Raw genomic sequence first — 57,671 nt, 5'->3', positions numbered from 1 at the left:
GCCCGGCTTCCGGCCGAACGGGACCATGGGGTAGCGGTAGCTGCAATAGGCGTCGTACTGGTTGCCGTGCTCCACGATGATGCCGTCCGGCGTCTTGTGGAACCAGGCGCGGAACACGACGCGCGCGCCCAGCGCCGCGCGCGCCCGCTCGGCCTCGGGCGCGCCCGCGGGCGAGCTGGATCCGGCGCGCGACGCGCCGCCCAGCGCGGCGAGCGCCGCCTCGACCACGCGGGACCGGACCAGGTCGCGCACCTCGGGCAACGTGAGCTGGACGTCGTGGTTGCCGGAGATGAACACGACGGTGTGCCCATCCGCGACGACGCGGCCCAGCGCCTCGATGAACACCGGGTGGTCCGCGAGGATCGCCTTCATCGCCGGGACCGCGTGCTCGGCGCTGCGCGGCAGGTCGTGGAAGACGCTCTTCCGATCGATCACGCGCGGCGCGTCGAGGTCGAACACGTCGCCGTTGAGCACCAGCGTGAGCTCATGCCGGCCGGCGCCGCGCGCCGTGCCATGCTTCATCTCGTCCCGAAGCGCGTCCAGCATCGCCGCGACCTCGCTGTCGGGGGAGTAAGGAGCCTGACGGTAGCGCATCCACAGACCGTCACCCGGCTCGAGCTCGCAAAGATGGATATCTGAGATTGCCACCGTATGGAGCATCCCTCAAGGTGACACACGCGCCTGACCACGGCTGTCAGGGAACGGTCACGACCGGGGGTCGGGCGGTGGCCGTGGGCACGGCGGCACGGCGGCGCGGCGATTGCCCTGGCTGCAAGGCTCGGCGCGGCTGTCGGTGGTTGTGGTGTCTCGGGCGTTGTGGCGTGGCGAGGTCGCAATCACGACGACCTCGCCCGCTCGCTACTGCTGTCCTTTGCGCTTGATGATCACGAACTGGACGCGGCGGTTCTTCTGGCGCCCTGTCTTGACGCGGTTGTCCCCGAGCGGCTGCTCGAAGCCGTAGCCCCTGGCGACGAGCTTCTCTCGCGGCACCCCGGCGGCCACGAGCCACGAGAGGACCGCATCCGCGCGCTGCTGGGACAGGCGCAGGTTGTACTCCTCGGTCCCGCTGTCGTCCGTGTGGCCTTGCACCTCGACGAGCTCGATGTCCGGGTTCTGCTGGATGGCGTCGCGCACCTCGTACAGGATCTCGTCGGAGACGGGATCGACCGTCTGGGCGCGGGTCTTGCCGTACACGACGAACTGCACCGGCTTCGACGTGGTGATCTCGTCGGCGTTCACGCGGACGAATCTCGGGCAGCCGTTCTGCCGTGGATCGGGGTCGGAGAGCCCCCGCTCGTTCGGGCAGGCGTCCGCGGCGCCGCGGACGCCGTCGCCGTCCGGATCGTCCGGGCAGCCGTTCTGCTTCGGGTTCCGGCTCGCCGGCCCCTTGATCTTCGGGCAGGCGTCCGCGGCGTCGACGATGCCGTCGCCATCCGCGTCGCTCGGGCAGCCGACCTGCTTCGGGTCGTCGCTCGGGCCGCCGCGCACGCTGGGGCAAGCGTCGATGCCGTCGTGGAAGCCGTCGTCGTCCGAGTCGCCCGGGCAGCCGTTCTGCGTGGCGTCGGCGCTGCGAGCGCCCGGGGTGGACGGGCAGGCGTCGTCGATGTCGAGCACCGCGTCGCCGTCGCGGTCCGCCGGAGGGCAGCCGTCCTTCGCGGGATCGGGCGACGGGTCGCCCTTGACGTCGGGGCAGGCGTCGATGTGGTCGTCGATGCCGTCGTCGTCCTTGTCGCCAGCCGCGACGACGGTCGGCGCGCGCTCCGGGGCCGGCTTCGGGAGGGGCGCCCAGCCGAGCATGCCGACGGCGCGGACGGTCGGCGTGCCGACGGCGTTCAGGAGGCCGGGGCCGACCGCGGCGCCGAACGTCAAGCCGCCGAGGACCCGCAGCTTGGCGCCGAAGAGCAGCTCGGCGTTGACGCCGGCGTCCGCGGGCGTGGCCGGCACGCTCGACAGCACGAGCTCCTCGCCGAGCGGCGCTGCGCCGTACAGCTCGGCGCCGAGCTGGAGGAGATCGCCGCCCATGAGGAGCCCCGCGGCGCCGCCGAACGTGACCAGCGGAGGGCGATTCTCCCCTCCGCCGAGCTCGACCCCGCCGCTCGCATTCCAGAGGAACCCGAGCGTCGAGCCGGCGCGCCCGCCGATGCTCGCGTGGAAGGCGCCGCGGACCTCCGCGTCGCCGGTGTACTGCGCCGGTGAGCCCGTGGGCGTGAACAGGTAGCCGCCGAGCCCGAGCTGGACCGGGCCCGCGTCCTCGCCGAGCAGACGGAGCCGCGCGCCGAGGCGGAGGTCGGCGAGCTCCGGCGCCGTCAGCTCGGTGAACTGCACGCCGGGGATGCTCGGATCGTCGCCCCCTTGCGCGATGGCGAGCGGCGCATCGATCGAGAGCAGCAGGCGCTCCCACAGGGCGAGCGAGGCGTCGAGGCGCAGGTACGCCTGCGAGGAGACGATGGCGACATCGGCCTCGCCGCTCGTGCGGATCGGCAGGTGGGAGTAATCGAGCACCGCGTGGGCGCGCGCCGCGAAGTGGCCGGGAGCGGCGGGAGACGGCACGCCGAAGAAGGCGTCCCCGGCGGGCGCTGGCTCGAACCGGTTGAGGGAGAAGCCGCCGGTGGACTGACCTCGCGAGGCGCTGGCGAGCGTCATGAGGACGGCCGCGGACGCTGCCGCTGCGACGGAGGGAGACCTCATCGGCTGGCCACGATAGCGGGGGGGGGAGGCGGGGGGCAACATGCCGTCGCGCTTGCCGGCAACGGCGAAAGGCGCGGAGGGCGGCGTCAGGCGCGGAGCGCGCGAAGGCGGCGGCGGCGGAGGGCGGCGCCGCCGAGGGCGACGAGGAGCAGCGCCCAGCGGCCTCGATCATCGGCCGAAGCGCCGGGCGCGCGGCAGGAGCAGCTCGGGGCGTCGGCGATCGGGATCTCGTCGACGTGAATGCAGGCGCCTGCGAGGTTGCAGACGTACGGCGCGACGCAGTCGTCGAGCGTCTCGCAGGAGGTCCTGCAGGCGCTGCCGCCGCAGCGGTAGGGCGTGCAGTCGATGTCGGCGGCGGCGGGGACCCGCACGGTGTGATCGCCGTCGCAGAGCGGGGCGTCCAGCGGGACGCACGCGCCCGCTGCGCAGATGAAGTCAGCGATGCAGTCGGCGTCGGAGGCGCAGCTGTCCTTGCATGACGTGCTGCTGGCGCAGCGGTAGCCGCCGCTCTCTCCGCCGCAGCGCCCTTGCGTCGGGGTGTAGCTGCCAGCGCCGTCGCACAGAAAACGCGTCAAGATGGCGGGGCCGACGGCGCAATCGCCGCCAGGGCATTCGCACTCCGGATCCTTGAAGGCCCTGTCGCGCTGCGGGAACGAGCAGGTGGCGTCGGCCTTGCCCGTGCAGACGCCGGCGCAGTCGCCGTCGCCGGGGCACGCCGGATGCCCCGGCAAGGGCCGCTCGGGCGCGTCAGGGGAGCCCAGCGGGGAGCATCTGCCGTTGCTGTTCGGGAGATTGCATGCCTGGCATGCCCCCTCGCACGGGAGGTCGCAGCAAACACCGTCGACGCAGTGTCCCGGCTCGGTGATGCCGGACAGGCCGAGGCACTGCGCGTCCTCAATGCAAGAGGCGCCGAGAGGGTACCTTAGCCGGCACAACCCCGATCCCGGCGGCCTGCCGGCGCCGTCCCCCGTACCGCCAACGCCCGCATCGCCGCCGGCCCCCGCTGCGCCGCCCCCGCCGCCGGCTCCCGCTGCGCCGCTCACGCCGCCGGCCCCCGCCGCGCCGCTCACGCCGCCGGCCCCCGCCGCGCCGCTCACGCCGCCGGCCCCCGCTGCGCCGCCGGCGCCACCCGTGCCCCCTGCCCCGCCCCCCGCGCCGCCGGTCCCCGTGCCGCCAGCGCCTGCATCGGCGCCGCCACCGGTCACCGCTGCGCCGCCGGCGCCCCCTGCTAGAGCGCCCCCAGCGCCGCCCGCGCCCTCGGTGTCGCTGTAGTCGCACCACCCGGAGGAATCGCACGGCAGCTCCGGGGTGCAGTAATCCCTGCAGCGATCACCGGTGCATGTGCCCGGTGTGCAATCTCTGGTCAACTCGTTCGGGGCGGCCTGCCCCAGGCCGTTGCATTCATTGTGTACCTCGATGCCGTGGCCGTCGACATTGGTCTTGCAGTGGACGGGCAACGGTTTGCCCGCCACCGCAGGGCCGCAGGTCCCGCTCGCGGAGCGATCTTGCTTGCCGACCTGCGTACACGAATCGCACTCTGCGTCGCAGGCTCGATCGCAGCAGACGCCTTCAGCGCAGAACCCGGAGAGGCACTCCTCCGGGAGGGCGCATGAATCGCCCAGGGACTTCAGCAGGATCTCTGCCGTGGCGCCCTCTGTCCCGCTGCCGCCGCCGAGCACGAGCACGCCCCTCCCCGCGGCGATGGAGTCGCCGCCGTTGACCAGGACCGCGGCGTGCCGCGCGCGGCCCACCCCCATGGGCGTGGCCAGCGGCGAGAAGGCCCTGTGCTGACGAACGTAGAGCTCGGCGCTGCTGGTCACCGCCGCGGTCGCGCTCGCGCCGCCCGCGATCAGCACGTCACCGGAGGGCAGCAGCGTCGCGCTGTGATGCACGCGCGCGCCGCTCATCGAGGGGAGCGACCGCTGCTCGGCGGCGCCGCTCGTGAACAGCTCGGCGGTGCTCAGGTAAGCGTTGCCGCTCGTCGCGTTGACGCCGCCGGCGATCAGCACGACGGACGGCGTGACCACGGGATCCGCCCCCGGGTTGAGCAGGGTCGCCGTGTGGAAGGCGCGATCGCTCCGCATGTTGAACGGCACCGCGGCCGTGCTCCCGAGCCCGCCGGGAGCAGGCGTGTAGATCTCCATGAACTGCGCGGCCAGCGACGAGCTCACGAGGCCGCCCGTGATCAGCACCGTGCCGTTGTTGAGCAGGACGGACGCGTGACCCCGGCGCGGGCGCTGCATGGTGCCGGGCGCGCCGAGCGAGCCCGTGGAGGGGTCGTAGAGCACGAACGAGTTCAGCGGCGTGGCGCCGAGGGTCGGCGCGCCGCCGGCGATGAGCACGCGGCCGTCGTCGAGCCGCGTCGCCGTGTGATCGAACCGGGCCGTGGACAGGGAGGGGCCGCTCGTGAAGGTGCCCTCCGCGGGCAGGTAGAGCTCGGTCGAGGTCTCCGCGAGGCTGGCTGTCGTGATGTTGAAGCGAGGCGAGCCGCTCCCGACCACGAGCACGCGGCCGTCGTCGAGCCGCGTCGCCGTGTGACCGCCTCGCCGCGCGGTCATGTCGCCGGTCCGCGCGAACACGCGGCGCAGCGGCTCGTAGAGCTCGGCGGACCGGAGCGGCGCATTCGCGTCGTCGAAGCCGCCCGCGACGAGCACCTCGCTCCCGGGATCGCTCGGATCGAGGAGCGTGGCCGTGGGCCGCGCGCGCGCCTCGCTCATCGCGCCCGTCTGCTGCCAGTACGGGTCCACCACCGCGGGGTAGCGCACGCCCGTGCCACCCCATGAGACCTTCACCGCGCACGCGGGCGCGCCCGGCGGGGTGACGGGCCGCCGCCACGGCGCGCGCGGGCTCTCGTCGACGGCGCAGCCCTCGACCGACAGGCTCGCCTCGACGCGCGCGCCGCCCGCGTCGAGCACGTAGGGCGGCGCGATCCGCAGGCGCGGCGCGCCCTCGGCGTCGAGGAACTCGAGCGTCCTCGCGACGAGGCGAAGCCCCGCGGCCCCCGTGACGTCGACGCGGTAGCGGAGCTCCTCCACCGCCGGAGCGCGCTCGTAATAGGCGAGATCCTCGACGCCGTGGCCGTCCACGCGGTGGAGGAGATCCCCGCCCGAAGGCGCGGCGCCCGCGCGGATCGCGATGCCGTCGGCCAGGGCGGCGGGCGCGTCGGAGGCGCCCTCGAGAGAGAAGGCGAGCCGCAGGCCCGAGACCTCGTCGGTGATGCGCGTCGGCGCGGTCGCGCGGGCCGCGAGCTCGACCGCCGCGGTGCGCTCGCCCGCGCGCGGGGCCGGGAGCACCGGGCGGAGGGCTCCGCCGGGCGTGACATCGAAGCGGCGCGCCGGCGCGGGCCGCCCGACGAACGCCGCGTCGAACCCCGGGACACGGGCGCCGATCGCCTTGACCCGGGCCGCTGCTGACGCGGCGTGCTCGGGCGCCGCGAGGATCGGATCCGCGGGCGGATCGACGGGGGCGGGAGGCTCGCTCGAGCACGCGACGAGGGCGAAGACCGCTGGCATGGCGGTGAAAGGCCGCATCGATCGCCGCAGCGGGGCGGCTCGTCGGAGCTTGGGTCTGGGCACGTGCCGGGTCCTTGTGTCAGGGGTCGATCCGTGCGCAAACGCGGAGACCGCTGGATGCGCGGGGCCACGATACCAGAGAACGTCGTTGCGCCTGCAACCTGGGCGAAAACGTCGGGTCCCCGAGCGCCGCGCATTTGGGTGGGACATGGGCCTACATGAGTTTTGGCGCACGGCCGCCGCCGTGCGTCGGCCGAAGCGGGCGCTACCCGGCGTGTTTGCTTGTCAGGTGAGAGATGAGGGGTGTACGAAGATAGAAGTACCCTGCTCGGGAGCGTGCTCAATGCGGCGAGGCGGCCTTCTTCTGCTTGTTACTGCGACGGCGATTCAAGCGGCGTGCGGCTCGGACGGTGGCACCGGCGGAGGAGGCACGGGGACCTCGAGCGCCACGACGTCGAGCGCCACCACGTCGAGCGGCGGATCGGGAGGCGCCGGGGGCACGGGCGGGGCGGGCGGTGAAGGGGGCGCGGGCGGTCAGGGAGGCGCAGGCGCCGGCACCGCATCGGGTGGCGGGGGCGCCGGCGGTGACGGAGGAACGGGCGGGGCCACCACCAGCGCCACATCGGGCAGCGGAGGCTCGGGGGGCAGCGAGCCCACGTACGGCTATTGCCGGCTGAGATGCACCGGGACGGACGTCTGCTCGACCTGCGATGCTAGCGGGGTTTGCGCGATCGAGCAATGCCCGGATCGGGATTACTGCGAACAGAGGGGGGGTCCTGGGACGTTCGATTGCATCGCAATTGGCGGCATCCGTCGATGCGTCCAGCCGTGCACACTGGAAACCGAGGGCACGGATTGCCCGGGAGCATCCAGGTGCATCGGCGTCGACGACGCGAGGAATCGCTATTGTAAAGTCAAGGAATGCGAACAGGACAGTGAGTGCGCTGGTTTCGGGCTGCACTGCGTGGAATCGGAATGCCGCTGCACCGGGGCCGAGGGCGAATGCTCGCCGGAGAGAGTATGCGCCAAGTAGCCCAGGCCACGTGCGCGCTGCGCTGGCGTCGCCAGCGCAGCTGCTGGCGTCGCCAGCGCAGCTGCTGGCTCCTGATGTCCATCGTCCTGCCCACTTTGCTGTTCACGAATATTTCGTGGGCGGTGTGCGAGCCGCGGGTGGCGTGCGACCCTGGTTTCCCGGGGGCTGATTACGACAGGGATGGCATCCTCAACCGCAATGACAACTGTCCGTGCATTCCCAATCCGGATCAGGCCAACCACGACGCAGACTCAAAAGGGGATGTCTGCGACGACGACGACGACAATGATGGGGTGAACGACTGTGGCGAGGACAACAAGCCCCTCGATAACTGCCCCATCACGCAAAATGGCCCGCTGGGCCCGACGCCCGCGGACACCTCGGACGACCAGCTGGACAGCGACGCCGATGGCATCGGTGACGCCTGCGACAACTGTCCGCTCATCCCGGGCGCGGACCAGAGCGACTTCGATGGCGACGGCGACGGCGACATCTGCGATGACGATGACGACAACGACGGCGTCGTCGACGACGTCAACGGCAACGAAATCGTCGACGAGGGCGACGACAACTGCTGGTTCGTGGCCAACCCCGACCAGGACGACTTCGACGGGGATTTGCGGGGCGACGCCTGCGACGACGACGACGACAACGACGGCGTCGTCGACGACGTCAACGGCAACGGCGTCGTCGACGAGGGCGACGACAACTGCTGGTTCGTGGCCAACCCCGACCAGGACGACTTCGACGGCGACGGCCAGGGCGACGCCTGTGACGACGACGCCGACGGCGACGGCGTCATCGACGACGTGAACGGCAACGGCGTCATCGACGAGGGCGACGACAACTGCCGGCTCCTGGCCAACCCTGACCAGGACGACTTCGACGGCGACGGCCAGGGCGACGCCTGCGACGACGACGACGACAACGACGGCGTCGTCGACGACGTCAACGGCAACGGCGTCATCGACGAGGTCGACGACAACTGCTGGTTCGTGGCCAACCCTGACCAGGACGACTTCGACGGCGACGGCCAGGGCGACGCCTGCGACGACGACGACGACGACGACGGCGTCGTCGATGACGTCAACGGCAACGGCGTCATCGACGAGGTCGACGACAACTGCTGGTTCCTGGCCAACGCCGACCAGGCCGATTTCGATCGCGACGGCCAGGGCGACGCCTGCGACCCAGACGACGACGACGACGGCGTCGTCGATGACGTCAACGGCAACGGCGCCATCGACGACGGCGACGACAACTGCTGGTTCCTGGCCAACGCCGACCAAGACGACTTCGATCGCGACGGCCACGGCGACGCCTGCGACCCAGACGACGACAACGACGGCGTCGTCGATGACGCCAACGGCAACGGCGCGATCGACGAGGGCGACGACAACTGCTGGTTCCTGGCCAACGCCGACCAGGACGACTTCGATCGCGACGGCCAGGGCGACGTCTGCGACCCAGACGACGACAACGACGGCGTCGTCGATGACGTCAACGGCAACGGCGCCATCGACGAGGGCGACGACAACTGCTGGTTCCTGGCCAACGCCGACCAGACCGATTTCGATCGCGACGGCCAGGGCGACGCCTGCGACCCAGACGACGACAACGACGGCGTGAACGACTTCGACGACGCCGGGCGTCCCCTCGACAACTGCCAGTTCGTGCCCAACGGGCCGCTGAACCCGAGCGCCCCGCCGCTCGACAACCAGCTCGACACCGATCGCGATGGCCTGGGAAACGCCTGCGACCCAGACGACGACGGCGACGGCATCGACGACGTGGACGCGAACGGCGAGCCGCTCGACAACTGCCGCCTGCGGGTCAACCCGCTGCAAGCCGACACCGACGGCGACTCGATCGGGGACGAGTGCGATCGCGACGCGGACAACGACGGGATCGACAACCAGCTGGAGATCTCGTGGACCACGAGCCCGTTCAACGCCGATCACGACGGCGATACGATCCCTGACGCGGTCGAGGTGTGCCCGAACGGCGTGATCTGCACAGCTTGGGACGACGACACGAGCGGCGCGCCCGACGGCATCGTCGACGGGCTCTCCATCTGCGTCGCCGGCCCTGGCGCCTCGCGCTGCTACATCGCCGTCGCGGTGGACACCGACGACGACGGCCTGTCCGACAGCCTCAAGGTATGCGCCGAGGGCGACACCTCGTGCTTCCGGCCAAGCGTGGATACGGATGGGGACGGCGTGGCCGACGCGGTCGCGGTGTGCGGCGCGAGCGACTGTCACGAGCTCACGCCGATCGACACCGACGACGACTCCAGCCCGGTCACGATCACCCAGTGCTCGGGCCCGTGCTACTTCAGCACCCCGGTCGACACGGACGGCGACGGCGACTACGACGCGCGGGATCCCGACAGCGACGCTGATCACGTCGACGACATCGATGAGGCCGGCGATCCGAGCGCGACGCCGTTCCCGGCGGACACGGACCGGATCGAGTCGTCCCGGGACTACATCCCCGACTACCGCGATGTCGACTCGGACAACGATTCGATCCCGGACGGCCGCCTCGACATGACGTCGGGGGAGGTGGTGTTCGACAACTGTCGCACGACGCCCAACCCGAACCAGGAGGACATCGACGAGAACGGCATCGGCGACGCGTGCGACGACGGCGACATCGACCTGGATGGCGTCGAGAACCGCGTGGACAACTGCCTTCGCGTCCCCAATCCGTTGCAAGAGAACAACGATGGCGACAGCGCGGGGGACGCCTGCGACGAGGATGACGACAACGACGGGGTCAATGACGTCGACGCGAGCGGCGACCCGCTCGACAACTGCCACTTCGTGCCCAACGGGCCGCTCCTCCCCGCGCCGCCGGAGCCACGCGACAACCAGACCGACACCGACGGTGACGGCCTGGGCGACGCCTGCGACCCGGACGACGACGACGACGGGATAGACGACGTGGACACGGACGGCGCCCCGCTCGACAACTGCCGGCTCGTAAAGAACCGCGATCAGGCGGACAGGGACGGAGACGGTCGAGGCGACGCCTGCGACAACTGCCCTGACGCTCGGAACGACGACCAGGCGGACAGCGACATGAACGGGATCGGAGACGCCTGCGACTCGACGAGCGCCGAGGGCGGCGGCACGGCGGGCAGCGGCCCTGGAGGAGGCGGCGGCGCAGGCGGCGGCGGCGGCGCAGGCGGCGGCGGCGGCGCAGGCGGCCCGACGGACGCGAGCGGCGGCGGCGGCGCGGGTGGCGACGGCGCGTCGGTGCCGAAGTTCGAAGGCGGTTGCGATTGCAGGATGGGCAATGGATCGAGCGCGCGCGCGGGCTGGGGGCTCCTGCTCGGGCTCGCGCTGCTCCTGCGGCGCCGTCTCAAGCCCAGCGCGGGGCCCGCCCGGCGGGCTCCGCGAGCCGCCTGAGCCACCCCACGCACCTTCACCTTCACACGGACCTTCAAGACATCAGGGGAGCTTCCACGCCGGCCGCAGCGCCGGCGTCGCCGGGTCGCGAGACAGGGGCGAAAGGCCCTTGCGCGAGGGGCACGGGCCCTCGCGCGCGGCGCGTCCCCAGCGTCGCGGCCGTGCGCCGAGCGCTCGAGCCCGTCAGAACTGGTACCGCAGGCTCGCCCCGGGCGCGATCATGAACACGAAGTCGCCCATGAGCGACTCCGGCGCGTAGGTGCCGATCCCGTCGCTCTCCGCCGCGAGCTCGATCGTGTTGTCCCACGCCGGCTTGCTGAGGCCGATCAGCAGCAGCAGCTTCAGGCTCGCGGAGAGCTCCCATCGCTCCCCGAGCCGCAGCCCGAGCCTCGCCTCCGGGTCCACGTAGAAGTACGTCGCCGGCGCGAAGTCGACCACGGGAGCGGTGTTGAACCACGCCCCGTCGGTCGTCCTGAACCTGCCGGTACGCTCGTCGCGGACCTGGTCCACGAGCACCCCGGCGCCGAGCCGCAGGAGCGCCGGGAACTCCTCGCCGACGTGGTAGCCGAACGTCGCGCCGGCCAGGAAGCCGCCCACGCGGAGCGCGTCGCTCGCCGTGCCGCGGAGCGGCTCCGGATACCCGACCGGCCTGAGCCCCGCCGGGCGCCCCTCGATTTGCTGCGTCGCGAAGAGGGCGCCAAGCTCGATCCCGACGCCGATCCCCGAGCCGAGCTCGTAGCCGCCGTGGATCATGCCGAGGCCGCCGAGGCCGATCCCGCGTGAGCACCCCGAGCCGCAGCCGCTCATGATCTCGCCGCCGAGCGTCGGCGCCACAAGGAACGACGCGCTCGCGTCGAGCGTCACCTTCGGCGGCTTGCGCCAGATCTCCGCGTCCTCGTCGAGCTCGAGCGCGACGCGGAGGCTCTGCCGCTGGCCCTTCTGCAGCGTCACCGTGCGCGCCTCGGAGACGAACCCGTCGGCCTTCACCTCCACCCGGTGCGCGCCGGCCTTGAGCCGGCCCAGCCAGACGCCGTTGCCGACGTTGACCGAGTTGATCCAGACGCTCGCGCCCGGCGGCGTGGGATCGACCCGCAGCGACGCGTCGAGGTCCTCGGCGAGGAGCGACAGCGTCGTGAGCTCCTGCGGCTTCACGGGCGCCGCCGTCGGCTGCGTCCCGAGCTTCCCCTCGCCGCGCAGCGCCACCATGTGAGCGCCGACCGACAGCGTGCCGATCCACGGGGTCTGCCCCACGACCACGTTGTCCACGAGCACGTCGACGGTCTTGCCGGCCCGCTCCACGACGCGCAGCCGGCCGGAGCGGACCAGCCTGCGGAGCTTCGCGTTCACCGTGACCGTCTGGCCCCCGGCGACGTCGACGCGCACCTCGACCGGCTCGTAGCCCTCCTTGAAGACGCGGACGACGTGCGCGCCCGCGGCGACGCGGATCGGCTTGACGGGCGGGTACTGCCCGCGCTCCTCGCCGCTCACCACGATGGACGCCCCGGGCTCGGCGTTCGTGATGTCGAGCGTCCCCACGAGCGCGCGCAGCTCGGCGATCTCGCGCTGCGCGACCGCGCGCTCGGCGGCGGACATGGTGAAATCGCGCAGGAAGGTCTCGAACATCTCGAGCGCCTCGTCGTAGCGCTGGAGCTTGCGCAGCGCGATCGCGGCGTTGTTCGTGGCCGCGCGCGTCGGGTAGAGCTTGCGCGAGAGGAGGAACTCGGCGAGCGCGGGGCCCCAGGCCTCCTCGCGCAGCAGGGCGAGCCCCTTCTCGAAGTGGAGCCGCGCGACTTGCCGGGTCGTCTCGGAGACGGGCGCCTCCTCGGCCGGCGCGGCGCCCTCCGCGCCGGCCTGCACGGCGCCCTCCGCGCCGGCCGGCGCTGGCTGGGCGAGCGCCGATCCCGCGGCGACCGTGACGGCGAGCGCGGCCGAGAGCGCGCGCAGCCGCCGCGCCGGCCCGGGCCGCCACGCGAGGGAGAGAGGACACGAGCCGCCGCGCCGCGTACGCAGATCCATTCGATCGAGCACCGTACTCAGCCTTGTTCTTCTGCGCTTACTTTCCGAACTCTTCCGTGTCGTCGATGATCCCCTTGTAGGTCGTCGGCGCCGGCGCCGGAGCCGTCGGCGGCGCGGCTCCGGCGCCCTTCGCCGGAGGCGCCGGGGCGCCCTTCGCCGGGGTCGGCGCGAGCTCGATCTTGAGCGGCCGCGCGCCGCTGGTGGTCACGATCACGTCGGTCACCGCCTCGTTCGCTCCCTTGAACACGCGCACCCTGTGCTCGCTCCCGAGCGGCCCGGTGATCTCGAGGATCCCGTTCCTGGTGGTCGTGCGCACGCCTTCGACCTCGACCGAGGCGTCGGACGGCAGGATGACCACCTGAACGCGCCTGGGCTGCGGCTCGGCCGCGTCGGCCTCCGACGTCCCCGTCGCGGCCGGCGCCGGCGTCGGCGCGGGGGGCGGCGCCGGGGTGGCCGCCGCCGGCGGGAGCACCTCGGGGATCGCCGACGCCGCCGCCGGCGCGGCGGGCTCGGGCGATCGGTCGCTGACGAAGTACACGCCGGCCGCGATGCCCGCGGCGAGCAGCGCGGCGCCGGCCACGACCGGCACCCGCGAGGCGCCGGGCTGCGCGCCGCGATGCGACTGCGTGAGCGCCCCGGTGGTCGCGGCGCCGGCGTGGTTGGCGGCCGGCGCGATCGCGCCGTGTGGCCCGCTCGGGTTCGGGGGCGGCGCGAACGACGGGTACCCTCCGCCGCGGTGCTCGTTCGGGACCGCGGGGTACCCTCCGCTCTGGTAGGCGGGCGACGCGGCGGCGTACGCGCCGCTCTGGTTCGCGGGCGAGGCCGCGAGCGCCGGGTACCCTCCGCTCTGGTTGGCGGGCGACGTGGCGGCGTACGCGCCGCTCTGGTTCGCGGGCGGGGCGTTGCCGTTCATCGAGAGCCGCGGCGCGGACTGCCTGCGCACCGCGTCCGGCAGCGGCACGAGCATGCTCTCGTGGATGCCCCAGCCGTAGGGGAGAAGCGGCCGGATGGCGCCGAACATCTCCTGCGCGCTCTGGTAGCGCTGCCCGGGCGCCTGCAGCAGGCAGCGGTGCACGATCGCCGCCACCTCCGGCGGCACCCACGGCGCGAAGTCCTGCACCGGCGGCGGGGGATCCGAGCAGATGGCGATGATGAGCTCGCCGAGCGCGGTGATGTGATGGTACGGCGTCCGCCCGGTGAGCGCCTGGTAGAGCACGGCGCCGAGCGACCAGATGTCGGTGCGGTGATCGATCTCCTTTTGCCCGCGCGCCTGCTCGGGCGACATGTAGAGCGGCGAGCCGATGAGGTTCCCGGTGCGCGTGAGGTCGGCGCCCTCGGTCTCGTTCGCCCGGTCCATCTTGACCTTGGCGATGCCGAAATCGAGCAGCTTGACGAGGATCTCGCCGGCGTCGCGCCGCGAGAGGAACAGGTTGTGCGGCTTGATGTCGCGGTGGACGACGCTCGCCTCGTGCGCCTTCTGGAGCCCGAGGCACGACTGCGCGACGATGCGCAGCGCGAGGTCGGGCGCGAGGGGCCCGACGCGCTTGATGAGCTGGTTGACGTCCTCGCCGGCGAGGTACTCCATCGCGAGGAAGGGCAGCTTCGAGTCGCGGTCGACGCCGGCGTCGAGCACCTGGGTGATGTGCTGCGTGTCGATCGCGCCCGCCGCGCGCGCCTCGCGCTGGAAGCGGCTGACCACCTTCGGATCGCGGGTGAGATCGGCCGAGCTGATCAACTTCACGGCGCAGCGGCGGCCGGTCCCCGTGTGCTCCGCCTCGTAGACCGAGCCCATGGCGCCCTCGCCGAGCAGCTTGCGAATCTGATACTTGCCGTCGATGATCGTGCCGATCACAGCGTTCCGGCCACTCTAAGGGATTGCGCACGGGGGGGCAATGTCCGCGAGCGCTCGCCGGCTCGCGGGCCCAACCCGTCGCGGATGCGCGTACAGTCTCGCGGGACACGCCGCGCTCCCGAGGGGGCGCGGACCTGGAGCGGGGCGCGGCCCGGCCGCGCCCGTCAGGTCGCGCCGGCGGCCCACGCGCCGCCGTCGCGTCCCGGCGTCGCCGGCCGCCTGGGGTGGTTGGGCCCCAGGCGGCCGCGGGGATGTCTGTGAGAGGGCGAGCGTCGGAGGGCCGATGCCCGATCGGCCATCGAGGTCGAGCGACTCGCGCTCTCCCGTGCCCCGCGCACCTGCGGAGGCGCGTCCTCAGGCGGTCGCGAGCGCCGCTCTGGCCGCGTGTGCGTGCGCGGCGCTAGCAGCCGAAGCCCGAGCCCCCGCCCCCGCCCCAGCCCCAATTGTTGTTTCCTCCGCAGCAGGGGCGGTGGGGGAAGCAGGGGCAGAAGCGGTTGGAGAAGGGCGGGCGGCAGTTGTTGAACGTGTTGAAACCATCGCGAGGGAAGTCGTTGAAGCCGTTGAAGCCATCGAAACCGTCGAAGCCGTCGAAGCAATGATGGGGGAAGCGGCAGCAGTCGCGGAAGCGGTCGCAGTCGCGGAAGCGGTCGTCGATGAAGAAGTTGTTGTTGATGATGTTGATGAAGTTGGGGCAGCAGCCGAAGCCGCCGAAGCCGCCGAAGCCGCCGAAGCCGCCGAAGCGCGAGCCCACGGCGCCGAAGCCGGGCGCGCCGAAGCCGAGGCCCGGCACCCCGAGGCCGAGGCCCGGCACGCCGACGCCCGGCAGGCCGGCGCCCGGCAGGCCGGCGCCCGGCAGGCCCGGCGCGCCGGCGCCCGGCACACCCAAGGGCCCCTGGCCAATCGGCGCCTGGCCGACCTGGCCAATCGGCGCCTGGCCGACCTGGCCAATCGGCGCCTGGCCGACCTGGCCGATCGGCGCCTGGCCGATCTGGCCGATCGGCGCCTGGCCGAGATCGGCGGGCCCCGGCATGCCGATCGGCGCCTGGCCGAGATCGGCGGGCCCCTGCACGCCGAGCGGCGCCTGCTGCCCGAGCCCCCCCTTGCTCGGACCGAGCGGCGCCTTGCTCGGCGCCTGCTGGAACCCGCCCCGCGCCTCCTGGTCGGCCTCGAGCGCCTCGGCGGTCGAATCCACCTGCCCGACCTCGTCGAGACCGGACTCGTCGAGCTCCACGTCGCTCACCGAGTCGACGGCGCACCCCGTGCCCAGCGCCGCCATCACCACCGCGAGTCCCAGCACCTTGCCATGAATCGAGAGCATGTGTTGTCCTCCTCAATATCCCGTGATGGCCGGAAGGCCCGCGCCATCTTGGGCTCATCGAAGAGCAGGCTGTGTGCCTCATCGCTCGTGTGCAGACACTGCCGCTGCTCGCTCGCGCCGCCGGCCTCGCCGCGCCCGCGAAAAGGCATTCTCTGGATCAGCGTCGGCGCTGGTTTCCCGGGTTCTCCTCGCGAAGACCGGCGGGACGGCCACCGCGCGGCGGGCCTATCGCGCGCGGGCCGCGCGCGTCCGCTGGAGATGACGAACTCACCGCTTCCGCGGCCGTCGCTCGCGCGGCGCGCAAACACCTCTCTCTCTCGTTCGAGCAGATCACGTGCGCTCCCGCCCGCGCCGCGGCCGTCGTGAACGAGAGCCGCGGCGCACGTCCGGCGGCGAGAGGGCGGCCGGCGCGCGCCGCGTCCCGTGCCGATCGTCTGACCCGGCCAGAAAACGCCCGCGCCGCAGCGGAGGCCCGGCCCCCTGCGCCTCACCTGCTCAGGATGCGCCGTTTGTGACCAACGAAGGCAGGACGCGAATCGATCGACTCGGGCCGTAACCATCCGCCTCCGTCACCGCGGCTCCGCGGTGGGCGCTCGAACTCCGCAGCTCCGCCGTGCGCGCTAGAGTCCGCCGCGCCAGAGCAAACCTGCGTCGACAGACCACCAGATGCGCACAGGTGGGCTCATGTGAGTGAATCTGTGTTGCGGGGAGCCGGACGGCCGTTTACGTGCGGTCAGCGGGTTGGTAGAACTTTTCTCCGGAGGACGCATGAGCAACGAGCCGAGCGAGACGGAAGGGACCGACGCGGGTCGCCGCGGGGGGCTGCGCGCGGCCGCCACGACCGCCGGGGCCATCGCGACCGGCGCCGCCGGGGGCGCGCCGTCCGCGGCGCCCGCGGCCCCTCGAGGCGCCGCGGCGGCGCCGCCCCGCACGCTCGGGCGGACCGGCGCGCAGGTGGAGCCGGTGTCGCTCGGCGGAGAGGGGATCCTCCGGACCACCGGCCGGCATCGCGAGGCGGTGCCGGTCATCCTGGAGGCGCTGCGCCTCGGGGTCAGGTATTGCGATACCGCGCCTGCGTACCAGCAGAGCCAGGACTACTATGGTGAGGCCTTCCGCGCCGCCGGGCCGAGGGCGCGCGAGCAGGTCTTCCTCGCCTCCAAGACGCACGCGCGCGATCGCGACGGCGCGCTCAGGCTGCTCGACGACAGCCTGCGCCGCCTCGGGACAGACCACCTCGATCTGTGGCAGTTGCACGATTTGCGCGAACTGGACGAGCTCGACGCCATCTTCGGCAAGGGGGGCGCGATCGAGGCCGTGGAGCAGGCCAGGGCGGACGGCCGCGTGCGCCACGTGGGGATCACCGGGCACCACGACCCGCAGATCCTCATCGAGGCGATGCGGCGCTATCCGGTCGACACCGTGCTGTGCGCGATCAACCCCGCGGATCCGGCGCGGCTCCCGTTCCTGACGACGGTGGTCGAGGAGGCGCGGCGGCGCGGCGTCGGCGTCATCGGCATGAAGATCATGGCCGCGGGCCGCCTGCTCCAGGATCGCGCCGCGAGCCCGAGCGAGCTCATCCGCTATGCGGCGAGCCACGCCGACACGGTGATCATCGGCTGCTCCTCGATCGCCGAGGTGCGCGAGAACCTCGGCGCGAGATCCCTTCCCTTCCCCATGCCGCCCGCCGAGCGGGCCGCGCTGGAGGCGCGCGTCGCGCCGCGCGCCGGCCGCTACGACTCCTTCAAGGCCTGATCTCCGCCAAGGCCAGATCTCCGCCCCTCCGCCTCATCGCTCCTTCACCGCAGCCACCGCCGCTTCCTCGGCCAACGCCGGCGCCGCGGCGGTCGACCCGCTCGGGGCCGCTCTCGGCTCGATGTCCTTGCAGCAGCGGAAACCCAGGTGGTAGTTCGCGTGGCTGCTCTTGCTCATGAGCCGCGTCGCGTGCCAGTCGGGCGCGCGCCACCTGCAGTCGTCGGCGTGGACCTCCATCGACGAGAACGCGAACCAGCTGCCCTTCATCTCGGTGAAGCCCCGGTCGCCGCGCCGCGCGAGCTCGTCGGGCAGGATGGGCAGGCTCATGTGCTCGGCGACGTTGCCGTGCAGATCGAAGACCCCGAGGCGGCTCCGGCACGCGGGGAAGGCGCCGGCCGGATACGTGTTGGAGCCGCAGCGGTCCCACCCGCCGCCCGGGCAGCCCGGCGTGCGGGCGCTCCCCGTGCCGCAGAGCGCGTGGTTCTTCTCGGGACCGTAGCTCCACACCTTCTCGCGAAGGAGGTTGTGATGCCAGCTCGCCTCGTTCCGGGGCCTCTCCCACTCGTACTCGACGTCGGGCTCCCTCAGGGCGCCGGCGCACGCCCCTTCCCACTCGTGCGCATCGCAGATCCGTTTCCCGACCGCCCTGCAGAGGAGCGCCGCTTCGCGCGCCCGGACGTGCACGACCGGATACTCGCAGGGGATGTTCGGGAACTCGAGCTGATCGATGCAGACCGGCGCGCTCTCCGCGGTCTGCCCGCGCGTGGGATCGAAGAGCGGCACCATCCCCGGCGCGCCGCAGGCCGGCTCGCGCGCCGGCGCGACGCCCGCGAGCTCCCGGGCGCGGCGGCACTCGGATCGCGACATCGGGTGATGCGATAGCGCCGGGTTGCCCTGGCCGAGCACCGGCGACGCCGCGAAGATCGCCTCGACCTCCCGCATCGCCTCGTCGGAGAGCGCGAGCTCGCGCCGCATCCGCGCGAACAGCCGGACGCGCTGCTCCTCCAGCGTGTCCGGCTCGACGTCCTCGTCGTCCCCCGCGGGCGCCGCGCGCCCCGGCGGCGCGGCCGACGCCGCGAGCGCGCGCTCCTGCAGCGCGCCTGCGATGAGCGGCGCCGCGGCCCGCGCCGCGGGCGCGTTCGCGTGCGCCGCGGTCTCCACGGCGGCGGCCGCGCCGAGCGCGCCCGCGCCGAGCGCGCCCGCGGCGGCGAGCGCCGCGATCGACCCGCGGCCGCGCGCCGGCGCGCTCGGCGCAGGCGCGGCGCGCAGGCCTGTCGAGAGCGCCGACGGCGGATCGCTCGGCGCGGACGGTCGCGGTGCGGAGGCCGGGTCGTTTGGCGTCTCGGGGCAGGACATCGGTGGGACAGCTCGCGCTTACTGCTACGGACATCCATCCATTTCGGCAACTTTCAGGGCGCGCGCGGCCGCCGGCCCACCCGAGCGGCTGCTTGACGGTCCTGCCCGGGGCACGTCAAATGAGGCATCGTGCGAAGGGCGGCCCTCCGAATTCTCTACCTGGCGCTCCTGCCGGTGGTCGTCCTGCTCGCGCTGCTCGTCGCCCCCGCCGTGGTCGTCTCGCGCATCGCGAGCCGCGGCCGCGTGTGGCGGCCGGAGACGTGGAAGAAGATCTCCTACGGGAGCCGCTATTTCCGCTCGTCGTTCCGGGGGCGGCTCGGCGAGGTCGTCGACGTCATCGACGTCGTCCGCGATCGCCTGATCCTGCTGTTCCTCGTCCTCGCCGCGATCTGTCTCGCCGGCGGGCTCATCGCGCATCTGCTCGAGATCGGGGTCCCGAGCTGGGTCACTGCGTGGCTGGACGGCTCGATCCTCTCGTCCATCGGGTCCGATCTCGCGTGGTTCCCTGCGGGCGGCAGCGTCTCCTTCGGCGGCGGCGCGGCGTTCGTCCTCGCCGGCTGCATCGCGCTCGCGCTGCTCGCGCTAGGGCTCTCGCTGTATGCCTGGCTCGCGTTCGCCCTCGGCGAGGCGACCCGGGTGATCCTGCGGTATGGCGGCGCGGCGACGCTGTTCCCCGACCCTGGGGACGCGATCCCCGGCGGCCGGCTCGTGCTCTGCCAGCTCTCCGATCTGCACCTCACCGCGGGCGGCCGCGAGCCGTACGAGCTCGAGGAGGGCTCGGCCGCGTGGCCCGAGGGGGTCGCTCGCCCCGACACCGCCGAGCTGACCGGCCGTCTCCGGCGGCTCGTCGCGGAGATCGCGGCCATGAAGCCGCCGCTCGTCGCGCTGACGGGCGACATGACCGATCTCGGGGAAGAGGCGCAGTGGGCCGAGCTCGAGGCGGCGCTCTCCGGCATCCCGGCCTCATCGCAGGTGCTCATGGTGCCTGGCAACCACGATATCGCGATCAACGTCGGCACGTCGCCCGACCCGTACCTCAAGAAGCGGGCGGAGCGCGAGCAGCGCTTCATCGAGGTGCTCACGCGGGTCGAGCGCGGCCGCTTCCAGCCCCCCTTGCACATCCCCGCCCGCAAGCGGGCGCGGCGCCGGCTGCGCGCGATCGCCGGCCTGTATCCGCGGCGGCTCGATCTCGAGGGGGGAATCCGGATCTTCGGCCTCAACTCGAACCGTTACCGCTCGCGGTTCGTGGGGTCGAACGCGATCGGGCAGATCGGCGGCGGCCAGCTCCGGCGCCTGGCCCGCGCGCTCCGGCGGGGCTCTGGCCCGGTCATCGTGCTCTTGCACCACCACGTGGCGCGCCTCGCGGGGCCGATCTCGCTCAACGACACGTTCATGATCGCGATGGATGGCCCGCGCCTGCTCGAAATCCTCGCGGCGTACCAGCAGAAGAACCCCAAGAAGAACAGCGCGCTCGTGCTGCACGGGCACAAGCACCTCGCGTTCTTCGGCCACTACCGCTCGAAGAGCGGCGGTCGCGTCAGCGTCTACGCGCACCCCTCGTCGACGCTCGGCCACGAGACGGACGGCCACCTCGACGGCGTCGCCCGGTTCGCGGCGGTCCGGCTGACGGACGAGGGCATCTGGCGCGTCGAGACGCACCCGCTCCGCCCCGCGCGCGCCGCCGTCGAGGCGCCCCCGGCGGCCGCCGAGGCGACGGTGTCCTGAGAGCACGGCACGCAGCAAGAGGAGAGACCGCAAGGGCGCAAGAGGCGCAAGGGGACAGAGATGGAGTTCTATTCTTCTCCTCCCCCTGCGTCCCTTGCGCCCTTGCGGTCCTCTTCCCATGAATCGGTTCTCATCGAGCGGCTGAACCGCCTTGTCGCGTCCGGCCCCTTCCACGTCGAGATCGCCCGCCGATTCGCCCTGGCCCAGGCCGCCGAAGCCCACCTCGCCCTCGGCCGTCACCACCTCGGCAAGCTCGCCCTCCAGGTGCATTGAGCCGATAGCGCCGCGCGCGGGAGCGCGGCGCTCCGGGCCCCCTCCCCCCTCCCCCGCACCCCGGCGCCGCGCAGCCGCGGGCGTGAGACACGCGACCACAATCCAAGGAATGCTGTGCCGCGGTGGTCCCATTGCCGCGCCTCAATGCCGTGGAGCATCATTTCGCGGTCAGACGTCGGCCGGCAGGTAGCTGCGTCAGCTATGCTGTATGGACCGCGGGATCTCGAAGCGAGCTTCGCGGCCGCGTTTCCCTTGAATGTGTCACGCACCATCGACGGCTCCGCGCGTCAACCTGCGCCCGGACCGCGCTCATGGAGGATCCAGCTCATGAAATTGCCCACGAAGACCATTGTGTTGCTGACAGTGGGTGCGATCGGTGTCGCATGTGGGAGCAATGGCGCCGGCGACAGCGGCGGGAGCTCGCAGTCCGGCCCCGGAACTGGGAGCGCGACCACGAGCGGCGGCCCGGGCGAAGGGGGCGCGGGCCAAGGGGGCGCGGGCCAAGGGGGCCTGCCGGGGTTCGGCGGCGATCTCGGGCCGGGGGGCCCGGGCAGCGGCGGCTCCTCGGGCGAGGGCGGGGCGTGCGCCACCCAGAGCGCCGAGGCCGATCTCGAGCCCGTCTACCTGGCCTTCGCGTTCGACGTGTCCGGCAGCATGGGCATGGGCGACGCCCCCTGGCACGACAAGTCGCTCAAATGGGATCCCGTCGTCGCGGCGACGAAGCAGTTCTTCTCGGACCCCCTGTCCGAGGGGCTCAACGCCTCGCTCCGGTTCTTCCCGAGCGAGGGCGATACCGAGACGAAATGCGACGCGGACACCTACAGGACGCCGGAGGTGCCGATGACGCCGCTGCCCTCGCCCGCCTTCGCCGCGGCGATCGACGCCATCACGCCCGAGGTCGCCAACGACTGGCGCGGCGGCACGCCCACGCTGTTCGTGATGCAAGGGACGATCTCGTACGTCGAGGCGCAGCGGGACACCACGCCGGGGAGATACGCGATCGTCCTCGTCACGGACGGTTATCCGCAGGGGTGCGGCTCGCGGTACAACAAGATCTCGCTCGTGGCGGACGAGGCCTCGAGCGCGCTCTCGAACGGCATCCCCACGTACGTCATCGGGGTCGCCAACCCGCCCCTCGAGGGCGCGCCGGAGACCGTCAGGGACATGGACGATGTCGCCGTGGCGGGCGGCACCGACCACGCCTACCTGATCGACACCGGCAACCCCGCGGCGACCTCGGCCGCCTTCAAGGCCGCCATCGACGCGATCCGCGGCGCGGCGGTCTCCTGCACGGTCGACATCCCGCCCGCGCCCGACGGGAGGACCTTCGACGCGCAGAAGGTCCGCGTGACGTACACGAGCGGCGACGGCGACCCGACCGCGCTCGCGTACGACCAGGAGTGCGCGGCCGAAGGCGCCTGGCGCTACGACAGCCCCGAGAACCCGAGCCAGATCGTGCTCTGCGACAGCACCTGCGCCACGATCCAGGCGGACCCGCGGGCGGCCCTCGGGGTCGACTTCACCTGTGAGGATGTGATCACGATCCCCCAGTGATCCGCGGCCGGCGACGGCCGCTCCGCCCCGCGCGCCGCGCGCTCCGGCGGCGCGGCCCGCCGACACCGCCGCAGGTCCTTGACACCCTGCGGCAATCCCGCCCACGATGGATCGGGTGATCCCCCGCACGCCGAAGTCGCCCGCGGCATTCGCGGCCCCCCGCGCCTCCACCCGCTCCGCCGTCGCCGTCGCGCTGTCGCTGCTCGCCGGCGCGTGCCAGAGCTCGTCGACGAGCACGAGCCCGCCTGCGGAGAAGACCGCCGCCGCGCCGGCCGCGGCGAGCGCGTCGGCCGCCGCGCCGGCCGCCCAATACAAGGTGGGCATGATCCTGGTCGGCCCCTACAACGACAAGGGGTGGAACCAGGCCCATTACGACGGCCTCCGGTCGGTCCTCGCCAAGATGCCCGACGTCGGCTTCGAGTATGTCGACAAGGTCAATCCGGCCGATCGCCCCAACGTGAAGGGCTCCCAGGTCGCGGACGACCTCATCTCCCGCGGCGCCAAGCTCGTCGTCTACAACTCCGACGATTACAAGGACGACGCCCTCGAGACCGCGCGCAAGCACCCGCAGATCACCGTCCTCCACGTCTCCGGCGATTACGCCTGGAAGGACGGCAAGAACCACAAGCCCCAGCCCAACCTGGGCAACATCATGGGCCGCATCGAGGCCGCCAAGCACATCTCCGGGTGCGCCGCCGCGCTCGGCACCGAGACCGGCAAGATCGGGTATCTCGGCCCGCTCGTGAACGACGAGACCCGCCGGCTCGTCACCGCCGCGTACCTCGGCGCGCGGTACTGCTGGGAGAAGTACCAGAAGAAGAAGCCGGAGGAGCTCACCTTCAAGGTCGCGTGGATCGGCTTCTGGTTCAACATCCCGGGCGTCACCCTCGACCCAACCAAGGTGGCCGACGACTTCTACAGCAGCGGCTTCGACGTGCTCCTGACCGGGCTCGACACGCCCGAGGCCGCGCTGCAGGCCAAGAAGGCGAGCGGCGCCGGCAAGAAGGTCAAGTACGTCCATTACGACCACAAGGCCGGCTGCGACCTGGCGCCCGACATCTGCCTCGGCGTCGCCTACTACAACTGGGCGCCGCTCTACCGCGACGCCATCGAGAAGGTGCGCGCGGGCAAGTACACGAGCGAGTTCGTCTGGGAAGGCCCGGACTTCCGCGATCTCAACGGCGACGCCTCGGTCGTCGGCTTCCTGCCGGGCAACGCGTTGGGCGAGCGCAAGGCGCAGCTCGGCGCGTTCGTCCTGACGCTCGCCAATGGGCTCGACCTCTGGAAGGGGCCGCTCAAGTTCCAGGACGGCACCGACTTCCTGAAGGACGGCGAGGCCGCGACGCCCCAGCAGATCTGGTATCTGCCGCAGCTGGTCCAGGGGATCACCGGGCCGAGCAAGTAGCCGCCTCGGGGCGGTCGTCCATGCGGATCGAGATCGAGCGCGTCGCCAAGCGGTTCGGCCCGGTCAGGGCCAACGACGACGTGTCGCTGACGATCCGGGCCGGCGCCGTCCACGGCCTGCTCGGCGAGAACGGCGCCGGCAAGAGCACGCTGCTCCGCATCCTCGGCGGGCTCCTCCGCCCGGACGCCGGCCGCCTGCTCTTCGACGGCCGTCCGGTGGCGCTCGCCAGCCCGGCCGACGCCCTCGCCGCCGGCGTCGGCGTGCTCCACCAGGAGCCGCTCGACTTCCCTCCCCTCACCGTCCTGGAGAGCTTCCTCGTCGCCCGCCCTCGCCCCGCCGCCGCGGCCGGCGGCGCGCCCTCCCCCGCGCCGCCCTCGCGCCGCGCCGCGGGCGTCTTCCTCCCCCGCCGCGCGGCGCGCGACGAGCTGCTCGCGCTCGCGGCGCGGTTCGGCTTCTCCGTCGACCCCGACGAGCAGGTCGGGCGGCTCACCCTCGGGGAGCGCCAGCAGATCGAGCTCCTGCGGCTCCTCTCGCTGGGCGTCCACGCGCTCCTCCTGGACGAGCCCACGACGGGGATCTCCGGCGCGCAGCAGGACGCCCTCTTCTCCGCGCTCCGGCGGCTCAAGCAGGACGGCAAGGCGATCGTGCTCGTCTCGCACAAGCTCTCGGACGTCGAGGCGCTCTGCGATCGCGTGACCGTGCTGCGGCAGGGCAAGGTGGCCGGCGAGGCGGAGATGCCGGCTGGCGCCGAGCGCCTCGTCGCCCTGATGTTCGGCGAGGCGCTCGCGCCCCCGGAGCGGCCCCCGACGGCCGGCGACGGCGTCGCGCTCGCCCTCGACGACGTCGGCGTCGGCGATCACCGCCTCGACCTGCGGCTCCCCCGCCTCGCCGTGCGCCGCGGCGAGGTGCTCGGGCTCGCGGGCCTCGAGGGGGGCGGCCAGCGCCTCCTGCTGCGCGCCTGCGCCGGGCTGCTCCGGGTGCGGCAGGGCCGCGTCGCCATCGGCGGGGCCGACCTGACCGGCCGCCCCTACCCGGCCTTCCTGCGCGCCGGCGTGGGCTACCTGCCCGCGGACCGCCGGCGGGAGGGGCTCATCGCGGGCCTCTCCCTCGAGGAGCACGTCGCGCTGCGCGCCCTCCGGCCGGGGGTGTTCCTCCGCCCGCGCGAGATCCGCCGCGCCGCCGAGCGGATCATCGAGGCGTTCCGGATCCGCGGTCGGCCCGAGACCCGCGTCGAGGCGCTCTCCGGCGGCAACCAGCAGCGCACCCAGCTCGCGCTCCTCCCCGACGGCCTCGCGCTGCTGCTCCTGGAGCAGCCGACCCGGGGGCTCGACCTCGCGTCGGCGCGGTGGGTCTGGGAGCAGCTCCTCGCGCGGTGCCGGGCCGGGACGGCGCTCGTGTTCGCGTCGTCCGAGCTCGACGAGCTCATGCGCTACAGCGACCGGGTCCTCGTGTTCAGCGGCGGGCGCGTCTCGCGGCCCGTCGACGCGGCCGACCTCACCCTGGACCGGCTCGGCCGGATGATCGGCGGCGAGCTCGACGAGCCCGCCCCGGCCCCGGCCGCGCCCGCGGGGGCCGGCCCATGAGCCCCGGTCCGCCCGCCACGAGCCCCGGTCCGCCCGCCACGAGCCCCGGTCCGCCCGCCACGAGCCCCGGTCCGCCCGCCATGAGCCCCGGTCCGGCCGACGGCTCGGGCCCCGGGCCGGCCGGCGGATCCGGCTCCGGCGCGCGGCCGGCGTGGCCGCGCGGCGTCGCCGTCCGCCTGGCGCCGCTCGCGCCGCTCGCCCTCGCGCTCGCGCTCGTCGCGGGGCTGTGCGCGCTCCTGGGCGCCTCGCCGGCGGCGGTGGCCGCGGGCTTGTGGGAGGGCGCGTTCGGCACCGCGGATCAAGCCGCGCGGGTGCTCGCCACCCTGGCGCCGCTGCTCCTCTGCGGCAGCGGCCTCCTGTTCACGTTCCGCGCCGGCCTGTACCACCTCGGGGTCGAGGGGCAGCTCGTCATCGGCGCCGTCTGCGCCACCGGCGCCTCGCGCGCGCTCTGGCCGGGCCTCCCCGCGGGGCTCGTCGTCGCGCTCTCGATCGCCGCGGGCGCGCTCGGCGGGGTGCTCTGGGGCGCGCTCACGGGCGCGCTGCACACGCGCGCCCGGGTGAGCGAGATCTTCGCGGGCCTCGGCATGAACTTCGTCGCCCAGGGGGCGGTCCTCTACCTCGTCTTCGGCCCGTGGAAGCGCCCTGGCGTCGCGTCGATGGCCGGCACCGAGCCGCTCGACGGCGCGCTCCGGCTCTCCACGCTGGGCGGCACCGACCTGAGCCCGGCCGCGCTCCTGCTCGCGGCGCTCGCGCTCGTCGGCGCGGCGGTGGTGCTCGGGCGGACCCACTTCGGGCTCCGGCTGCGCGCGGTGGGGCTGAGCCCGGAGGCCGCGGCGGTGCTCGGCGTCCCGGCGGCGCGGGAGATGCTCGCCGCGTTCGCGATCTCGGGCGCGCTCGCCGGCGTCGCCGGCGCGCTGCAGGTGCTCGGCACGTTCCACCGGCTCCTCCCGAACGTCTCGAGCAACCTCGGCTTCCTGGCGCTGCTCGTGGTGATGCTCGCGGGCCGGCGCGCGGCGCTCGTCGCGCCGATCGCCCTGTTCTTCAGCGCGCTCAACGTCGGCAGCCTGAAGCTCCCGATGACGCTCGGCCTGGAGTCCTCGCTCGCGGGCGTGCTCCAGGGCGCGCTCGTCCTGCTCGCGCTGCTGTCGCCCTGGAGCGCGCGCGGGGCGCGCGGGGCGCGCGGGGCGCGCGGCGGCCGGCCGGAGGAGGCCTGATGGACGACGGCGGCGAGCTCCTCTCGCTCCTCGCGACCGCGCTCGCGGCCTCGACGCCGCTCGTGTACGCGGCGGTCGGCGAGACGATCGCCGAGCGGGCCGGGGTCATCAACCTCTCCGCGGAGGGCTCGATGATGCTCTCGGCGATGGTGGGCTTCGCGGCCGCGCTGACGACCGGCAGCGTCCTCGTCGGCTTCGCCGCCGCGGCCGCGACCGGCGCGCTCGTCGCGCTCGTCGTGGCGATCGGCGGGATCTTCCTGCGCCGCTCGCAGATCGCGATCGGCTTCGTGCTGGCGATGCTCTGCGCGGATCTCTCGTCGGTGCTCGGCGGCCCGTTCGTGCGGGTGCCAGGTCCGACGGTCCCGGCGCTCTCGATCCCGGTGCTCGGGGACGTGCCGATCCTCGGCCCGCTGTTCTTCCGGAGCGATCCGGTGGTGTACGCGAGCTACCTGCTCGTCGCGTGCGCCTGGGTGTTCCTGTACCGCACGCGCGCGGGGCTCTTGGTCCGGGCCGTGGGCGAGCAGCCCGCGGCGGCGCACGCCCGCGGTGCGCGCGTGGCCTGGGTGCGCGCCCTGGCGACGCTCGTCGGCGGCGCGCTCGTGGGGATCGGCGGCGCGGCGTACTCGCTCGACTTCAAGGCGGGCTGGAGCCACCGCCACACGGCCGGCTACGGCTGGATCGCGCTGGCGATCGTGATCTTCGGCGGCTTTCATCCGGTGCGGGCGGCGCTCGGTGCGTGCCTGTTCGGCGTGCTCTCGTCGATGGCGAGCCTCGGCCAGGGCGCGCTGCCGTCGGTGCCGACGCAGGTCTTCAGCGTGGCGCCGTTCGCGCTGATGATCGTGGTCCTGGGGCTCACCTCGAGCGGGCTCCTTTCGCGCCTCGGCGCGCTCCTGCCCGACGCGGCGCGCCGCCCGCTCCTGCGCGCGTTCGACGCGACGCCCCCCGCGGCGCTCGGGAGGCCCTACCCCGCGGAGGATGGCGCGGAGGAGAGGCCGCGCGGCGCGGATCAGGGCGCGGAATAGCAGACCTCGAGCCAGGGGCGGTCCTCCTGGAGGGGGTGGTCGCTCGAGCGGTACGACGTGCGCCCGGTCGGATCCTCCTCGACGAGGAAGCCGTGGTTCGGCGCCGTGCCGTCGACCCACGCCTGGACGAGGCCGGTCAGGTCGGCGCTCATATCGTAGGGTCCGATCCAGGTGAGATCGGCCTCGACGTCCGCGTCGTAGCTCGCGGCGAAGTTGTTCCAGGTGACGTTGTCCTCGCGCCAGGGCGCGGTGATGCGGTGGATGCGGACGGTCTCGTCGCCTGAGCCGTAGGCGGCCACGCCGAAGTCGGCCGACGTGACGGTGGCGCCGGCGGGGATGCTGGCGAGCCCGAACCAGTAGAGCGCTTGCTTGCGGAAGCCGTGGGCGTTGCCCGAGGCGTTGTAGGGGACGCGGCCGTCGCTGTAGTTGGGGAACGCTTCCCAGATATCGGCGTCCGCGACCTCGCCGAAGGTGCCTCGCTGGAGGGTGACGCAGGCGTGTGCGCACGCGTCCCCGTGTCCGTCGCCGTCGCTGTCGGCCTGGTCTGGATTGGCGGCGGAGGGACAGTTGTCGCAGGCGTCGCCGATCCCATCGGCGTCGCTGTCGGTCTGGCTCGGGTTGGCGGCGGAGGCGCAGTTGTCGGCCGCGTCGCAGACGGCGTCGCGGTCGCGGTCGCCGCGTGGACAGGGGTCGCAGGCGTCGCCGATCCCGTCGGCGTCCTCGTCGGCCTGATCCGGGTTGTACGTGACGGGGCAGTTGTCGCAGCCCCTGCCCAGGCCTGGCGCGATGCCGTCCCTGTCCTGGCTCCCGAGCGACGTCAGCCCGACGCCGTAGCCGTCGCAGACGTCGCGATCCGCGCACGGGATCGGGCCGCGCTCCGCGTCGTACAGGCACAGGTACGACGAGCCTTCGGTCGAATCGACGTGGATGCGTGCGAAGCCGACGAGCAAGCCCTGGCCTTTGTCGATGTCGACCCGGACATCGTTGCAGGTGTTCGGATCGTAGAGGGCCAGCACCTCGGGTTCGGTGAACGCCCTCTGGAGCGTCTCTGTGCGGCATTCGCACCCGTTCTCGCTCGGGACCGTGTCGAGGAGGACCCCGTTCAGGTACAGCGAGAACTCGGCGTTGCCGCAATCGGCGTGGTTGATGACGAACGTGATCGCGGTCGTCGCCCCGAACGCCGTCCCGGGGAGCGCAGCGAGCACGAGGAGGGAGAGGCAAGCGCGCGCGGCGCTTGTACGTATGTATCGCATGATTCACCTTATATTCCTCCTTCGCACGGTATACAACGCTCATTGCGCCCTTCTTGGTCGGGCGTGTTCACGCGTCGGGCGCGGGGGGCGGGAGCGGGCCTGGCGGTGCCTGGGTGGTGCCTGGGTGGTGCCGGGTCGGTTGCGTCGGCTACGGCGGTTGCGTCGGCTACGGCGGTTGCGTCGGCTACGGCGGTTGCGTCGGCCACGGCGGTTGCGTCGGCCACGGCGGTTGGGTCGCGGATTCGCGGTGATGTCGCGTTCAGCTGAACGTGGTGTGAACGCGGCGTGGGCGTGGCGCGCGTTCAGGGTTCCGGGGGCATTGACGGTTTCTTGCGCAGCATTGCTCCGACGGGTGGGGTCGCTGGCGAGGGGCGGGCGGTCGGGATATACGGTGACGTCCGGGGGAGCGCTTACATCGCCCACAGATGGCCAGGAGATGACCAGGAGAAGAGGCAGGCATGAAACGAACGTTCACCGCCGTTGATTTGGTTCAGCTACCGAAGCTGGACGCGCCGTCCGCCCAGGCGCTGGGCACCGAGGTGTTGACCGCTGCGAAGGCCGTGCTGGGGGACAGGGGCGCGGCCCGGAAGGTCCCCGAGGGGGTGATCGAGGCGCACGAGGATCTGATGTCGGCGCTCGCGACCTTGAACCACGCGGTCGCGACGCGCCTGCCTTCCCTGCCGACCGAGGACACGGCGCGCGCGAAGGTGGCCGATGTCACGGTGGATGCCATCTGGAGCGGTCTCTACGACGTGCTGGGCGGCTGGTCGAAGATCCCCGGGCTGCCGGAGGCCGAGATGGCGTCGTCGCTGCGCGCCGCGTTGTTTCCGAGGGGGCTCAAGTTCACGCAGATCGCGTACAAGCTCGAGTGGGCCGAGAGCAATACGCGCGTCCTGATGATCAAGGACAACGACCTCGAGGCGCAGCTGAAGCGGCTCGGCGCGGGGAAGATCCTCGAGCGGCTCTACGCGGCGCACGAGGCGTACGGCGCGGCGCTGGGGATCACGTCGCCCGTGGAGGGCGCCGAGGTCGAGGTGACGAACGTGCGCGCGGCCCTGGACGAGCTCGTGGACGCGCTGCGGACGTATGTGGTCCGCGTGTCGGGGATGGTCAGCAAGCGGGATCCGAGGAAGACGGAGATCGCGCAGCAGCTGCTCGCGCCGATCGAGAACTGGCGCCCTGCGGCGGCGCGGGGCAAGGCGGCGGAGGCGCCGGCCGAGGCGCCTGGGGCGGAGCCGAGCGGGGAGCCGGGCAAGGCGCAGCAGCCGGGGCCGGCGGACGCGAACGCGAGCCCGGTGGATGCCGGCGGGGAGCCCGGGGGGCTGTAGGGTCGAGGCGGAGCGGGCGCGACCTGCGGGTCGGCTGCGGGGTGGTTCGGACCAGGCGGGCTCGACCTGCGCGTCGGCCGGGCGGTGGTCCGGACCGGGCGGGCTCGACCTGCGGGTCGGCTGGGCGGTGGTTCGGACCGGGCGAGCGCGACCTGCGGGTCGGCTGGGCGGTGGTTCGGACCGGGCAAGCGCGACCTGCGGGTCGGCTGGGCGGTGGTCCGGACCGGGCGACCGATCGGCGCGCGCTACCGCCCGACGCGCGCGCGGATGGCGGCCCTCGTTTCCGCCGAGAGCGTGTCCAGATAGGAATCGGAGAGCGCTCGGAGCACGTCATCGGGCAAGGCAAGGAGCACCTGCTCGGGCGGCAGCCCGGCCACCCGCTGCTCGGGCGGCAGGCCCGCCACCCGTTGCTCGGGGGGGAACGCCGAGAGCACCTGCTCGGGCGGCAGGCCCGCCACCCGTTGCTCGGGGGGGAACGCCGAGAGCACCTGCTCGGGCGGGAGGGTCGAAAGCAGCTTCCGGACGACCTCGTCGAAGCCCTCCAAGTCGTGCATGGCCATCGCGATCTCCTCGGCTCCAACCTGCTGCGCCAGCCACCGGCGGGCCGCGAGCGTCGGGGCCTCGTCGTGACCGAACAATCGTAGCAGATCGTCGTTCTCCGCCGCCGCCACCGCCTCGATCTCCACGACCACCAGCGCGAAGGCTCCGCCCCGGAGCCGCCAGTAGCCGTCGTCGAGATCGTCCCATCCCAGACCCAGGTCCGCCACATCCGCGTCGGCGACCTCGTGCGCGTCGGGACGAGCAGCACCCCGCACAGATCGCTCCGCTGCTCTATCCGTTCCAGATTATCGGCGCAGTACAGGTGCAGGTAACTGAACAGCCGATCGAGGTTACGGCGGCGATACGGCCGGCCGATGCTCTTGAACTCGACGATCGCGTCCCTGGACAGGAGAGCCCAGAGCTTCCTCAACGTGCCGGCCGGCTCGCTCGCGTCGGGCGCCGCGTTCTTCCGGAGCAGCAGGTAGTCCGCCCGGAGCGGCTCGGTCGAGGCTCCGCGGGCGCACCGCCGTTACGTTACGTTCGCAAGCGAGAAGTCACCTGCTCGCAGGCGAGGACGGTATGCGGTGTTACGCGAGCTGTTTCCAAGGCGCCGCCATGCCAGCTCTCGATCTACCGCTGTCGTAGGAGCGGCTTCAGCTGCTGTCGTAGGAGCGGCTTCAGCTGCGCCTCCAGAGCGGCGCGCGACGCAGCGTCCTCCGGGACAGATGAGATGAAGAGGCGAACCGGCTCCGGCATGCGTGCGCAGGGCTGCTGCCTGGCCCGGAAAGCTTACAGAGCCGCGGTGCGCTGGATAGCCCGTTGCGCCGGCCGGGGCGCACGTAGCGCTGGACGTCAGCGAGCGGATGCCCTCCGCCCCGCGCGCCGGAGCGGCGCGAGCGCGGCCAGGAGCAGCAGGGCGAGCCCCGCCTTCGGCGTGGAGCTCCGCGAGAACGCGCAGCCCGATGCCTCGCGCTCGACCTGGAGCACCTCGCTGCGCTCGCTCTCGTTGCCGGCCTCGTCGATCGCAGAGACCGCGATGTACACGTTGCGGCCCACGTGGTCCTCGTCCACGTAGAGGAACATCGAATCGCCCTCCAGCCACGCGTCCGGCTGCGACTTGGCCAGCGCTTGCTCCGGGCTGAAGCCCACGTACACGGCGTAGACGAGCGCCTCGGCGGGCGTGTGATCGTCCTCGCTGGGCGCGGCCAGATCGAACGTCAACGTGGTCATGTCCGGGCAGCTGCCGTAACCGCACGCGGGCTCGTTCGCGTGAAACTCGACGTCTCCGCCCGCCAGCACCGGCGCGCTCGGCGGGGAGCCGTCGACGATCTCCGACGTCCGGACGACGCGCTCGACGGACGGCCTCAGGCGCAATCGGTACGTGGTATCAGGCGCCAGCGTCTCGGCGGGGCGAATCACGCTGTAGCCCGGCGGGGCCACCGGAACGTCGGAGCCAGCGCCGGCGACGGCGGCGCCGGTCGCCTCTTCGACCAGCAGGTGCGAGAGCTCGGGGAGCCCGCCCCAGATCACGATCGCCACATTGCGTGGCACCGCGGCGGGCTCTCCCGGCGCGGCAGCGCGAAGGAACCCCTCCGAGACGCTCGTATCCACAGGGTCGCAGGCGCTCGCGGGGCCGCCGGCCGTCAGCACGCCGAGCGCGGTCGCGAGGGTGAGGCACGTTCCAAGCTTCATGCGGGGCGAGCAGAGCAAGCCGCACGCCACGCGCGCGTGTATGTGAACCGGCGTGGTCCGGCGCCACCGAGGTCTGATCGCCGCGTCGCGTTCTGCCCACGCCGACCACGCCGCGCGCCGCGGCGCGCCTCACTCCTGGCGGGCGGTGAAGAGCGCCGCTTCGGGCGCTCTCCACGGCGCAGCGATCAGTCAGGGCGAGGGCCGACCGATCCGGCGCCGGATCGCGTCCTGGACCTCGGCCGGGAGCGAGCGCAGGTACTCGTCCGGAAAGCCGCGCAGCACCTCGTCGGAGAGCGCCAGCAGCTGATACGCCGGCGGCAGCCCAGCCAGCCGCTCCTCCAGCGTCAGCCCGGCCAGCCGCCGCTCGATCGGCAGCGAGTCGAGCAGCTGCTGCAGCATCTCGTCGTCGCCTTCCATCACGTCTTGCATCGTACCCTCCTTCGCCGGCCTCACCCACTGCCGCGCCTCGGGGCCGAGCACCGGGCGATGGCTGAAGATTCTCAAGAAGTCGTCCTGCTCGGCCTCCGCCACCTCGTCCGTGACGACAAGATAGGTCGTGTACACCGCGCCGTCGATCCGGCCGTAACCTCCGCCCAGGCGCGCCAGCGTCCAGTCCATTTCGTCGAGCTCCCGGACCAACGTGCGCGTAATGCTCGCGACGACAAGGACCAACGTGAGCTCGCGATAGCTCGACAGCCGGTCGATCCGAGCCACGTGATGCTGCACGCCGTAACCCCACCGGCGCAGCAGATCTTCGCGGCGAAACGCCGATCGGGCAGGGCTCTCGTACTCGAGCAGCGTGTCCGTTCACGGGTGCCGGGCAGAGATGCGGAGCTGTCTCGGATACGACGCGGGCCAGGATGACGATGTCGGACGAAGACCCCAGCGCCGAGGCCTGGCGACACCGGACGGCTCTCGTGTACCATCGCCCGGCGCGGCACCCCGAGGGGGACCCACGACGGGTCCGCCCCGACCTGACGCCATGGTCGACCCCAAGCAGCAGCCACCGTCGCCCGGCGGAAACGAGGAGACGGTGGTCCGCTCCCCCCCATCGCCGGAGGTGCCGGACACAACGCCGGCAGGCACCACGCCGGCAGGCCGCGCCGGTGAGCCAGGAGAAGGGCGCCGCCACCACAGCAGCGGCGCCGCCATCGATCCGAGCTCCCTCCGCCGCGTGCGCATCGCCGTCGCCGCCGAGACGCGCTCGCCCGCCGCCGCGGACGACGCGACCCACTTCGCTGGCCACGCCCCGCCGAGCTCCAAGGCCGCGCCGAGCACGCACATCGGTCCGTACCAGCTGCTCGGGAGGCTCGGGCAAGGTGGGATGGGCGTCGTCTACCGCGGCAGGCACGCAGAGACCGGCCAGACGGCGGCCATCAAGACCATCTTCAACGCGAGCGAGCTGACCATCGCGAGCATCCGGCGCGAGATCTACGCGCTCGGCCGCCTCCGCCACCCCGGCGTCGTGCGGATCGTCGACCAGGGCGTCTCCGATGGGCTGCCCTGGTACGCCATGGAGCTCCTCGAAGGACGGACCCTCCAGACCTGCATCCAGGAGATCTGGCACGAGGTGCGATCCGCCGAGACCACCCCGCTGAGCGCGCCCGACACCCGGCCCGGCGCCGCCGCCCCGCGCTCGGCCGCGCCGCGCGACGCGATCCGCCACATGTTCACGCTGATCCGGCGGCTCTGCGCGCCCCTCGCCTACCTGCACGGCCAGGGGATCGTCCACCGCGATCTCAAGCCGGCGAACGTCTTCCTGCGCGACGGCGACCTGCCCGTGCTCGTCGACCTCGGCATCGCCGGGAGCTTCGGCGGCGCAGAGGGCCGCGAGGAGCTCGCCGTCGACAGGGAGGTCATGGGGACGCTCGCGTACATGGCGCCCGAGCAGATCCTCGGGAAGCTCGCGGACGCGCGCGCCGACCTCTACGCGCTCGGCTGCCTCCTGTACCAGTGCCTCACCGGCACCACGCCGTTCCCCTCGACCCCCGAGTCCGAGCTCGGCCGGCACCACCTCAGGACCGCGCCCGAGCCGCCCTCCAGCCGCGCGCCCCACGTCCCCCCGGAGCTCGACGCGCTCGTCTTGCGGCTGCTCGCGAAGGAGCCGCGCGACCGGCTGGGCTACGCCGAAGACGTGGCGCGGGCGCTCGAGGCGCTCGGCGCCGACCCGCACGATCCGCTGCCGCTGCCGCGGCCAGCGCCGTACCTGTACCGGCCCAAGCTCACCGGACGCGACGCGATCCTGCGCCGCCTCGGGCGGGAGATCGACGCGCTCATCGACCGCCGGCGCGGCGGCAAGGTGCTCGTCGGCGGCGAGAGCGGCGCCGGCAAGACGCGGCTCATCATGGAGGTCGCGCGCGACGCCAAGATGCGCGGCGCCGCCGTGATGACCGGGCGCTGCGTGGCGATCGGCGCGGACGACGGCGCCGTCAAGGCCGCCCCGCTGCACCTGTTCCGGTCGTGCCTCATCGAGGCCGCCGATCGCTGCCGCGCCCTCGGCGCCGCGGAGACCGAGCGCATCTTCGGCGACCGCGGCAAGGCGCTCGAGCCCTACGAGGCGAGCCTCGCCGACCTGCCCTACGCCAAGGAGCGCCCGCCCCTGCCGCCGCTGCCGGCGCAGGCGGCGCGCGCGCGGCTCTTCCGGTGCATGCGCGAGGTGCTGTGCGCCATGGCCGAGGCCGCGCCGCTCCTCCTCCTGCTCGACGATCTGCAGTGGGCCGACGAGCTGTCGCTGGGCCTCCTGGCCGAGCTGTCCGTCGGCTCCCTCAGGGCCGCGGGCGTGCTCGTCCTCGGCGCCTACAGGATGGACGAGCTGCGCCCCGAGCTCGACGACATGGCGCGCGCCCCGGAGGTCCTCAGCGTGGAGCTCGGCCGGCTCACCCAGGAGAGCGCCGGCGCCATGGCCCGCGAGATGCTCGCGCTGCCCGAGTCGCCCAGGCACTTCGACGAGCTCCTGTTCCGGCACTCGGCCGGCAACCCGTTCTTCATCGCCGAGTACCTGCACATGGCGATCGACGCGGGGCTCCTCTCCCGCGACGCCGCGGGCGCATGGCAGACCGAGGCGCTCGAGCGGGCGATGGCGATGCCGATGCCGCGCTCGCTGGAGGGCCTGATCACGCGGCGCCTGCGCGCCTTGCACCCGGCCAGCGCGGAGCTCGCGCAGATCGCCGCGGTGCTCGGCCGCGAGCTCGACGGGGCGCTGCTCCTCGGCGTGGCCGGCGTCGACGAGGAGGCGTGGATGGAAGCGCTCCGGGAGCTCCGCATGCGCCAGATCTTTGAGGAGGCCGGCGAGGGGCGGCTCCGCTTCGTCCACGACAAGATCCGCGAGATCGCCTACAAGCAGATCCCGGAGGAGCGCCTGCGCGCGCTGCACCGGCGGGCCGCCGAGCGGATCGAGGCGACCCTCGCCGAGGACGCCGCCGATCGCGCCCCGGTGCTCGCGCACCACTTCTCGAGGGCCGGGGTGCACGACAAGGCGATCGCGCACCTGACGGCGGCGGGCGATCGCGCGCGCTCCGTCTACGCGAACAGCGACGCGATCGCGCTCTACCGCGCGGCGATCGCCGAGATGGGCCGGCGCGCGGAAGCGGGGGGTCCGCCGGGCCTCCAGCGCGACGCGGAGCGCGCGGCGCTCGAGGAGCGGCTCGGCGACGTGCTGGCGATCACGGGCAAGCAGGACGACGCGCGGCGGGCCTACGTCGAGGCGCTCTCGCGGCTCGATCCGGCCGCGCGCGTGGACCGGGCCCGGCTGCACCGAAAGCGCGGCAAGACCTGGGAGACGCACCTGGAGCACGCGCAGGCGCTCGCCGCCTACGCCGACGCCGACGCCTCGCTCGGCCTCGACGAGCCCACCGAGGGCCGCTCCGAGGCGTGGTGGCACGAGTGGATGCAGGCCAAGATCGACCGGCTCGAGGTCTACTACTTCATGGGCCAGCTCGACGCGCTGAGGGCCCAGGTCGAGGCGATCCAGCCGATGGTCGAGCGGTACGCGGCGCCCGTCCGGCAGGCGCAGTTCTTCTACGGCCTCATGCTCATGCAGATCCGCATCGAGCGGTACCAGGCCTCGGAGCTCACCGTGCGGCACGTCCGCTCGTTCGTCGCGGCCAGCGAGGCCACGGGCGATCCGGAGCTCATCGCGTCCGCGCACTTCTCGGGCGGCTTCGCGCACCTGTGGCACGGCGCGCTCGACGCCGCCGAGGCGTACCTCGTGAGCTCGCTCGAGGCCGCGGAGCGGATGGGCAACGTGATCGTGCAGTCGCGCGCGCTCACCTACAGGACCATGATCCGCAGGCTGCGCCGGGAGCGCGCGGAGGTGCGGGCCATGGCGCTGCGGAGCCTCGCGGTCGCGACCGCGGGGCACATGCGCGACTACATGGGCGCCGCCGAGGCCCACCTCGCCTGGTGCGCCTGGTCCGAGGGGGCGCCGGAGGAGGAGATCGTGCGCCGCGCCAGCGCGGCCCTCCACTTCTGGACGGAGCTGCCGGCGCCGTTCCCGTTCGAGTGGACGGCGCGCCTCGTGCTGCTCGCGGTGCACCTCGGGCGGGGCCGCCTCGCCGCGGCCGCGGAGCAGGCCGCGGCGCTCCGGGACGTGAAGCAGCACCGCTTCCCGGGCGCGCTCGACGAGCGGCTCGAGCAGGCCGCGGCCGGAGGAGGAGGGCCGCCCGAGGCGAGCCGGGCCGCGCTCGAGGCGCTCGTCGCCGCCGCCCGGGATCACGGCTACCTCTGACGCAGCGAGCGCGCCCGCTGCCCGGGCGTTCGTCCTATGCTGCGGGCCTGCGAGCGAGAGGAGGAGCGATGATCCTGATCGTCGGGGCAACAGGGGTTCTGGGCACGGAGATCTGCCGGCGTCTCCGCGAGGCCGGGCGCGCGGTGCGGGGGCTCTACCGCGAGGGCTCGGACCCGGCGAAGGTGGCGCGGCTCCGCGAGATGGGGGTCGAGCTCGCGCGCGGCGATCTGAAGGACCGCGCGTCGCTCGATCGCGCGTGCCAGGGGGTCCGGGTCGTGATCGAGACGGCCAGCTCGACGCTCTCGCGGCAGGAGGGCGACTCGATCGCGTCCGTGGACCGCGACGGCTCGCTCGCGCTGATCGCCGCGGCGAAGGCGGCGTCGATCGCGCAGTTCGTCTACGTCTCCTTCCCGGAGATCGCCGACGAGTTCCCGCTGCAGGACGCGAAGCGCGAGGTGGAGCGGGCGCTCCGGGCGAGCGGCCTGCCCTTCACCATCCTGCAGCCGACGTACTTCATGGAGATCTGGCTGAGCCCGGCGCTCGGCTTCGACGTCGAGGCGGCGAAGGCGCGCGTCTACGGCGCGGGAGACGGCCCGATCAGCTGGATCGCGCTCGGCGACGTGGCCGCGGCGGCGATCGCCGCCGTCGACAACCCGGCGGCGCTGAACCGCTCCTTCGAGCTGGGCGGCCCGGAGGCGCTCAGCCACAACCAGGTGATCGCGATCTTCGAGGCGCTGACCGGCCGCGCCTTCGCCGTGGAGCGCGTCGACGAGGCCGATCTGCGGGCGCGCCGCGCCGCGGCCCGCGACCCGCAGCGCGGCGTCGACCCGCTCGCGCAGTCGTTCGACGCGCTGATGCTCCACTGCGTGGAGGGCAAGGTCATCGACATGCGCCCGACCCTCGCGGCGCTGCCCATCGAGCTCACGCCGCTCCGCGCGTACGCCGCGCGGTCGCTCGGGCAGAAGGGCGCGTGACCCGTCACCCGCCGGCCGGCGGCCTCGCGCGCCGCCGGCGCTCGTGCTCGCGGGCGAGGACGAGGAGCAGCTCGTCCTGGTCGTCGAGGCCCAGCGAGGCCGCGTAGCCGTCGAGGTGCGGCGGGACGGGGCGGCCGGCGACCTCGCCGAAGTACCAGTCGAGGAGCGCCTGCCGCGTCAGGCCGAGGTCCTCGAGCGCGGGCGCCTCGACGCCGGCCGCGGCGAGGACCTCCTGCTTCTCGAGCGCCCGCGCGGCGAGCTCGGCGTAGCGGCCCGTCATGCGCAGGTGATCGACGAGGAGGCGCTCCACCTCGATCCCGAACACGGCCTGCGCCCAGCGCAGGCGCGCCTCCCGCTGGACGAGCAGGGTGAGGCCCTCGACGTCGAGCGCCTGCTCCGCGAGCCACGCGCGCGTGCTCTCCGAGGTGAGCAGGCCCCGCTCCCGCCGGATCTGCGCGAGGATCTCCTCGAACAGCTCGACCGGGACCTCGACCCCGTGGCGCCGCGCCTCGCTCAGGGCGAGCGCCCGCGCGAGGGCGCCGTGCACGGCGTGCGCGTAGGACAGCGGGCCTTCGAGCCGGAGCTCGTCGAGGAGGAGCTCGGGCTGCAGCGCGCCCTCGGCGCGGCGCGATCGCGCGCCGGCCGGGCCGCCGCCGGGGCGCGCCTCGGGCGCCGCGCTCTCGCCGGCGCGGGCGCCCTGCCCCGCGGCCACGCTGCCGCGGCCGGCGCGCCGGCACGCCTGGTCCCAGACGTCGGTGTAGGCGAAGTGGTACGCCACCCGGAGCGGGCCGGGATCGCGCGCGCGCAGCGCCGCCATCGCCTCCAGCATCGCGACGGCGTCGCGCCGCTTCTGGTCCACGCGGCCGTCCGGCAAGAAGCGCCGGAGGGCGTCGAGCTCCTCGGGGCGCGCCGCGCCCGCGGCGGCCCCCTCCGCGAGCAGGCGCGCGAAGCTGCGCTGCGCGTAGAACGTGCGCTTGGCCAGCGCGACGAGCGCCGCGGCGGTCTCCCGCCGGAGGGCCGACGCCGCGACGGCGGCGTCGAGCGTGGCGCGGATGTTCACCATCGCGTCGGAGAGCGGCCGGTAGCCGTCCTCGGCGGGGGCGTGCGCGATCGCGACCTCGTCGTCGTCGGTGAGCGCGCCGCTCCGGAACGCCTCGAACACGGCGCCGACGCCGGCCATGCCGAACGGGTGGAGCTCGGCGGCCCGCAGCGCGCCCATGCTGGCGCTGCCGAAGACGTGGACGCCGTGCGCCATCGCCCAGAGGATCTCCTTGTGCCAGACCGAGGGCAGGCGCTCGAAGTAGCCGTCGATGATCCCGATGGCCCAGGGCTTCTCCTGCGAGGCCCGGTACACGTCGCCCTGCGCGACCGGCGGCAGGAACACGGCGCCGTCGAGCAGCGCGGCGCCGTCCGCGGCCGAGAGCGTGGGGCCGGTGAAGACGATGACGCTCACGCCGTGGCCGCGCTCCTCGCCGCGCGCTCGGACAGGCGCGCCCGGGCGCGGGGCCCAGGGACGAAGCCGGGCACGTCGTCGATCGACTCGAGGCCCGGGAGGAGCACCCGCACGACCGAGACGCCGAGCCCGGGCTTGCTCAGGTCGACGACGACGGCGCGCTCGACGCCGGCGCGCCGGAGGCACGCGAGCTCCAGGGCGACGTCGTCCTCGAACGTCTCGCCCTCGAGCGACGGGACGTCGCAGAAAGCGCGGAGCGGGCCGCGGACGCCCGCGATCTGCTCGCGGGCGCGCTGGATGGCGTCGGCGTGGCGCGCCCGCTCGAAGCGATCGCGGTCGCCGTCGTCGCGGGAGCCGGCGATGAAGGTGAGCCGGCTCTGCGCCGCCTCGGTGAGCGCCCTCAGCAGCGCGACGCTCCGGCTCGGGTGGCAGCCCATCCCCTCGGTGGCGTAGAGGCGGCGGAACGGATCGGGCGCGCGATCGACGATCAGGCACAGGAACGCGGGCAGGCCGACGTCGGTCGTGGTCTCCCAGACGCCGACGGCGACGCCGGCCGCCTCGTACAGGTCGAGGACGTGGCGGCACCCGGGGTCGTCGACCGTGGCGAGGTCGAGCCGGCAGCCGGGGATCTCGGCCTCGCCGCCGGCGCGGAAGAGCGTGGTGGCGTCGCGCTCGACGACCTCGCAGATGCCGTGGCTCACCGCCTCGAGCAGGTGGTTGCCGGAGGCGAGGCCGTTCGAGCTCATCACGAACGAGCCGCTGCCCGCCGGCAGCGGCAGGGTGTAGTTCGTGTGGACCATCTCGAAGGGGACCCACACGGCCTCGTCGCGGAGGAGATCGCGCCCCTCGACCCAGAGCACCCGGTGGTGCTCGCGGGAGGCGCCGACCGACAGGCGCGGCAGCGCGGCGACGTCGACGACGGCGGCGGTCCGGGCGAGATCCCGGTAGCTCGCGAGCCGGAGCGGCAGGTCGATGTGCTCGGCGTGGTACGACTCGATCGACTCCATGAGGCCGGAGGCGCGCGCCGCGTCGAGCGTGAGCCCCTTGCCCTGGGAGACCGCGAGCGAGGCGGCGTTGGGCCGGCAGACCATGACGACCGGCAGGCCGATGACGTCGAGGCCGGTGACGTCGGCCACCCGGGTGATGCCGAACGCGGCCAGGTGGGGCGCGACGCGGGCGATCGTCTCGGCCGGCGGGACCAGCCGGTGGGTGCCCTCCCGGAACCCCTTCGCGGCGCGGGCGCCGGCCCGCTCCGCCGAGGGGCCCGTCGCGCTCACTGGCCCTTGTCGCCCGCGACGAGGTGCTTGACCGCGGACTTCGCGTCCTTGACGCTCTGCTCCGCGGCGTCGACCGTGCGGGTGGCCGCGGCCACGGCCTCGGCCGGGTCGCCGAGCTCGCGGGCCAGCGCGGCCGCCGTGGCGTGGGTCGCCGCCTGGTCGGCCCACTCGGAGGCCGCCAGGAGGTCCTGGATCGGATCCGGCCCCTCCTCTTTCCACGTCGGGGGCTCGAACGGGGTCACCCTGCGCAGGCTCGCGAGGTTGACCAGGTAGCACGCCTGGTTGCCGGGCCGAGGCCGGATCCAGCCCAGCGCGACGCCCTGCCGGAGGAGCTCCATCGCGCGGTCGTAGCAGTGCCCGCAGTTCTCGGCGGTCAGCTCGTTCTCGGGCCGGATGTAGTCCTCGCGGCGCAGGTAGTAGAGCTTGCCGTTGTCCGCCGCGAGGATGACGTCCTCGTACTTGTGCCCTCCACGCGGCGACTTCGGACAACGCTCACCATGCTGTTGGTCGGCCATGTGCACTCCTTGTTCGACAGCGCGTCGGGAGACCGGCCGTGCATATCACGCGGGCGCGAGGGCTTTCAACGTCCGGGCGCCCGGCGGGGCGGGAGGGCGCGGGATCAGGCGATCCCCATGGGCGCGCCGCCCTCGGCCACGAACCGATCGGCGATGTCCACGAGGAGCGCGTCGGTGGCGGGCTTGCTCTTCACGGTGACCTGCGTCTCGTCCGGCAGGAGCACGAACGAGCCGATCACCTTGCCGTCGAGCCGCACCTCGTGGCTGCCTCCAGGCGGAGCGGGGGCGACCTCATAGACCTTGCCGTCACGTGCCTTGATCTTCATCCCCTACCGGTAGCATGGGGCGGTCGCGCGCGGCGCCCAGCGCCCCGCGGCGTGCGAGCGCGGCAGCGCCTCCGCCGCGCCGGGGCGAGAGCCCCTCCACCGCGGGCGGATTGCGCGGTAGGATGGCGCCGCGCCGAGCGCGAGGAGTGTGCACCGTGCCGAGATTCGATCTTGTCCTGATCCCGTCGCTTGCATCGGCGAGGCGGGGCTCCGCGCGGAAGCGACCCGGGGGAGCGTCATGACGGCGGCCTCCTCGCGGCGGCTAGAACCACGGACCGACGCCGCGGGTCCCCCGCTCGACGCCGATTGCTGATGGCGATGCCGGACTCTGGCCAGCCCCACGAGGCCGGCGGCGGCGGGTGGATCATCCTCGGCGTCCTGAACGAGATCCTCCTCAAGCTCGCGAGCCAGCCGGATCTGCGGTCGCTCTGGGAGGAGGTCTGCTCGAGCGCGCGCTGGATCGTCCCGTCCCAGCGGCTCTGCGTGGTGCTCGGCAACGAGGGCGGCGGCGCGCGGATCGCGGCGCGGTACGAGCGCGGCAACTTCGAGTACGGCGCGCCCGAGGGCGGCGGCGTCGTCGTGGACGCGTGGATGGTCGCGGCGCTGGAGGCGCAGCGCGCCGCGTGGTTCAAGGGGCCCTGGGCCGAGGCGCGGGAGGCGGATCAGGCGCGCGCGTGGCTCCTCGCGGAGGACCCGGACGTCGTCTTCCACGTGCCGATCCAGGTCTACAAGAAGACCATCGGCACGATGCTCTTCGCCCTGGAGGACCAGCGCCAGATCGACCGGAAGGCGCTGGCGAGCGCGACCACGTACGCGCTCTACGTCGGCGCCACGTACACGATGCTCAAGAACTCGCTCGACCTCGCCGCCGCGAGCGCGCAGCTGCGCGAGCAGAACGAGGAGCTCGAGCGCGTCCAGATCGAGCTCCGGCGGCAGCTCGACCGGGTGCGCGCGCAGCACGAGGCGATGCTCGAGATGTCGACGCCGATCATCCAGGTGTGGGACAGCGTGCTCACGCTGCCGGTGATCGGCACGGTCGACGGCGCGCGGGCGGCGCGGATGATGGAAGAGGTGCTCGCGGCGGTCGTCCAGCACGGCGCCCGCTTCATGATCGTGGACCTCACCGGCGCGCAGGCGACCGACGCCTCGACGATCGAGCACCTCCTCAGGATCTTCGCGGCGACGAGGCTGCTCGGCAGCCGGTGCATCGTCTCCGGGGTCCCGGCGGCGATGGTCGGGCGCATCCTGGAGGTCGGCGGCAGCCTGGAGGGGATCCCGGTGTTCAGCACGCTGAAGAGCGCGCTCGAGCACGTGATGGGCGCCCTCCGGCAGAGGCCGCGGTAGGCCGCCGCCGGAGGCCGCGGTGGGCCGCCGCGCCAGGGCCGGCCGGGGCGGGCGCGGCGCCGGCGGCGCGCTTCGCAGCGCGCCCTGTGATACGCCCGCGGGCGCAGACAGGAGCGTGAACAGATGAAGCTCGCAATGATCGGACTCGGGAGGATGGGCGCCAACATGGCGCGCCGGCTCATGCGCGGCGGCCACGAGGTCGTGGCGTTCGATCTGAACCAGGACAGCGTGAGGCAGCTCGGCGCGGAGGGCGCGGCGACGGCCTCGTCCCTCGGCGAGGTGGTGGCGCAGCTCGCGTCGCCGCGCGTGGTCTGGGTCATGCTCCCGGCGGGCGCCCCGACCGAGCGCGTGGTCCAGGAGCTCGGCGAGAAGCTCGGCGCGGGCGACGTGATCATCGACGGGGGCAACACCTACTTCAAGGACGACGTCCGCCGCGCCAGGGCGCTCGCCGCGAAGGGCATCCGCTACGTCGACGTGGGGACGAGCGGCGGCGTGTGGGGGATCGAGCGCGGCTACTGCCTCATGGTCGGCGGCGCGCCCGAGGCGTTCGCCCTGGTGGAGCCGATCCTGCGGACGCTCGCGCCCGGGCCGGGGGACACCCCGCGCACGCCGGGCCGGCGCGAGGCGCAGAGCACGGCGGAAGAGGGGTTCCTCCACTGCGGCCCGGTCGGCGCCGGCCATTTCGTGAAGATGGTCCACAACGGGATCGAGTACGGCCTCATGCAGGCGTACGCGGAGGGGTTCGACATCCTGAAGAACGCGGGGACCGAGCGGCTGCCCGAGGAGCACCGGTACGCGCTCGACCTCGGCGAGATCGCCGAGGTCTGGCGGCGGGGGAGCGTGGTGGGCTCGTGGCTGCTCGACCTCACCGCGATCGCCCTGACCGAGAGCCCGGAGCTCGCCGGGTACAGCGGCTTCGTGCAGGACTCCGGCGAGGGCCGCTGGACCGTGATGGCGGCGATCGAGGAGGCGGTGCCCGCCGAGGTGCTCTCGTCGGCGCTCTACGCGCGCTTCCGCTCGCGGCACGATCACACGTTCGCCGAGAAGGTGCTGTCGGCGATGCGCCACAAGTTCGGCGGGCACCTGGAGCGGCCGACGGGGGGCTGAGCGGAGCGAGGGGGGCCGGCGAGGGGCAGCTCGGACCCCAAGGGGGAGATCGAGGGGCGTGCCGCTCCATGCAGACGGTCCCCGTCCCCCGTCTTCCCTCTTCCGTCTTCCGTCTTCCGTCTTTCGTGCGCGTGCGCGTGCGCGATTCCTCGAAGTCAACGCGCACGCGCACGGGTGGGCGGTGGCCTAATTGGCCCCGGAGAGATTCACATGAAGGCGGGAAGGCTGGAAGATCATTGATCTTTTCTTCCCGCCTTCCCGCCTTCATGTTCAAATTAGGCCACCCTCCTGCAGCAGCTCGGCGAAGACGCGCTGCGCCCTCCGCGGGACGTCCTGAAGCTGCGCTCGGAGCTCCGGAACAGGCTGGCCAATGGCCAGGATGAAGACGAGCCCGAGTTGCTCCTCGTGCTCGATGGTCTCGACGAGTGCATCGACTGGCCTCACGATGGGCGGATATCCACGCTTCGGGAGCTCGGGAAGCACGTTCGATGTTTGGTTTCGATCTCCGGTGGCGCGAGCGAGGCGCACACCTGGCGGGAGCGCCTCGGCTGGAACGGCGTTGATGCGCATCTCGCCGAGATTGCACCCGTTTCCCCCGCGGCGGCGGAGAGCCAAGGCGTCCCGAGCGGGGCAGATGCGAGCGCGCACCTCGCCCTCGGCGGCGCTCCTGTCGCCTCGATGCTCGCGTTCGCCGAGCCGGGCTGGGTACGGCCTGTCTCTGCCGAGGCGCTCTCCTACGCTCTCGTCGATCTCCGCCGCCTGCGCGATCGTCTCGGAGAGGAGGTGGAGCGCTGCAGGTTCCTGACTCCCACCCTCGCCGCGGCGCTCGTCCGCTGCGCGGCGGCGCAGGGCGCGGCGGCGACGCTGGGAGACGCGGAGCCGTGGGCGAGCCCCGATGCCGACCTCGTGACGCCACGGCTCGATGCGGACGCGGCGCGCGCTCTCTCCTTGCTCGCCCTCGCAGCGGAGGTCTCACCGTCCCACCGAGCCGGGGTCCTCGAGAAAGCGTTCGAGATCGCCGATCGCACGGGCGCGCGGTGGTCGAGCCCCTCGGCGTTCATCGCCGTGGCCGAGGCGGCGGAGGGCGAGCGGCGCATCCGTATTGCGCGCGCCGCGCTGGAAGTTGCGCGCCGTTCCGACGGGGAGGACGCGCCCCGGGAGCTCGTCGCGGCGGCGGGCCTGCTTCCCGAAGAGGAAGCCCAGGAGGTCGCGGCAGAGGCCATCGCGCGCGCTGGAGGGGCGCCGGCCGCGCTCGTGCCCGGCCCCAGAGTGAGCGAGGCTTCCGCCGTCGCGCTGGAACGAGCTTCACGTCCCCTGCCCGCGCCCCAGCGAGTTCGCGTCGTTGCCCGGCTGCTCGCCGGCCTGCCGAAAGAGGCGAGAGCTCGCGCCGTCGAGGAGATCGAGCGGAACTGGGCGCCTTGGTGCTTCGAGAACGAGGCGGAGGCCGCGGCGGTAGCGCCTTATCTGACCGAGCCTCTCCTGGAGAGGGCGCTCGAAGAGGTTCCGGTCTGGCCGGTGCACGCGCTCGGCGAGCGGCTGGTCTCGCTCGGGCGAGAGGACGAAGCGCGCGCGCTCGTGCTGCGATGGGCGGGGAGCAGCGCCGGGTACCAGGCGGACGCGCTGCTTCGCCTCGGCGAGAGGCTCCCTCCGGGAAGGCGGCCGGAGAAGGAGGTAAAGGCCCTCATCGAAGAGCTCGATCCGGAGGAGCGATGCAATTTGATCAAGGAGCACCCCTCCGCCTCGGTCGCGATCCTAGGGGCGGAAGCGGCTTTACGGATCGTGGAAGACTGTAACGAGCTCTCCGGGAGCTATGTTCGGACGGTCGCACTGGCACGGCTTGCCAGGGCTCTCCCCGAACCGATGCGCGCCGAGGCCGCCCGACGCGCGGTGCTCGCCTTCGAGGCAGGAGGCGCGGACGCCGACGCGCTCGGCGATCTCTGCGAGGCAGCGCCGTGGATGAGCCCCGCCGAGGCGGCACGGCTGCTGTCGACGTGCCTGTTCGACGCGTCGGGGAGTCCGTCGCTGGCCGGTGTCTTCCAGGGATGGGCGAGCGTGGCGCAGCTCGCGGGCGTCCTTCGCCGGGCCGGAGGCGAGGAGGCCGTGCTCGCGGCCGCCGATGAGGTGACCTTCGCCGGAAGATGGCTGCACACACCGGCGGTAAGCTAGCAATATTAATAGATTTTAGCCGATGTCCCCGGTTTGAAAGCTCTCCGGCAGGTCGGGCTCCTCGGGCTGTGCTCGCTGCCCGGCGGCGAGGAGCGCCTCGGCCACGAGCATCGCGTCGACCGGCCAGAGCTCGGGCGGGCGCCGGTGCTTCGCCCCCGCCTCGGGCAGCGGGCGGCAGGACAGCACCAGCCGCCGGAAGCGATCCGGCACGGCGTCCCGGCCGTGAACCGCGCCGAGCAGCGCGCCCGCGATCGCGGCGTTCGTGTCGGTGTCGCCGCCGGCCATCACCGTGTCGATGAGCCCCTGCTCGAGCGAGGGCGCGTGCAGGAGCCGGTAGAAGGCGTTCTGCAGGGCGATGACGACCCAGCCGGCCTGGTGCGAGGAGCTCCGGGGCGGCGCGCCCTGCGCGGCCTCCAGCGCCGCGACGACCGCGCGCTCGCCGCTCCGCTCCGCCTCGGCGCGCGCGGCGGCGAAGGCCCCCTCGACGCCGGCGCCGCCCACGCCGGTGGCGATGGCCGCGACGAACGCGCCGGAGGCGGCGCAGCAGACCGGATGGGGATGCGTGAGCGCGCTGTCGTCGCGCGCCCAGGCCGCGGCCTCCCGCGGGCGGCCCGCGCCGAGGATGCCGAGCGGCGCCGCGCGCATCACCGAGCCGTTCGCCTCGCTGGTCAGGCTCGCGGCCGCCCTGGCGCGGCCTGGGCGCGCGCCGGGCGAGGGCGCGCCCGCGGCGGCGCGGAGCGCGGCCGCGACGGTGTTGCCGACGTCGAACGGGCCGGAGCGGTACCAGTGCACGTAGGCGTCGAGCGCGGCCTCGGCGACGAAGCCGCGCTTGCGGACGATCGACCGCGCCAGCATGAGCGCCATCTCGGAGTCGTCGGTCGGCTGCCCGGCGAGGGTGTTCCACGTCCCGCCGTCGGCGAGGTCCCGAATCCCGCCCGGATACAGCTGCTCGATCTGCTCCGCGCTCCGGAACTCGACGAGGGAGCCGAGCGCGTCGCCCGCGAGCTGGCCGAGCAGGCAGCCCTGGGCCCGGGAGAGCGCGCCGGCGCCCTCGATCAGCAGGCTGCGGGACGGGCGCAGCAGCCCGTACGTCCCCTGCGGCGCCGGGATGCGGCCGTGGATGACGGCGTTCCACGGGCGCCGCGCGAGCTCCTGGACGACCGCGGGGGCGCCGCCGAAGAGGCGGCAGATCTGGCCCTCGCGCTCCGCGGTGTACGCGATGGGCGCGCCGTCGTCGTCGACGAGCTCGCCGCCCGCGGCGCGCACGAGCGCGTGGCCGGCCGCGTAGTCCCAGCTGCGCGGCCGGCTGAGCGAGACCGCGGCGACCCCCTCCCCGACCGCCGCCAGCGCGAGCCGGTAGGCGAGGCTCGGCAGCGAGAGGAACCGCGCGGGCGCGACGCACCGGGCGTTGCGCGCCGGGAGGTAGTCCGCCGACTGCGAGAGCAGCACGACGGCGTAGCGATCGAGCGTCGCGCCCGCGAGCGACGACGAGACGGGCGCGCCGTTGCGCCGGATCGGCCCGGTGCCCTCCGCCCAGGCGATGAGGTCGCCGTGGTCGTCGGGGTAGGCGTACGCGAAGACGACGCCGAGCACCGGCGTGCCCTCGCGCAAAAGGCCGATCGAGACCGAGGCGCCGCGGTAGCCGTGCAGGAAGGACGCGGTGCCGTCGTTCGGATCGACGACCCAGCGGTGCGACGGGTCCGCGCCGTCCAGGGCGCCGGTCTCCTCCCCGAGGAACGCGTAGGGGGTCGCGCGGGTGAGCGCGTCGCGCAGGAGGAGCTCGACCTCCACGTCGACGTCGGCGTGCGTCCCGCCGCCGCGAGGGCCGCCGGGGCGGTGGAACTCCGCGCGGAGGAGCGAGCCCGCGCGGCGCGCCGCCTCGACGGCGAGCGCGAGCTCAGCGTCGTAACCCATGCCGGTCCCGTGGCTCCACGCGAGGCCGCCTACCCGAGCTCGGGGCGCCGGCACCCGCCGGCGTCGAGCGCTGCTTGCGGGGGCGCGGCGCCGTAGCTGCGGAGGTCGGCGACGGCGGCGTCGACCTGGGCGACGATGGTGCGGGCGTGGTCGAGGAACGCCGCGCCCGCCGGCAGGAGGCGCATGCCGCGCGCGGTGCGCTCGAACAGCTGCGCGCCGAGCTCGTCCTCCAGGCCGCGGATCTGCCGGCTGAGGGGCGGCTGCGCGATGTGGAGCCGGCGCGCGGCGCGGCCGACGTGGCCCTCCTCGGCGACGGCGATGAAGTAGCGGATCTGCGACAGGCTCACGCGCACGATTCTACTCGAACGGCGCTCGGGAGAGGAGCCGCGCGCGGGCGCCCGAGATCAAAACAGTATTGGATGGCCGCGCGCCGCGCGCGCATACGCCTCGCATGAACGTGGACATCCTTCGGCCTCGCGCGTGCGAGGCGATGCGGCGCGCCGGGCGCGCGGCCGCGGCGACCCTGGCCGCCGTCGGGGCGCGGCTTTCGCCCTTCGTGACGACCGCGGACATCGACCGGTGGGTGCGCGAGGACACGGCGCAGCGCGGCGGCCGCCCGAGCCAGCTCGGGTACAAGGGCTTCCCGGCGGCGGTGTGCACGAGCCGGAACCACGTCGTGTGCCACGGGATCCCGCGGCGCGACGAGGTGCTCCAGCCGGGCGACATCATCAACGTCGACGTGACCACGGAGCTCGACGGCTACCACGGCGACACCTCCGCGACGTTCTTCGTCGGGGAGCCGAGCGCCGAGGCGCGGCACGTGGTGGACGTCGCCCGGCGGTGCCGCGACGCTGGGATCGCGGTCGTGCGCGACGGGGCGCGGCTCGGCGACATCGGCGCGGCGATCGAGGAGCTCGCGCGGGCGGAGGGGTGCACCGTGGTCCGCGAGGTCGGCGGGCACGGCATCGGGCGGAAGATGCACCTGCCGCCGCACGTCGCGCACACCGGCGTGCGCGGGGCGGGCCTGCGGCTCCGCGCCGGCATGGCCATCACGATCGAGCCGATGGTCAACCTTGGATCGCACCACATCCGCACGCTCGACGACGGGTGGACCATCGTCACCGAGGACGGCAGCCTCTCGGCGCAGTTCGAGCACACCGTGCTCGTCACGCGGGACGGCTACGAGATCCTGACGCTCTGACACGAGCGGCCGCGCGGCGCGCGAGCCCGGCGCGCCGCGCGCGATCGCGCCGGCGGCCCGGGCGCCGTCACACCCCCCTGGTCACCCAGGCCCAGACGAACTCGCACTCCATCGGCGACGCGCCGCTCTCGTCCGTCACGGTGACGGCGACGGCCACGTCCCCTTTCGGCTGGTCCAGGAAGGCCTGCCGCTGCTCGGGGGACAGGGTCGCGACCGCGCGCAGCCCGCTACGGGCGCGGCGCGTGTAGTCGACCTTCATGCTGCGCAGGAGCGGCAGCTTGCCGTCGGGGAGGTTGACGGCGACCACGAAGCCGGTCGCGGTCTCGGCCAGGAGCCCCGCCGCCGCCGCGTGCACGCCGCCGATGTGGTTCCGCACCCTGCGGCCGTTGGCGAGCCGCAGCGCCACCCGATCCGGGCCCACCTCCTCGAACTGGATCCCCGCGGTCCCCGTGAACGGCACCATGCGCTGGAACAGCACGGTCTGCGCGCGCGAGCGCAGGAAGGGCGGGAGCACCTGGAGCGGGGCGAGGGCGCGGGCGATGAAACTCGGCTTGGACATATACGGCGAGCTTAGCGCATGCCGGCCCGGCGCCTCGCTCTCGGGGGCGGGCAGCGCGCGGATGGTCGGGTCAGCGCCGCCGCCGCCGCGCCTTGCTCACCGCGACGTCGGCCTCTTCCTCCGCCTGCTCCGCCTCCTCCGCCCTGGAGCGCGCCGTGTCCGACCCGACGCGGAGCCTGCCCTGCCGCTCCTCGTCCGCCCCCTCGATGCGCTGGCGCCGGGCCGCCCCGGGGCGCGGGCCCCTGCCGACCGCCCTCGCGAGGGCCACCTCGTGCATGCGGCGGTGGTGCTCGCGCCACAGCTGCATGCGCTCGGCCTCCTCGGCCCAGTCGTCCTCGTGCGCGGTGAACGCGACGAGCGCGTGGATGGCGACGCCGATGCCCCAGCCCAGCGGGATGATCGCCGCCCAGAGCACGACGCCGAGCGGGAAGGCGACCGTGAGGAGCGCCGCGTTGACGATGAGGTAGACGCCGAGGTGCCGGTAGAAGTTGCGGCGCTTGCGCCGGAGCCAGGCGGCGCGCTCGGCGGCGGTCGCCGCGCCGGTCTTCCGCTCGACGCCGTCGCGCTCGCGCGCGCGCAGCGCGCGGCTCGCCTCGCGCAGCGCCTCCGGGTCGACGCCCACCTCCTTCGCCGCGGCGAGCAGGTCGTCGAAGCCGAGCCGCGCGTCGCCCCGCGGCGCGCGCGCCGCGCCGGCCTCGCCCGAGGCCTGGCGCTCGATCGCCCGCGCGAGCACGTCGCGGACCTCCTCGGTCGAGAACCGCTGCGCCGCGGTCTCGCCGCCGCGGGGCGCCTCGCTCCCCTTCGCGCCGGGCGCCTGCGCGTGCGGCGCCGGCATCGCGGCGGGCGCCTCGCCCCGCCCGGCCGCCTCGAGCGCGCGCACGAGGTCATCCATCGACGCGAACCGGTCCTCGGGGCGCTTCGACAGCGCGCGCAGCACGACCGCGCTCACCGCGGGCGGCGCGGCGGCGTCGAGCGGGGCGCGGTCGGCCTCGTCGGTGAGGATCGAGGCGACGACGGCCAGCATGTCGCCGGCGCCGCGCCAGGGCAGCCGGCCGGTGAGGAGCTCGAACGCGAGCACGCCCCACGCGAACTGGTCCGCGCGCCCGTCGAGCTCGGCGCCGCGGATCTGCTCCGGGGCCATGTAGACGGGCGTCCCGAGCTTGACGCCGAGGGCGGTCAGCGTCGGCAGCGCGGGGGCCTCGGTGGACGCGGTCGGATCGGCGCCGCCGGCGGCGCGGCGCGCGATGCCGAAATCGAGCACCTTGATCACGCCGTCGTCCCGGACCATCACGTTCTCCGGCTTGATATCCCGGTGGACGAGCCCCCGCCGGTGCGCCGCGGCGAGCGCGCGGGCGACGTCGGCGAGCCAGCCGACCCGGGTCGGGACCGGCGCCTCGGCGGCGCCGATCGCGCTGCGCAGGGTGCGGCCGTCGACGAGCTCCATCACGATGAACGGCGTCCCATCGAGCTCGCCGACGTCGAAGATCGAGACGGCGTTCGGGTGATCGAGCGCGGCGGCCGCGCGGGCCTCGCGGAGCAGGCGCGCGCCGGCGTCGTGGTCCATGGCGCCGCCCGCGATCACCTTGACGGCGACGCGCCGCCCGAGCCGCGCGTCGTGCGCCCGGTAGACGCAGCCCATCCCCCCTTGTCCGATGGCGGCCTCGATCGTGTAGCGCTCGAACGAATCGCCCGGCTTCAGCATGCCCGGCGGCGAGCGTAATGGATCCGCGCGGGCTTGGACAGGCGGCGGGCGGCCCTGGCCTCCCCGGGACGGCGGTCGCTCTCGCGGCCGAGGAGGGCGATCGGGGCGCGAACTCCGCGGCTCACGGCGCCGCGGCTTGTGTAAGGTGGCGTCATGTCATCGCATCGAACGATGCTGCTCGGGGTCGCGGTGGGGGCAGCGGGCGGCCTGACGGCGAACGCGGTCGCTGCGGGCTCCCCGGCGCTCACCTGGATCGTCGATCACATCACCTACCCGGTGGGCCAGATCTTCCTGCGCCTGCTGTTCATGCTCGTGCTCCCGATCCTGTTCTCGGCGCTCGTCATGGGCGTCTGCGAGCTCGATCTGAAGCACGTCGGCCGGCTCGGCCTGCGGACGCTGGGCTACACGGCCGTGGTCTCGGCCATCGCGGTGCTGATCGGCCTCGTCCTGGTGAACGTGATCCGCCCGGGCGACGGCCTGCCCGAGGCGGTCCGGAGCCTCGCGCACGGCGGCGGGATCAAGGCGGCCACCGCCCCGGTCGACACCTCGCCGGTGGGGATGATCATCGCGATGGTGCCGGACAACGTCATCAAGGCGGCGGCCGGGGGCGACGTGCTCGCCGTGATCACGTTCTCGCTGCTCTTCGGCCTCGCGCTGTCGCTCACCCCGACCGAGGCGGCGGCGCGGCTCCGCGAGGTCATCCAGGGGCTGTTCGACGTCTCGATGCGGCTCATCGAGGGGGTGCTCCGGTTCGCGGCGATCGGCGTGGGCGCGCTGCTCTTCACGATCACGTCCCGCATGGGCATCGGCATCATGCAGCAGCTGGCGGCGTACGTGCTCACGGTGCTGCTCGGCCTCGGGCTGCACATGTTCGTGGTGTACTCGCTCTCGGTGCGCTTCCTCGGCGGGATGTCGCCGATCGCGTTCTTCCGCGGGAGCCGGACGGCGATCGTGACGGCGTTCTCGACCGCCTCGTCGAACGCGACGTTGCCGACCGCGCTGAAGGTGGCCGAGGAGGAGCTCAAGCTGCCGCCGTCCGTCGCGCGGTTCGTGCTGACCGCCGGCGCCGCGATGAACCAGAACGGGACGGCGCTCTTCGAGGGGGTGACCGTGCTCTTCCTCGCGCAGGTCTACGGCGTGTCGCTGACCTTCGGGCAGCAGGCGATCGTGATGCTCATCTCGGTGCTCGGGGGCATCGGCACCGCGGGCATCCCGGCCGGCTCGCTCCCCGTCATCGCGATGATCCTGGGTCTGCTCGGGATCCCGCCCGAGGGGCTCGGCCTGGTCCTCGGCGTGGACCGGTTCCTCGACATGTGCCGGACCGTGATCAACGTGGTGGGGGATCTGGCCGCCGCGGTGTTCGTATCGCGGGATCAGCACCCGAAGCCGCCGGAGACGGCCGGGGCGTGACCGGGCAGGGCCGGAGCGCCGCGCCTCGCGGGTAAGGCCTCGCGCCAGCACAAAACCCCGATGAGCGAGAGCCAGCGCTCCCGCTCATCGGGGTTGTTGATGTCTGTCCTCGATCCCGAGATCAGGCCGCCATCTTCATGCCGGGTATCATCATGCCCATCATGTTCGGCATCATCATGCCGGGCATCATGCCCATCATGTTCGGCATCATCATGCCGGGCATCGTGCCCATCATGTTCGGCATCATGCCGCCCATCATCATGTTGGGCATCATGCCCATCATGTTCGGCATCATCATGCCGGGCATCATGCCCATCATGTTCGGCATCATGCGGCTCATCATCATGTTGGGCATCATGCCCATCATGTCGGACATCATCGGCATCATGCCGCCCATCATGCTCGGCATCATACCCATCATACCCATCATGTTGGGCATCATCGGCATCATGCCGCCCATCGGCATCATGCCGCTCATCGACGGCATCGTCGTACACATCATCGGCATCGAGCTCATTGGCATGTTCATCATGGCTTTTCTCTCCGTCAGGTCGTTGCGGGGATTGAAATAGCTCCCTGCCCGGATCGGAGCAATATCCAAGGCTTGGAGCGCGGCGCTTTCCTCCAGGGGAGCGGACAGGGCTTCGGACGGAGCGGATGGATGGCCGAACCGAACGGAGGACCATCCACGATAGCGACAGGCCGTCGCCGCCGCCCCGGTCGAACAGGCCAGCAGCACCAGGCGCATCTGGCGTTCGCGACAAATCGCTGTGTATTGGACGAAACGCGGCTGCAACGGAGCAGCCAGAGGCAGCAACGAGGGAGCGAAGGGAGGCAGAGCGCCGTCTCATCCGCCGAGCTCGTCCGCTCGTGGATGAGCTCGGCGTCTATCCTCCCGCCTTGCATGAGCTTGCCGCAGGTTCGCTCGATCCACCACCGCGCCGCCGACCGCCACCACCTCCAGGGCGCCGGCGCGCGCGGCGACCGCCTCGCGGCCCGCGCCGCGCGCGCGGAGCGTGGTCGACATCCGCGTTCGCCCTCCGGGAGACAAAAAGGCGCGCGGCCGAGGCTGAGCCCCGGCCGCGGCGACGATTCGCGAGGAACGCTCACGCCGTCATCAGGAGAACGACTGGTGTTCCGAGCGGTAACGCGCGCTGGCCGCCGTCGTCGCGTAGGCCGAACGGTAGTCGGTCAGGAGCCAGACCAGGCCGATGGCCACGCCGGACACGACGAAGAAATTCCTCGCCGCGGGCGCCGCCTCATCGAAGTTGAACAGCCAGGGCGCGGCGACGAGGAACACGCCGACCGCGGCCTCGAGCGCTCCGTGGACCGGGAACGGGATGACCTTGGCGGCGCCCAGCGGAAACGCGGTGAGCAGCGTCATGCCGACGTGCACGGCGCCCAGGATATAGCAGAGCGTCTCCGGGAACCCACCGAAGCCGAACAGCGACGGGGCCAGCAGGAAGATGGCCGCAACTGCATAATCGATGTACCCATGAACTCGAGGCGACAGGATCTTCATGACCGACTCCTTGCAATCCTAACTTTGGTTTGAGTGCCTTCGTCGGTCTGGCGAGCTGCAAGGCGCATGCCGCAGGGCAGCCCGGCGCGGAGGGCCGTCCTCCGCGGCGAGCTCGGCGGCCATTCCATCATTCCACGGCGCCGAGGGGGGTTGTCAGCCGGCCTGCGCTGGCGTGCTGCGGCCGCGCTGGCCACCGCGAGCGCCGCGCTCCTGGAATACCGAGCGCCGCCGCGGCCTCATGGCCTGTACCCTGGAGATCTCGTCTGTGGCACATTGCCCCGAGATCGCCCACCCGCCACGGGACACGGCACCTCTCGACGGGTCATGTCCTTGGCGGAGAGGCCATGTCGTCCTGGCTGTCCAGCGCGCTCGCCCGTTCTCCCAGGCCCGCGCCGCCCCGGGAGCGCCGGCGTGCGGGGCGCCCTTAAGGAGCTTGCTCGAGGAAGCCCACGAGCGCGTCCCGGTACTTCTCGAACGCCTCGACCTGCGGCAGGTGGCCGACGCCGGGCAGCTCGACCAGCTTGGCGCCGGGGATCGCCTGCGCGGTCTTCTTGCCCAGCGTCGTGTAGTCGCCGAGCGCGTCAGCGGCCTCCTTCGGCGCCCAGGCGCGGCCGAGCGCGGTCCGATCGCGCAGCCCGATGATGAGCAGCGTGGGCGTGCGGAGGCGCGGCAGCTCGTAGACGACGGGCTGCGTGAAGACCATGTCGTACGTGAGCGCGGAACACCAGGCGACGCGCGGATACTCGGGGTGCTCCGTCCAGCCCGCCTGGATCTCGATCTGGCGCTCGTACTCGGGCTTCCACGCCCCGTCGTAATAGCTCTTGCGCTGGTACTCGCGGATGCTGTCGCGCGTCGCCTCGAGCTCCTGCTTGTACCAGGCGTCGATGGCGCGATACGGGACCACCGTCTTCCAGTCCTCGAGGCCGATGGGGTTCACGAGGACGAGGCGCTCCGTCCGGTCGGCGAACATGAGGGCGAAGCGCGCGGCGAGCATGCCCCCCATCGAGTGGCCGACCACGACCGGCCGCTGGACGCCGACGGCATCGAGCAGCCCGCGCGTCATCTCGGCCAGGCCGTGGAAGCTGAACTGATAGGCGGCGGGCTTCGTCGATTTGCCGAACCCGATCTGATCGGGCGCGACGACCCGGAAACCCCGCTCGGTCAGCGCCCGGATCGTCGGCTCCCAGTACGCTGCGGCGAAGTTCTTGCCGTGGAGGAGGAGCACCGCGCGGCCGTTCGGCTTCTCGGGCTGCACGTCCATGTACGCCATGCGGAGCTTCTGGCGCTGCGACTCGACCTCGAAGTACTTGACCGGATAAGGATACGCGTACGACGTGAGCTCCGGGTCGAGGCCGGCCGCCGGCTTCCCCGCGGGCTGCGCGGCCGGCGGCCCTTCGGGGCGCGCGGCCGGCCGAGGCTCGACGCGGGAGGCGGGCGCGCAGCCGGAGGCCGCGACGATCGAGAGGAGGAGCGACGCGAGGACGGGGGTGAGCGCGAGCGTTCTCAACAGGGACCTTCCGGGTGGCGTATCAGGACGACGAGGGTGGCGACGCTGCGGAGGAGCGGCGCGGGCCGCCGGCAGCCCCGGAGGCCGGCCGTCACTTCGCGGGCGTGACCAGGAGCTCGGGATCGACGCGCGTCTCGAAGAGGTTCATGCGCCAGTCGAGGTGCGGTCCGTTCGTGCGGCCGGTCATGCCGACGGTCGCGACGACCTGACCTTGCTTGACCTCGTCGTTCACCTTCGCGGCGAAGCCGTGCAGATGGATGAACGTGGAGGTGAGCCCATGGCCGTGATCGATGATCATGGTGTGGCCGCTCAGCGGGAGGTCCTTCTCGACGAAGACGACCTTGCCGCAGGCGGGCGCGCGCACCGGCGACCCGACCGGCACCGCGATGTCCACGCCCCAGTGGACGCCGCCGTCCGTGCCGTTGAGCACGCGGGGCTGGCCGTACCGCGAGGTGACCGGGCCCTTCGACGGCCAGATGAAGCCGTTCTTGTAGCAGTTCTTCTTCGTGTACTTGTTCCGGACGGCGTCGAGCTTCTTCTCGGCCTGCGTGAGCTTCACGCGCGTGGCCATGTCGAGCTTGACCATGTTCTCCGGGAGGTTGTCGACCTTGTCGACCTCGTAGGTGCGCTGCTCCACGTCGAAGAGCTTCTCGAGCACCTGTCCGTCGTCGAACGTGATGGTCAGCTTCTCGTGCGCTGGCGCGTTGCGCGAGAAGGCGATCAGGAACTCCCCCTCATCGCTCACGGTCACGCGGTGGCCGGGGAACGCCATCCGGCGCAGCTTGCCGTTCAGCTTGGCGCGGAGGAGCCCTCCCTGCACGACGCGCCCCTCCACCGTGAGCCGGCCGTCGTCGGCAGCGGGGGGACCGGCATCGACCGCGTCCGCGCTCGCCGCCGCGGCCGCTCCCGCGTCGGCGTCGGCCGGGGCCGGCGCGGCGCCGGCGTCGCCCGCCGCGTCCGCGCTCGCCGGGGCCGGCGCGCTGGCCGAGGCGAGCGGCGCGGCGGAGGCATCCGGCGCCGGAGCGGCGGAGGCCTGGGCATCCGCGGCGGGCGAGCTCGAGGGAGCGCCGCGATCACAGGCGGCGATGGTGAGCAAGCTTACGACGATGGCGGGGACGCGCATGGCCGAGATCGTGCCAGAAATTGCGCACACCGCGAAAATAATGTGGAGGTGGGCAATGCAGGCACGCGCCGATGGGAGCGGCGGGTGGAGCGGATCAGTTGTCCGCGCGCGGGGTATCGTGGCGCGGCTGCGGTCGCGCCTGGGGCTGTCCCTGCGGCTGAGGCCGCGCCTGTCCCTCGGGCCGCCCCTGCGGCTGGGGCCGCGCCGGTCCCTGAGGCCGGGCGTGCCCGTGCGGCTGGGGCCTGCCCTGCGCCTGGGGCCGCCCCTGCCCTTGCGGCCGCTGGTGGGGCCTGCCCTGCGCCTGGGGCCGCCCCTG

42 protein-coding genes (2 of these 42 running past the window's edge) are annotated in these 57,671 nt (G+C 73.0%); 17 read left to right on the top strand and 25 right to left on the bottom strand.

The genetic code is table 11. The annotated features are described in order from the left end of the window. The 3 genes from NQZ70_RS22300 to NQZ70_RS22290 all read right to left on the bottom strand — a co-directional run. On the bottom strand, positions 1 to 594 hold the 5' end (the start) of the coding sequence (locus NQZ70_RS22300; protein WP_129581512.1) for a hypothetical protein. The gene continues 885 nt to the left of window position 1, outside the view; only the first 594 of its 1,479 coding nucleotides appear in the window; it begins with the start codon at positions 592 to 594; its stop codon lies off the left edge, out of view. Positions 595 to 858: 264 nt separating this feature from the next. After that, complete coding sequence (locus NQZ70_RS22295; RefSeq protein WP_237245518.1) at positions 859 to 2,688, bottom strand: OmpA family protein; 1,830 nt, start codon at positions 2,686 to 2,688, stop codon at positions 859 to 861. An 86-nt stretch (positions 2,689 to 2,774) separates the two neighbouring features. Next, positions 2,775 to 6,200, bottom strand: coding sequence for a kelch repeat-containing protein (locus NQZ70_RS22290; RefSeq protein WP_272828988.1), 3,426 nt, complete (start codon positions 6,198 to 6,200; stop codon positions 2,775 to 2,777). 1,107 nt (positions 6,201 to 7,307) lie between these two features. Between NQZ70_RS22290 and NQZ70_RS22285 the strand changes: the two genes are divergently transcribed. After that, entirely contained in the window at positions 7,308 to 10,646 is a 3,339-nt protein-coding gene (locus tag NQZ70_RS22285) for a thrombospondin type 3 repeat-containing protein (RefSeq protein WP_237245517.1), read from the top strand. A gap of 183 nt (positions 10,647 to 10,829) precedes the next feature. On the opposite strand, the gene NQZ70_RS22280 is transcribed toward NQZ70_RS22285, so the two are convergent. The 3 genes from NQZ70_RS22280 to NQZ70_RS22270 all read right to left on the bottom strand — a co-directional run bounded on the left by NQZ70_RS22280 (position 10,830) and on the right by NQZ70_RS22270 (position 15,832). After that, positions 10,830 to 12,674, bottom strand: a complete 1,845-nt coding sequence (locus tag NQZ70_RS22280) for a PEGA domain-containing protein (RefSeq protein WP_237245516.1) — start codon at positions 12,672 to 12,674, stop codon at positions 10,830 to 10,832. Positions 12,675 to 12,699: 25 nt separating this feature from the next. Next, positions 12,700 to 14,514, bottom strand: coding sequence for a serine/threonine-protein kinase (locus NQZ70_RS22275; RefSeq protein ID WP_129575991.1), 1,815 nt, complete (start codon positions 14,512 to 14,514; stop codon positions 12,700 to 12,702). A 400-nt stretch (positions 14,515 to 14,914) separates the two neighbouring features. Next, the gene (locus tag NQZ70_RS22270; RefSeq protein WP_207217923.1) at positions 14,915 to 15,832 is read right to left on the bottom strand and encodes a hypothetical protein; all 918 of its coding nucleotides are present in this window, start codon (positions 15,830 to 15,832) and stop codon (positions 14,915 to 14,917) included. Between the two features lie 768 nt (positions 15,833 to 16,600). On the opposite strand from NQZ70_RS22270, the gene NQZ70_RS22265 reads away from it, so the two are divergent. Further along, positions 16,601 to 17,584 carry an aldo/keto reductase gene (locus NQZ70_RS22265; protein WP_129575990.1) on the top strand — a complete coding sequence of 328 codons (984 nt, stop codon included), beginning with the start codon at positions 16,601 to 16,603 and terminating at the stop codon, positions 17,582 to 17,584. 33 nt (positions 17,585 to 17,617) lie between these two features. Here the strand turns inward: NQZ70_RS22265 and NQZ70_RS22260 are convergent, their stop codons facing one another. Continuing rightward, positions 17,618 to 18,940: an SUMF1/EgtB/PvdO family nonheme iron enzyme gene (locus NQZ70_RS22260; protein WP_129575989.1), complete on the bottom strand. Its 1,323-nt coding sequence runs from the start codon at positions 18,938 to 18,940 to the stop codon at positions 17,618 to 17,620. 129 nt (positions 18,941 to 19,069) lie between these two features. Here NQZ70_RS22260 and NQZ70_RS22255 point away from each other — a divergent pair, with 129 nt between their 5' ends. From NQZ70_RS22255 to NQZ70_RS22225, 7 genes are all read left to right on the top strand, one after another. Next, positions 19,070 to 20,665 carry a metallophosphoesterase gene (locus NQZ70_RS22255; protein ID WP_237245515.1) on the top strand — a complete coding sequence of 532 codons (1,596 nt, stop codon included), beginning with the start codon at positions 19,070 to 19,072 and terminating at the stop codon, positions 20,663 to 20,665. A gap of 60 nt (positions 20,666 to 20,725) precedes the next feature. After that, complete coding sequence (locus NQZ70_RS22250) at positions 20,726 to 20,938, top strand: zinc-binding alcohol dehydrogenase family protein (RefSeq protein ID WP_207217922.1); 213 nt, start codon at positions 20,726 to 20,728, stop codon at positions 20,936 to 20,938. Between the two features lie 327 nt (positions 20,939 to 21,265). Beyond that, the gene (locus tag NQZ70_RS22245) at positions 21,266 to 22,492 is read left to right on the top strand and encodes a vWA domain-containing protein (protein WP_165374104.1); all 1,227 of its coding nucleotides are present in this window, start codon (positions 21,266 to 21,268) and stop codon (positions 22,490 to 22,492) included. A 115-nt stretch (positions 22,493 to 22,607) separates the two neighbouring features. Next, positions 22,608 to 23,897, top strand: coding sequence for a BMP family protein (locus tag NQZ70_RS22240; protein WP_129581508.1), 1,290 nt, complete (start codon positions 22,608 to 22,610; stop codon positions 23,895 to 23,897). Between the two features lie 20 nt (positions 23,898 to 23,917). Beyond that, positions 23,918 to 25,480, top strand: coding sequence for an ABC transporter ATP-binding protein (locus NQZ70_RS22235; RefSeq protein WP_129575988.1), 1,563 nt, complete (start codon positions 23,918 to 23,920; stop codon positions 25,478 to 25,480). Next, a complete protein-coding gene (locus tag NQZ70_RS22230; RefSeq protein ID WP_129575987.1) occupies positions 25,477 to 26,694 on the top strand; it encodes an ABC transporter permease in 1,218 nt (405 codons plus the stop codon). Before NQZ70_RS22235 ends, NQZ70_RS22230 begins: the two co-directional genes overlap by 4 nt. Then, positions 26,694 to 27,716 (top strand): ABC transporter permease, encoded by a 1,023-nt coding sequence (locus tag NQZ70_RS22225; RefSeq protein WP_129575986.1) that lies wholly within the window; start codon positions 26,694 to 26,696, stop codon positions 27,714 to 27,716. The genes NQZ70_RS22230 and NQZ70_RS22225 overlap by 1 nt, the downstream gene beginning before the upstream one ends. Here NQZ70_RS22225 and NQZ70_RS22220 read toward each other — a convergent pair. Beyond that, the gene (locus NQZ70_RS22220) at positions 27,701 to 28,969 is read right to left on the bottom strand and encodes a DNRLRE domain-containing protein (protein WP_165374103.1); all 1,269 of its coding nucleotides are present in this window, start codon (positions 28,967 to 28,969) and stop codon (positions 27,701 to 27,703) included. The two genes, NQZ70_RS22225 and NQZ70_RS22220, sit on opposite strands and share 16 nt — an antisense overlap. A 458-nt stretch (positions 28,970 to 29,427) precedes the next feature. On the opposite strand from NQZ70_RS22220, the gene NQZ70_RS22215 reads away from it, so the two are divergent. Beyond that, positions 29,428 to 30,297, top strand: a complete 870-nt coding sequence (locus NQZ70_RS22215) for a hypothetical protein (RefSeq protein ID WP_129575984.1) — start codon at positions 29,428 to 29,430, stop codon at positions 30,295 to 30,297. Positions 30,298 to 30,542: 245 nt separating this feature from the next. On the opposite strand, the gene NQZ70_RS22210 is transcribed toward NQZ70_RS22215, so the two are convergent. The 3 genes from NQZ70_RS22210 to NQZ70_RS22200 all read right to left on the bottom strand — a co-directional run bounded on the left by NQZ70_RS22210 (position 30,543) and on the right by NQZ70_RS22200 (position 33,243). Then, positions 30,543 to 31,112 (bottom strand): hypothetical protein, encoded by a 570-nt coding sequence (locus NQZ70_RS22210; protein ID WP_237245513.1) that lies wholly within the window; start codon positions 31,110 to 31,112, stop codon positions 30,543 to 30,545. A gap of 577 nt (positions 31,113 to 31,689) precedes the next feature. Beyond that, on the bottom strand, positions 31,690 to 32,529 hold the full coding sequence (locus NQZ70_RS22205) for a hypothetical protein (protein ID WP_129575983.1): 840 nt from the start codon (positions 32,527 to 32,529) through the stop codon (positions 31,690 to 31,692). A 189-nt stretch (positions 32,530 to 32,718) separates the two neighbouring features. Beyond that, positions 32,719 to 33,243, bottom strand: a complete 525-nt coding sequence (locus NQZ70_RS22200) for a hypothetical protein (protein ID WP_207217921.1) — start codon at positions 33,241 to 33,243, stop codon at positions 32,719 to 32,721. Positions 33,244 to 33,511: 268 nt separating this feature from the next. Between NQZ70_RS22200 and NQZ70_RS22195 the strand changes: the two genes are divergently transcribed. Further along, positions 33,512 to 37,255: a serine/threonine-protein kinase PknK gene (locus NQZ70_RS22195; protein ID WP_165374102.1), complete on the top strand. Its 3,744-nt coding sequence runs from the start codon at positions 33,512 to 33,514 to the stop codon at positions 37,253 to 37,255. 68 nt (positions 37,256 to 37,323) lie between these two features. Further along, complete coding sequence (locus NQZ70_RS22190) at positions 37,324 to 38,229, top strand: SDR family oxidoreductase (RefSeq protein ID WP_129575981.1); 906 nt, start codon at positions 37,324 to 37,326, stop codon at positions 38,227 to 38,229. Positions 38,230 to 38,233: 4 nt separating this feature from the next. On the opposite strand, the gene NQZ70_RS22185 is transcribed toward NQZ70_RS22190, so the two are convergent. The 4 genes from NQZ70_RS22185 to NQZ70_RS22170 form a co-directional block, all read right to left on the bottom strand. Beyond that, positions 38,234 to 39,682, bottom strand: a complete 1,449-nt coding sequence (locus tag NQZ70_RS22185; protein WP_207217920.1) for a TfuA-like protein — start codon at positions 39,680 to 39,682, stop codon at positions 38,234 to 38,236. Continuing rightward, on the bottom strand, positions 39,679 to 40,959 hold the full coding sequence (locus NQZ70_RS22180; protein ID WP_129575980.1) for a YcaO-like family protein: 1,281 nt from the start codon (positions 40,957 to 40,959) through the stop codon (positions 39,679 to 39,681). The genes NQZ70_RS22185 and NQZ70_RS22180 overlap by 4 nt, the downstream gene beginning before the upstream one ends. After that, a complete protein-coding gene (locus tag NQZ70_RS22175) occupies positions 40,956 to 41,474 on the bottom strand; it encodes a hypothetical protein (RefSeq protein ID WP_129575979.1) in 519 nt (172 codons plus the stop codon). The genes NQZ70_RS22180 and NQZ70_RS22175 overlap by 4 nt, the downstream gene beginning before the upstream one ends. Before the next feature lie 104 nt (positions 41,475 to 41,578). Next, positions 41,579 to 41,800, bottom strand: coding sequence for a hypothetical protein (locus NQZ70_RS22170; RefSeq protein WP_129575978.1), 222 nt, complete (start codon positions 41,798 to 41,800; stop codon positions 41,579 to 41,581). A 318-nt stretch (positions 41,801 to 42,118) separates the two neighbouring features. Here NQZ70_RS22170 and NQZ70_RS22165 point away from each other — a divergent pair, with 318 nt between their 5' ends. Together NQZ70_RS22165 and gnd are read left to right on the top strand one after the other, a co-directional pair. Further along, the gene (locus NQZ70_RS22165) at positions 42,119 to 43,144 is read left to right on the top strand and encodes an STAS domain-containing protein (RefSeq protein WP_237245512.1); all 1,026 of its coding nucleotides are present in this window, start codon (positions 42,119 to 42,121) and stop codon (positions 43,142 to 43,144) included. A gap of 123 nt (positions 43,145 to 43,267) precedes the next feature. Beyond that, the gene (gnd, locus tag NQZ70_RS22160) at positions 43,268 to 44,251 is read left to right on the top strand and encodes a phosphogluconate dehydrogenase (NAD(+)-dependent, decarboxylating) (protein WP_129575976.1); all 984 of its coding nucleotides are present in this window, start codon (positions 43,268 to 43,270) and stop codon (positions 44,249 to 44,251) included. A gap of 270 nt (positions 44,252 to 44,521) precedes the next feature. Here gnd and NQZ70_RS22155 read toward each other — a convergent pair whose 3' ends face one another. Beyond that, positions 44,522 to 44,734: a hypothetical protein gene (locus NQZ70_RS22155; protein WP_207217919.1), complete on the bottom strand. Its 213-nt coding sequence runs from the start codon at positions 44,732 to 44,734 to the stop codon at positions 44,522 to 44,524. Between the two features lie 9 nt (positions 44,735 to 44,743). On the opposite strand from NQZ70_RS22155, the gene NQZ70_RS22150 reads away from it, so the two are divergent. Beyond that, positions 44,744 to 46,417, top strand: a complete 1,674-nt coding sequence (locus tag NQZ70_RS22150) for a hypothetical protein (RefSeq protein ID WP_129575975.1) — start codon at positions 44,744 to 44,746, stop codon at positions 46,415 to 46,417. A gap of 15 nt (positions 46,418 to 46,432) precedes the next feature. Here the strand turns inward: NQZ70_RS22150 and NQZ70_RS22145 are convergent, their stop codons facing one another. Further along, the gene (locus NQZ70_RS22145; protein ID WP_129575974.1) at positions 46,433 to 48,331 is read right to left on the bottom strand and encodes an inositol monophosphatase family protein; all 1,899 of its coding nucleotides are present in this window, start codon (positions 48,329 to 48,331) and stop codon (positions 46,433 to 46,435) included. Positions 48,332 to 48,360: 29 nt separating this feature from the next. Next, on the bottom strand, positions 48,361 to 48,678 hold the full coding sequence (locus NQZ70_RS22140; RefSeq protein ID WP_129575973.1) for a LysR family transcriptional regulator: 318 nt from the start codon (positions 48,676 to 48,678) through the stop codon (positions 48,361 to 48,363). A gap of 104 nt (positions 48,679 to 48,782) precedes the next feature. On the opposite strand from NQZ70_RS22140, the gene map reads away from it, so the two are divergent. Continuing rightward, positions 48,783 to 49,532 carry a type I methionyl aminopeptidase gene (gene map, locus NQZ70_RS22135; protein WP_129575972.1) on the top strand — a complete coding sequence of 250 codons (750 nt, stop codon included), beginning with the start codon at positions 48,783 to 48,785 and terminating at the stop codon, positions 49,530 to 49,532. Between the two features lie 67 nt (positions 49,533 to 49,599). Here map and NQZ70_RS22130 read toward each other — a convergent pair whose 3' ends face one another. Both NQZ70_RS22130 and NQZ70_RS22125 read right to left on the bottom strand, forming a co-directional pair. After that, positions 49,600 to 50,091 (bottom strand): hotdog fold domain-containing protein, encoded by a 492-nt coding sequence (locus tag NQZ70_RS22130; protein ID WP_129575971.1) that lies wholly within the window; start codon positions 50,089 to 50,091, stop codon positions 49,600 to 49,602. 70 nt (positions 50,092 to 50,161) lie between these two features. Beyond that, a complete protein-coding gene (locus NQZ70_RS22125) occupies positions 50,162 to 51,793 on the bottom strand; it encodes a protein kinase domain-containing protein (protein WP_129575970.1) in 1,632 nt (543 codons plus the stop codon). A 153-nt stretch (positions 51,794 to 51,946) separates the two neighbouring features. Between NQZ70_RS22125 and NQZ70_RS22120 the strand changes: the two genes are divergently transcribed. After that, the gene (locus NQZ70_RS22120; RefSeq protein ID WP_129575969.1) at positions 51,947 to 53,203 is read left to right on the top strand and encodes a dicarboxylate/amino acid:cation symporter; all 1,257 of its coding nucleotides are present in this window, start codon (positions 51,947 to 51,949) and stop codon (positions 53,201 to 53,203) included. 121 nt (positions 53,204 to 53,324) lie between these two features. On the opposite strand, the gene NQZ70_RS22115 is transcribed toward NQZ70_RS22120, so the two are convergent. From NQZ70_RS22115 to NQZ70_RS22095, 5 genes are all read right to left on the bottom strand, one after another. After that, the gene (locus NQZ70_RS22115) at positions 53,325 to 53,951 is read right to left on the bottom strand and encodes a hypothetical protein (protein ID WP_207217918.1); all 627 of its coding nucleotides are present in this window, start codon (positions 53,949 to 53,951) and stop codon (positions 53,325 to 53,327) included. Between the two features lie 369 nt (positions 53,952 to 54,320). Further along, positions 54,321 to 54,725 carry a hypothetical protein gene (locus tag NQZ70_RS22110; protein WP_129575968.1) on the bottom strand — a complete coding sequence of 135 codons (405 nt, stop codon included), beginning with the start codon at positions 54,723 to 54,725 and terminating at the stop codon, positions 54,321 to 54,323. A gap of 424 nt (positions 54,726 to 55,149) precedes the next feature. Further along, positions 55,150 to 56,232, bottom strand: coding sequence for an alpha/beta fold hydrolase (locus tag NQZ70_RS22105; RefSeq protein ID WP_129575967.1), 1,083 nt, complete (start codon positions 56,230 to 56,232; stop codon positions 55,150 to 55,152). Between the two features lie 91 nt (positions 56,233 to 56,323). Continuing rightward, positions 56,324 to 57,355, bottom strand: a complete 1,032-nt coding sequence (locus NQZ70_RS22100; RefSeq protein ID WP_129575966.1) for a M23 family metallopeptidase — start codon at positions 57,353 to 57,355, stop codon at positions 56,324 to 56,326. Between the two features lie 94 nt (positions 57,356 to 57,449). After that, a protein-coding gene (locus NQZ70_RS22095) for a DEAD/DEAH box helicase (protein WP_129575965.1) crosses the window boundary here: on the bottom strand, positions 57,450 to 57,671 show its 3' portion. The gene runs 1,218 nt beyond the window's last position; the window shows 222 of its 1,440 coding nt (coding positions 1,219-1,440); the start codon falls outside the window, past its right edge — the gene reads right to left on this strand; its stop codon occupies positions 57,450 to 57,452.

The sequence above is a fragment of the Sorangium sp. So ce836 genome (genome assembly GCF_028553905.1).
Lineage (GTDB): Bacteria > Myxococcota_A > Polyangia > Polyangiales > Polyangiaceae > Sorangium > Sorangium cellulosum_D.
Note: the sequence above shows the minus strand (reverse complement) of the source record. Positions and strands in the feature narration are given on the sequence as shown.

What these genes read in the sequence shown, in the direction of transcription:
- NQZ70_RS22295 (WP_237245518.1), bottom strand. Translation starts at nt 2,688, where the DNA reads ATGAGGTCTCCCTCCGTCGCAGCGGCAGCGTCCGCGGCCGTCCTCATG.
- NQZ70_RS22290 (WP_272828988.1), bottom strand. Translation starts at nt 6,200, where the DNA reads ATGCCAGCGGTCTTCGCCCTCGTCGCGTGCTCGAGCGAGCCTCCCGCC.
- NQZ70_RS22285 (WP_237245517.1), top strand. Translation starts at nt 7,308, where the DNA reads ATGTCCATCGTCCTGCCCACTTTGCTGTTCACGAATATTTCGTGGGCG.
- NQZ70_RS22270 (WP_207217923.1), bottom strand. Translation starts at nt 15,832, where the DNA reads ATGCTCTCGATTCATGGCAAGGTGCTGGGACTCGCGGTGGTGATGGCG.
- NQZ70_RS22265 (WP_129575990.1), top strand. Translation starts at nt 16,601, where the DNA reads ATGAGCAACGAGCCGAGCGAGACGGAAGGGACCGACGCGGGTCGCCGC.
- NQZ70_RS22260 (WP_129575989.1), bottom strand. Translation starts at nt 18,940, where the DNA reads ATGTCCTGCCCCGAGACGCCAAACGACCCGGCCTCCGCACCGCGACCG.
- NQZ70_RS22250 (WP_207217922.1), top strand. Translation starts at nt 20,726, where the DNA reads ATGGAGTTCTATTCTTCTCCTCCCCCTGCGTCCCTTGCGCCCTTGCGG.
- NQZ70_RS22245 (WP_165374104.1), top strand. Translation starts at nt 21,266, where the DNA reads ATGAAATTGCCCACGAAGACCATTGTGTTGCTGACAGTGGGTGCGATC.
- NQZ70_RS22235 (WP_129575988.1), top strand. Translation starts at nt 23,918, where the DNA reads ATGCGGATCGAGATCGAGCGCGTCGCCAAGCGGTTCGGCCCGGTCAGG.
- NQZ70_RS22230 (WP_129575987.1), top strand. Translation starts at nt 25,477, where the DNA reads ATGAGCCCCGGTCCGCCCGCCACGAGCCCCGGTCCGCCCGCCACGAGC.
- NQZ70_RS22225 (WP_129575986.1), top strand. Translation starts at nt 26,694, where the DNA reads ATGGACGACGGCGGCGAGCTCCTCTCGCTCCTCGCGACCGCGCTCGCG.
- NQZ70_RS22220 (WP_165374103.1), bottom strand. Translation starts at nt 28,969, where the DNA reads ATGCGATACATACGTACAAGCGCCGCGCGCGCTTGCCTCTCCCTCCTC.
- NQZ70_RS22215 (WP_129575984.1), top strand. Translation starts at nt 29,428, where the DNA reads ATGAAACGAACGTTCACCGCCGTTGATTTGGTTCAGCTACCGAAGCTG.
- NQZ70_RS22205 (WP_129575983.1), bottom strand. Translation starts at nt 32,529, where the DNA reads ATGAAGCTTGGAACGTGCCTCACCCTCGCGACCGCGCTCGGCGTGCTG.
- NQZ70_RS22195 (WP_165374102.1), top strand. Translation starts at nt 33,512, where the DNA reads ATGGTCGACCCCAAGCAGCAGCCACCGTCGCCCGGCGGAAACGAGGAG.
- NQZ70_RS22190 (WP_129575981.1), top strand. Translation starts at nt 37,324, where the DNA reads ATGATCCTGATCGTCGGGGCAACAGGGGTTCTGGGCACGGAGATCTGC.
- NQZ70_RS22175 (WP_129575979.1), bottom strand. Translation starts at nt 41,474, where the DNA reads ATGGCCGACCAACAGCATGGTGAGCGTTGTCCGAAGTCGCCGCGTGGA.
- NQZ70_RS22170 (WP_129575978.1), bottom strand. Translation starts at nt 41,800, where the DNA reads ATGAAGATCAAGGCACGTGACGGCAAGGTCTATGAGGTCGCCCCCGCT.
- NQZ70_RS22165 (WP_237245512.1), top strand. Translation starts at nt 42,119, where the DNA reads ATGCCGGACTCTGGCCAGCCCCACGAGGCCGGCGGCGGCGGGTGGATC.
- gnd (WP_129575976.1), top strand. Translation starts at nt 43,268, where the DNA reads ATGAAGCTCGCAATGATCGGACTCGGGAGGATGGGCGCCAACATGGCG.
- NQZ70_RS22145 (WP_129575974.1), bottom strand. Translation starts at nt 48,331, where the DNA reads ATGGGTTACGACGCTGAGCTCGCGCTCGCCGTCGAGGCGGCGCGCCGC.
- map (WP_129575972.1), top strand. Translation starts at nt 48,783, where the DNA reads ATGAACGTGGACATCCTTCGGCCTCGCGCGTGCGAGGCGATGCGGCGC.
- NQZ70_RS22130 (WP_129575971.1), bottom strand. Translation starts at nt 50,091, where the DNA reads ATGTCCAAGCCGAGTTTCATCGCCCGCGCCCTCGCCCCGCTCCAGGTG.
- NQZ70_RS22125 (WP_129575970.1), bottom strand. Translation starts at nt 51,793, where the DNA reads ATGCTGAAGCCGGGCGATTCGTTCGAGCGCTACACGATCGAGGCCGCC.
- NQZ70_RS22120 (WP_129575969.1), top strand. Translation starts at nt 51,947, where the DNA reads ATGTCATCGCATCGAACGATGCTGCTCGGGGTCGCGGTGGGGGCAGCG.
- NQZ70_RS22115 (WP_207217918.1), bottom strand. Translation starts at nt 53,951, where the DNA reads ATGCGCCTGGTGCTGCTGGCCTGTTCGACCGGGGCGGCGGCGACGGCC.
- NQZ70_RS22110 (WP_129575968.1), bottom strand. Translation starts at nt 54,725, where the DNA reads ATGAAGATCCTGTCGCCTCGAGTTCATGGGTACATCGATTATGCAGTT.
- NQZ70_RS22100 (WP_129575966.1), bottom strand. Translation starts at nt 57,355, where the DNA reads ATGCGCGTCCCCGCCATCGTCGTAAGCTTGCTCACCATCGCCGCCTGT.